At 49.9% G+C, this 56,822-nt stretch carries 59 protein-coding genes and 1 other annotated feature (1 of these 60 running past the window's edge); of the genes, 36 read left to right on the top strand and 23 right to left on the bottom strand.

The annotated features are described in order from the left end of the window. Nucleotides 1-70 carry the 3' end of an ABC transporter permease gene (locus NOG12_RS05365; RefSeq protein WP_313932636.1) on the top strand. The gene continues 2,453 nt to the left of window position 1, outside the view, so the window shows 70 of its 2,523 coding nt (coding positions 2,454-2,523); the start codon falls outside the window, past its left edge; the stop codon is at nt 68-70. Here NOG12_RS05365 and NOG12_RS05360 read toward each other — a convergent pair. From NOG12_RS05360 to NOG12_RS05350, 3 genes are read right to left on the bottom strand one after another with little or no spacing between them, the layout of a single operon-like run. After that, nucleotides 62-940, bottom strand: coding sequence for an alpha/beta hydrolase family protein (locus NOG12_RS05360; protein WP_313932635.1), 879 nt, complete (start codon nt 938-940; stop codon nt 62-64). The two genes, NOG12_RS05365 and NOG12_RS05360, sit on opposite strands and share 9 nt — an antisense overlap. Next, entirely contained in the window at nt 940-1,239 is a 300-nt protein-coding gene (locus tag NOG12_RS05355; protein ID WP_313932634.1) for a YciI family protein, read from the bottom strand. Before NOG12_RS05355 ends, NOG12_RS05360 begins: the two co-directional genes overlap by 1 nt. Then, entirely contained in the window at nt 1,239-1,793 is a 555-nt protein-coding gene (locus NOG12_RS05350; protein WP_153826656.1) for an inner membrane-spanning protein YciB, read from the bottom strand. Before NOG12_RS05350 ends, NOG12_RS05355 begins: the two co-directional genes overlap by 1 nt. 151 nt (nt 1,794-1,944) lie before the next feature. Here NOG12_RS05350 and NOG12_RS05345 point away from each other — a divergent pair, with 151 nt between their 5' ends. Next, entirely contained in the window at nt 1,945-2,862 is a 918-nt protein-coding gene (locus tag NOG12_RS05345) for a TIGR01777 family oxidoreductase (protein ID WP_313932633.1), read from the top strand. Here NOG12_RS05345 and trpA read toward each other — a convergent pair. The 7 genes from trpA to smpB all read right to left on the bottom strand — a co-directional run bounded on the left by trpA (nt 2,825) and on the right by smpB (nt 10,260). Continuing rightward, a complete protein-coding gene (gene trpA, locus NOG12_RS05340) occupies nt 2,825-3,634 on the bottom strand; it encodes a tryptophan synthase subunit alpha (RefSeq protein ID WP_313932632.1) in 810 nt (269 codons plus the stop codon). The genes NOG12_RS05345 and trpA overlap by 38 nt on opposite strands. Nucleotides 3,635-3,636: 2 nt before the next feature. Continuing rightward, a complete protein-coding gene (gene trpB, locus NOG12_RS05335; RefSeq protein ID WP_110076299.1) occupies nt 3,637-4,851 on the bottom strand; it encodes a tryptophan synthase subunit beta in 1,215 nt (404 codons plus the stop codon). Next, nucleotides 4,844-6,247 carry a bifunctional indole-3-glycerol-phosphate synthase TrpC/phosphoribosylanthranilate isomerase TrpF gene (trpCF, locus tag NOG12_RS05330; RefSeq protein WP_313932631.1) on the bottom strand — a complete coding sequence of 468 codons (1,404 nt, stop codon included), beginning with the start codon at nt 6,245-6,247 and terminating at the stop codon, nt 4,844-4,846. The genes trpB and trpCF overlap by 8 nt, the downstream gene beginning before the upstream one ends. Beyond that, nucleotides 6,234-7,244: an anthranilate phosphoribosyltransferase gene (gene trpD / locus NOG12_RS05325; RefSeq protein ID WP_313932630.1), complete on the bottom strand. Its 1,011-nt coding sequence runs from the start codon at nt 7,242-7,244 to the stop codon at nt 6,234-6,236. The genes trpCF and trpD overlap by 14 nt, the downstream gene beginning before the upstream one ends. Next, a complete protein-coding gene (locus tag NOG12_RS05320) occupies nt 7,232-7,885 on the bottom strand; it encodes an aminodeoxychorismate/anthranilate synthase component II (RefSeq protein ID WP_313932629.1) in 654 nt (217 codons plus the stop codon). The genes trpD and NOG12_RS05320 overlap by 13 nt, the downstream gene beginning before the upstream one ends. Further along, entirely contained in the window at nt 7,882-9,501 is a 1,620-nt protein-coding gene (locus tag NOG12_RS05315) for an anthranilate synthase component 1 (protein WP_313932628.1), read from the bottom strand. Before NOG12_RS05315 ends, NOG12_RS05320 begins: the two co-directional genes overlap by 4 nt. A gap of 63 nt (nt 9,502-9,564) precedes the next feature. Further along, nucleotides 9,565-9,667, bottom strand: a sequence feature (Trp leader region). Between the two features lie 113 nt (nt 9,668-9,780). Further along, nucleotides 9,781-10,260, bottom strand: coding sequence for an SsrA-binding protein SmpB (gene smpB / locus NOG12_RS05310; protein ID WP_110076302.1), 480 nt, complete (start codon nt 10,258-10,260; stop codon nt 9,781-9,783). A 165-nt stretch (nt 10,261-10,425) separates the two neighbouring features. On the opposite strand from smpB, the gene NOG12_RS05305 reads away from it, so the two are divergent. From NOG12_RS05305 to sixA, 3 genes are read left to right on the top strand one after another with little or no spacing between them, the layout of a single operon-like run. Then, a complete protein-coding gene (locus NOG12_RS05305) occupies nt 10,426-10,869 on the top strand; it encodes a type II toxin-antitoxin system RatA family toxin (RefSeq protein ID WP_313932627.1) in 444 nt (147 codons plus the stop codon). A 4-nt stretch (nt 10,870-10,873) separates the two neighbouring features. Next, complete coding sequence (locus NOG12_RS05300) at nt 10,874-11,257, top strand: RnfH family protein (RefSeq protein ID WP_110076357.1); 384 nt, start codon at nt 10,874-10,876, stop codon at nt 11,255-11,257. Between the two features lie 3 nt (nt 11,258-11,260). After that, the gene (gene sixA / locus NOG12_RS05295; RefSeq protein ID WP_313932626.1) at nt 11,261-11,767 is read left to right on the top strand and encodes a phosphohistidine phosphatase SixA; all 507 of its coding nucleotides are present in this window, start codon (nt 11,261-11,263) and stop codon (nt 11,765-11,767) included. Here the strand turns inward: sixA and smrB are convergent. After that, nucleotides 11,727-12,290: an endonuclease SmrB gene (smrB, locus tag NOG12_RS05290; RefSeq protein ID WP_313932625.1), complete on the bottom strand. Its 564-nt coding sequence runs from the start codon at nt 12,288-12,290 to the stop codon at nt 11,727-11,729. The two genes, sixA and smrB, sit on opposite strands and share 41 nt — an antisense overlap. A 164-nt stretch (nt 12,291-12,454) precedes the next feature. Here smrB and prmB point away from each other — a divergent pair, with 164 nt between their 5' ends. From prmB to NOG12_RS05270, 4 genes are read left to right on the top strand one after another with little or no spacing between them, the layout of a single operon-like run. Then, a complete protein-coding gene (prmB, locus tag NOG12_RS05285; RefSeq protein ID WP_313932642.1) occupies nt 12,455-13,327 on the top strand; it encodes a 50S ribosomal protein L3 N(5)-glutamine methyltransferase in 873 nt (290 codons plus the stop codon). Between the two features lie 45 nt (nt 13,328-13,372). After that, nucleotides 13,373-14,473 carry a chorismate synthase gene (aroC, locus tag NOG12_RS05280; RefSeq protein ID WP_313932624.1) on the top strand — a complete coding sequence of 367 codons (1,101 nt, stop codon included), beginning with the start codon at nt 13,373-13,375 and terminating at the stop codon, nt 14,471-14,473. Nucleotides 14,474-14,486: 13 nt separating this feature from the next. Next, complete coding sequence (locus tag NOG12_RS05275; RefSeq protein WP_418055298.1) at nt 14,487-15,059, top strand: elongation factor P hydroxylase; 573 nt, start codon at nt 14,487-14,489, stop codon at nt 15,057-15,059. Nucleotides 15,060-15,077: 18 nt separating this feature from the next. Further along, nucleotides 15,078-16,220 carry an ATP-NAD kinase family protein gene (locus NOG12_RS05270; protein ID WP_313932623.1) on the top strand — a complete coding sequence of 381 codons (1,143 nt, stop codon included), beginning with the start codon at nt 15,078-15,080 and terminating at the stop codon, nt 16,218-16,220. 6 nt (nt 16,221-16,226) lie between these two features. Here NOG12_RS05270 and NOG12_RS05265 read toward each other — a convergent pair whose 3' ends face one another. Further along, nucleotides 16,227-16,547, bottom strand: coding sequence for a 2Fe-2S iron-sulfur cluster-binding protein (locus tag NOG12_RS05265; RefSeq protein ID WP_110076309.1), 321 nt, complete (start codon nt 16,545-16,547; stop codon nt 16,227-16,229). Between the two features lie 129 nt (nt 16,548-16,676). On the opposite strand from NOG12_RS05265, the gene gpt reads away from it, so the two are divergent. From gpt to NOG12_RS05240, 5 genes are all read left to right on the top strand, one after another. Then, nucleotides 16,677-17,162, top strand: coding sequence for a xanthine phosphoribosyltransferase (gene gpt, locus NOG12_RS05260; RefSeq protein WP_110076310.1), 486 nt, complete (start codon nt 16,677-16,679; stop codon nt 17,160-17,162). Nucleotides 17,163-17,238: 76 nt separating this feature from the next. Further along, a complete protein-coding gene (locus NOG12_RS05255) occupies nt 17,239-19,338 on the top strand; it encodes a TonB-dependent receptor (protein ID WP_313932622.1) in 2,100 nt (699 codons plus the stop codon). Continuing rightward, a complete protein-coding gene (locus NOG12_RS05250; protein ID WP_153826647.1) occupies nt 19,320-20,366 on the top strand; it encodes a PepSY-associated TM helix domain-containing protein in 1,047 nt (348 codons plus the stop codon). Before NOG12_RS05255 ends, NOG12_RS05250 begins: the two co-directional genes overlap by 19 nt. 44 nt (nt 20,367-20,410) lie before the next feature. After that, nucleotides 20,411-21,325 (top strand): metallophosphoesterase, encoded by a 915-nt coding sequence (locus NOG12_RS05245; protein ID WP_153826646.1) that lies wholly within the window; start codon nt 20,411-20,413, stop codon nt 21,323-21,325. Nucleotides 21,326-21,404: 79 nt separating this feature from the next. Next, on the top strand, nt 21,405-22,091 hold the full coding sequence (locus tag NOG12_RS05240) for a tellurite resistance TerB family protein (RefSeq protein WP_153826645.1): 687 nt from the start codon (nt 21,405-21,407) through the stop codon (nt 22,089-22,091). Here NOG12_RS05240 and NOG12_RS05235 read toward each other — a convergent pair. Next, complete coding sequence (locus tag NOG12_RS05235; RefSeq protein ID WP_228759518.1) at nt 22,077-24,254, bottom strand: hypothetical protein; 2,178 nt, start codon at nt 24,252-24,254, stop codon at nt 22,077-22,079. The two genes, NOG12_RS05240 and NOG12_RS05235, sit on opposite strands and share 15 nt — an antisense overlap. Before the next feature lie 94 nt (nt 24,255-24,348). After that, complete coding sequence (locus NOG12_RS05230; protein ID WP_153826644.1) at nt 24,349-24,564, bottom strand: hypothetical protein; 216 nt, start codon at nt 24,562-24,564, stop codon at nt 24,349-24,351. Between the two features lie 259 nt (nt 24,565-24,823). Here NOG12_RS05230 and NOG12_RS05225 point away from each other — a divergent pair, with 259 nt between their 5' ends. Then, nucleotides 24,824-26,374 carry a COG3904 family protein gene (locus tag NOG12_RS05225; protein WP_153826643.1) on the top strand — a complete coding sequence of 517 codons (1,551 nt, stop codon included), beginning with the start codon at nt 24,824-24,826 and terminating at the stop codon, nt 26,372-26,374. A 3-nt stretch (nt 26,375-26,377) separates the two neighbouring features. Here NOG12_RS05225 and NOG12_RS05220 read toward each other — a convergent pair whose 3' ends face one another. Then, nucleotides 26,378-27,418: an AraC family transcriptional regulator gene (locus NOG12_RS05220; RefSeq protein ID WP_313932621.1), complete on the bottom strand. Its 1,041-nt coding sequence runs from the start codon at nt 27,416-27,418 to the stop codon at nt 26,378-26,380. Continuing rightward, nucleotides 27,399-28,316 (bottom strand): GGDEF domain-containing protein, encoded by a 918-nt coding sequence (locus NOG12_RS05215; protein ID WP_153826641.1) that lies wholly within the window; start codon nt 28,314-28,316, stop codon nt 27,399-27,401. The genes NOG12_RS05220 and NOG12_RS05215 overlap by 20 nt, the downstream gene beginning before the upstream one ends. Before the next feature lie 237 nt (nt 28,317-28,553). On the opposite strand from NOG12_RS05215, the gene NOG12_RS05210 reads away from it, so the two are divergent. Both NOG12_RS05210 and NOG12_RS05205 read left to right on the top strand, forming a co-directional pair. Continuing rightward, nucleotides 28,554-31,109: a TonB-dependent receptor gene (locus NOG12_RS05210; RefSeq protein WP_313932620.1), complete on the top strand. Its 2,556-nt coding sequence runs from the start codon at nt 28,554-28,556 to the stop codon at nt 31,107-31,109. A gap of 17 nt (nt 31,110-31,126) precedes the next feature. After that, complete coding sequence (locus NOG12_RS05205; protein ID WP_313932619.1) at nt 31,127-32,878, top strand: phytase; 1,752 nt, start codon at nt 31,127-31,129, stop codon at nt 32,876-32,878. A gap of 91 nt (nt 32,879-32,969) precedes the next feature. Here the strand turns inward: NOG12_RS05205 and NOG12_RS05200 are convergent, their stop codons facing one another. Both NOG12_RS05200 and NOG12_RS05195 read right to left on the bottom strand, forming a co-directional pair. Beyond that, nucleotides 32,970-34,442, bottom strand: coding sequence for a purple acid phosphatase family protein (locus tag NOG12_RS05200; protein WP_313932618.1), 1,473 nt, complete (start codon nt 34,440-34,442; stop codon nt 32,970-32,972). Nucleotides 34,443-34,568: 126 nt separating this feature from the next. After that, nucleotides 34,569-34,955, bottom strand: coding sequence for a thiol-disulfide oxidoreductase DCC family protein (locus NOG12_RS05195; RefSeq protein ID WP_110076318.1), 387 nt, complete (start codon nt 34,953-34,955; stop codon nt 34,569-34,571). 220 nt (nt 34,956-35,175) lie between these two features. Here NOG12_RS05195 and NOG12_RS05190 point away from each other — a divergent pair, with 220 nt between their 5' ends. Genes NOG12_RS05190 through NOG12_RS05160 form a run of 7 tightly spaced genes read left to right on the top strand, consistent with a single transcriptional unit; the run spans nt 35,176 to nt 41,422 of the window. After that, nucleotides 35,176-35,775: a thermostable hemolysin gene (locus NOG12_RS05190; RefSeq protein WP_313932617.1), complete on the top strand. Its 600-nt coding sequence runs from the start codon at nt 35,176-35,178 to the stop codon at nt 35,773-35,775. After that, a complete protein-coding gene (locus tag NOG12_RS05185) occupies nt 35,769-37,235 on the top strand; it encodes an AMP-binding protein (RefSeq protein ID WP_313932616.1) in 1,467 nt (488 codons plus the stop codon). Before NOG12_RS05190 ends, NOG12_RS05185 begins: the two co-directional genes overlap by 7 nt. Continuing rightward, a complete protein-coding gene (locus tag NOG12_RS05180; protein WP_313932615.1) occupies nt 37,232-37,897 on the top strand; it encodes a TenA family transcriptional regulator in 666 nt (221 codons plus the stop codon). Before NOG12_RS05185 ends, NOG12_RS05180 begins: the two co-directional genes overlap by 4 nt. Beyond that, nucleotides 37,898-38,704: an SDR family oxidoreductase gene (locus tag NOG12_RS05175; RefSeq protein WP_313932614.1), complete on the top strand. Its 807-nt coding sequence runs from the start codon at nt 37,898-37,900 to the stop codon at nt 38,702-38,704. Continuing rightward, entirely contained in the window at nt 38,701-39,384 is a 684-nt protein-coding gene (locus NOG12_RS05170; protein ID WP_110076322.1) for a tetratricopeptide repeat protein, read from the top strand. The genes NOG12_RS05175 and NOG12_RS05170 overlap by 4 nt, the downstream gene beginning before the upstream one ends. Before the next feature lies 1 nt (nt 39,385). Next, nucleotides 39,386-40,063: a response regulator gene (locus tag NOG12_RS05165; protein ID WP_110076323.1), complete on the top strand. Its 678-nt coding sequence runs from the start codon at nt 39,386-39,388 to the stop codon at nt 40,061-40,063. Then, complete coding sequence (locus NOG12_RS05160; protein WP_313932613.1) at nt 40,064-41,422, top strand: histidine kinase dimerization/phospho-acceptor domain-containing protein; 1,359 nt, start codon at nt 40,064-40,066, stop codon at nt 41,420-41,422. On the opposite strand, the gene NOG12_RS05155 is transcribed toward NOG12_RS05160, so the two are convergent. After that, nucleotides 41,419-43,416, bottom strand: coding sequence for an LTA synthase family protein (locus NOG12_RS05155; protein WP_313932612.1), 1,998 nt, complete (start codon nt 43,414-43,416; stop codon nt 41,419-41,421). The two genes, NOG12_RS05160 and NOG12_RS05155, sit on opposite strands and share 4 nt — an antisense overlap. A gap of 135 nt (nt 43,417-43,551) precedes the next feature. Here NOG12_RS05155 and NOG12_RS05150 point away from each other — a divergent pair, with 135 nt between their 5' ends. After that, complete coding sequence (locus NOG12_RS05150; protein ID WP_110076326.1) at nt 43,552-43,923, top strand: diacylglycerol kinase; 372 nt, start codon at nt 43,552-43,554, stop codon at nt 43,921-43,923. On the opposite strand, the gene trxC is transcribed toward NOG12_RS05150, so the two are convergent. Next, nucleotides 43,920-44,348, bottom strand: a complete 429-nt coding sequence (gene trxC, locus NOG12_RS05145; RefSeq protein ID WP_313932611.1) for a thioredoxin TrxC — start codon at nt 44,346-44,348, stop codon at nt 43,920-43,922. The genes NOG12_RS05150 and trxC overlap by 4 nt on opposite strands. 171 nt (nt 44,349-44,519) lie before the next feature. Further along, nucleotides 44,520-44,729, bottom strand: a complete 210-nt coding sequence (locus tag NOG12_RS05140) for a cold-shock protein (protein WP_110076361.1) — start codon at nt 44,727-44,729, stop codon at nt 44,520-44,522. Nucleotides 44,730-45,190: 461 nt separating this feature from the next. Here NOG12_RS05140 and NOG12_RS05135 point away from each other — a divergent pair, with 461 nt between their 5' ends. From NOG12_RS05135 to NOG12_RS05125, 3 genes are all read left to right on the top strand, one after another. Beyond that, nucleotides 45,191-46,681, top strand: coding sequence for a SulP family inorganic anion transporter (locus NOG12_RS05135; RefSeq protein WP_313932610.1), 1,491 nt, complete (start codon nt 45,191-45,193; stop codon nt 46,679-46,681). A 21-nt stretch (nt 46,682-46,702) separates the two neighbouring features. Further along, nucleotides 46,703-47,554: a universal stress protein gene (locus NOG12_RS05130; protein ID WP_313932609.1), complete on the top strand. Its 852-nt coding sequence runs from the start codon at nt 46,703-46,705 to the stop codon at nt 47,552-47,554. Nucleotides 47,555-47,691: 137 nt separating this feature from the next. Then, a complete protein-coding gene (locus tag NOG12_RS05125; RefSeq protein WP_313932608.1) occupies nt 47,692-48,753 on the top strand; it encodes a helix-turn-helix transcriptional regulator in 1,062 nt (353 codons plus the stop codon). Here NOG12_RS05125 and NOG12_RS05120 read toward each other — a convergent pair whose 3' ends face one another. Both NOG12_RS05120 and NOG12_RS05115 read right to left on the bottom strand, forming a co-directional pair. Continuing rightward, complete coding sequence (locus NOG12_RS05120; protein WP_153826630.1) at nt 48,754-49,086, bottom strand: type II toxin-antitoxin system HicB family antitoxin; 333 nt, start codon at nt 49,084-49,086, stop codon at nt 48,754-48,756. Between the two features lie 11 nt (nt 49,087-49,097). Next, nucleotides 49,098-49,367 (bottom strand): hypothetical protein, encoded by a 270-nt coding sequence (locus NOG12_RS05115; RefSeq protein ID WP_313932607.1) that lies wholly within the window; start codon nt 49,365-49,367, stop codon nt 49,098-49,100. Nucleotides 49,368-49,604: 237 nt separating this feature from the next. On the opposite strand from NOG12_RS05115, the gene NOG12_RS05110 reads away from it, so the two are divergent. The 8 genes from NOG12_RS05110 to NOG12_RS05075 all read left to right on the top strand — a co-directional run bounded on the left by NOG12_RS05110 (nt 49,605) and on the right by NOG12_RS05075 (nt 56,473). Further along, entirely contained in the window at nt 49,605-51,230 is a 1,626-nt protein-coding gene (locus tag NOG12_RS05110; protein WP_313932606.1) for a hypothetical protein, read from the top strand. Next, nucleotides 51,223-52,437, top strand: coding sequence for an ATP-binding protein (locus NOG12_RS05105; RefSeq protein WP_313932605.1), 1,215 nt, complete (start codon nt 51,223-51,225; stop codon nt 52,435-52,437). Before NOG12_RS05110 ends, NOG12_RS05105 begins: the two co-directional genes overlap by 8 nt. After that, nucleotides 52,434-53,582: a vWA domain-containing protein gene (locus NOG12_RS05100; RefSeq protein ID WP_313932604.1), complete on the top strand. Its 1,149-nt coding sequence runs from the start codon at nt 52,434-52,436 to the stop codon at nt 53,580-53,582. The genes NOG12_RS05105 and NOG12_RS05100 overlap by 4 nt, the downstream gene beginning before the upstream one ends. A gap of 89 nt (nt 53,583-53,671) precedes the next feature. Continuing rightward, nucleotides 53,672-54,121, top strand: coding sequence for a hypothetical protein (locus NOG12_RS05095; RefSeq protein WP_313932603.1), 450 nt, complete (start codon nt 53,672-53,674; stop codon nt 54,119-54,121). Then, a complete protein-coding gene (locus NOG12_RS05090) occupies nt 54,114-54,665 on the top strand; it encodes an opioid growth factor receptor-related protein (protein WP_313932602.1) in 552 nt (183 codons plus the stop codon). Before NOG12_RS05095 ends, NOG12_RS05090 begins: the two co-directional genes overlap by 8 nt. 461 nt (nt 54,666-55,126) lie before the next feature. Next, the gene (locus NOG12_RS05085; RefSeq protein ID WP_313932601.1) at nt 55,127-55,528 is read left to right on the top strand and encodes a serine hydrolase domain-containing protein; all 402 of its coding nucleotides are present in this window, start codon (nt 55,127-55,129) and stop codon (nt 55,526-55,528) included. A 25-nt stretch (nt 55,529-55,553) separates the two neighbouring features. Then, nucleotides 55,554-55,985, top strand: coding sequence for a serine hydrolase domain-containing protein (locus NOG12_RS05080; protein WP_313932600.1), 432 nt, complete (start codon nt 55,554-55,556; stop codon nt 55,983-55,985). A 170-nt stretch (nt 55,986-56,155) separates the two neighbouring features. Further along, nucleotides 56,156-56,473, top strand: coding sequence for a hypothetical protein (locus NOG12_RS05075; RefSeq protein WP_313932599.1), 318 nt, complete (start codon nt 56,156-56,158; stop codon nt 56,471-56,473). The last annotated feature ends 349 nt before the right edge of the window (nt 56,474-56,822 follow it).

Below are 56,822 nucleotides of genomic sequence, written 5' to 3'. Positions count from 1 at the left end.
GATGGGGCGTTTAGCCTGTGGCCGACTGATCAAACGTAACACGGCTCAGTTAATCCGCCGCTTAGCGTAAGCTATGGGCGGTTAACGCAGCTTGGATGGGCTCGCCAAATAGACGTGGCCACAACGCTTGTTGTGGCTGCTGAAAAATAGCGAAGTGGCCCAAGCGCTCCACCTCAAATTGGTGAGGGTGGTAGAGAATGCGTTGTTGCGGTGCTTGCCGATAAAAATCGTGCAAATGGTTCACTCGGCTGGGGGCGATCATTTCATCATCGCTAACGGCCAGCGATGTGATAGGAGTGCTGACGTTAGCGTAACTCTGATACAGATCTTCAGCCCCCACCAAGTAATCAGGATGCAAGCACCAGCGCCGCCATTGCTGCATAGCAGCGGCTGGAACATCACCAATGATGCCTAATTTTCGGCCCGGGAAATACCCCACCAGTGGCACTGCTAGTGGCGTCACTAGGCCCCACAGCAGCATGGATTTCCATTTAAAACTGCCGCTCATGGCGCGCCAGTAGCCGCTACCGGTATTGACGCTGATCATATGATGAATCACTTGATGGTTAGGGATCATGCCAAATAACTGGCCACTGATGCTATGCCCCAACCAAAGCTTAGGGTAAGTCGAGAATTCACTGTCGAGATAGCGAACTACGGCTGCGGCATCAAGTTCCGCCCATTCTGAAATGCTACTGTGCAACTGCTGCAGTGGCTGCGGGGTAGAAGCACCAATGCCGAAGTAATCAAAACTCAGCACATGGTAGCCTTGCGCAGCTAACCAAGTACAAAACGGCTGGTAGAACCTTTGTGGTACCGCCATCGCCGGGGCCATCACGATAACCGCCTGTGCCATCGTGCTACTTGGATACCAGTGCGCTTGGATAAAGCGATTGGGCGCAGCTTGCAGTTGCAGCGGCTGCGCAGCTATGGATACCATTAGGGCAGTACTTTCAGATAAGGTTTGACGGTTACCTGCTGGTACACGCCGGCGGCAAGATAAGGATCAGCCTGCGCCCAAGCTTCGGCAGCAGCTAAATCATCAAATTCAGCCACCACCATAGAGCCGGTAAAACCAGCGTCACCAGGGTCAGCACTAGCAATCGCAGGACAGGGCCCAGCCACTAACAGACGGCCCTCTTGTTGTAATTGATGCAACCGTTCTATATGCGCTGGGCGTGTGGCTTTGCGCGCTGCCAGCGAGTTTGGCTTATCTTCAGCCCAAATAACAAACCACATTAGTCAATTTCCTTAGTGTCTTTTTCTCGGTCGGTATGATGTTTAAACATGTAAGCGCCAGAGCCAATACTAAACACCAGGGTAGCGCCCAAAATGCCAAATACCTTAAAGTTAACCCATGCATCTAAGCTCATGGTTTCAATAATATAAAGATTAATTACAGCTAAGCTTAAACTAAAGACAACCCAAGCATAGGTTAATCGTATCCAAGCAAAATGCGGCAATTGAATTTCGCTACCGAGCATGGCCTGTAACGGACTGCGTTTGTTCCACCAAGTACCAATCAGTAAAAACAGGGCAATAGCAATATAAATCACGGTGACTTTGATCTTTACAAACCAGTCATCGTTTAAGAATAAAGTAACACCACCAAACAATAACACCGCCCACATCACAATCCAGTGACGGGTGGTTACCGGTTCGCGTAGCAATTTCATGATCACCACTTGGAGTAGGGTGGCTACCATGAGCGCGGCAGTTGCAAGAAAAATGTCGCCCAATAAGTAAGCGATGAAAAAAATAACAATGGGCAGGTATTCAAGTACTAACAACATGGGTGATTTCCAACGAGACAATTAGCTGAAGTGTGCCAGAAAAGTTTGGTAAGCACCAGATTCTGTCGCTACACTTGAGACCAGTTGCAGTTTGGTTACGTGCTGGGATACCAGAGCAATAACAGTAAGATAACCTAGGGTGAGTAACACGATGATGAAAATTCTAATCACTGGCGGTACCGGCTTAATTGGTTCTGCGCTGATTCCGCAGCTTACAGAAAAGTATCATGTCACCCTGTTAACGCGGCAGCCGCAGCGTGCCATCGAGCGGTTTGGTAAGCAAGTACAGGCCTTAAAAAGCTTGGCTGAAGTGAGCGACATCAGCGATTTCTATGCTGTCATTAACTTACAAGGCGAAGGCATTGCCGATAAGCGCTGGACCGCCAAACAGAAACTACGCCTAGAGCAAAGTCGTTGGGCTGTTACGCGGCAATTATCGGAGCGGATGTTAGCCGCAGCTAATCCGCCGCAAGTATTTATCAGCGGCTCGGCCATTGGCTATTATGGTGCGCAGGGGCGTACCCCCGTCACCGAAGCAACTAAGGTGCAAGCAGATGATTTTGCGCATCATCTTTGTGCCGAGTGGGAGCAACTGGCGTTAGCGGCGGACTCAGATAAAACGCGCGTCTGTGTGCTGCGTACGGGCGTCGTGCTGGCCCCCGCCGGTGGTGCCTTACGGAAAATGTTGCCGCCTTATTTGTTAGGCTTGGGCGGTCCTCTTGGCCACGGCCAACAAGGCTTTTCTTGGATTCATCTTGATGACATGGTGGGCATTATTTTGCATCTACTGGAAACTGCCGACTGTCGTGGCATCTATAACGCCACTGCGCCAACTCCAGTAAGCCAACAAGAGTTTAGTGCTGCGATAGCCAAAACCTTGCGTAAATCACATTTTATGCGGGTGCCAAGCTGGGTACTGAAACTCGCCTTAGGTGAGCTGTCGGAGATGTTATTAACCGGCCAGTTCGTGCTGCCTGAGCGCCTGCAACAGGCCGGTTATCAGTTTCGGTATACGACGGTCGAGCCAGCCCTTAAGGCTTGTTTGTTGCCGCCTTCATCTGACGACTAAAGTCGCGTAACTGGGTGAGCATCAGCTCAGAATCAGCCAGGTTTTGTTCGATGATTTGCACCACGGCGGAGCCGCTAATGGCACCGGCAGCACCTGCAGCTAACGCCGCTTGCACATGCTCGGGTTTAGCAATCCCAAAGCCCAGTAACGGTGGTGCACTGTGGGCTTGCTGCAGGGCCTCGATGACTGCCGTGGTAGGGGTTTGCATGGAGGTTTCAGCCCCAGTAACACCGGCTCTGCTGAGTAAATACACGTAGCCTTCGCTAAGCGCAGCAATGCGTTGTAGCTGGGTGGCGGTGCCATCTGACGGAGCAATAAAAATAGGCGCGATGCCATAGTGTTTAGCTACCGCAGCAAACCGCTCGCCTTCACGGCTTGGCACATCAGCAATCAACACCGAATCTACGCCTGCGTCAGCACAGCGCTGATAAAAGCTAGCTGCACCGTTGCTTTCTACGAGGTTGGCGTACACCAACAATCCTATTGGTAAGTTAGGGTACAGCGCCCGTATTTTTGCCAATAGCGCAAAACACTGTTGCACGCTAACGTTGCTTTGCAGGGCGCGGATATTAGCACGCTGAATGGTGGGGCCATCAGCGACTGGGTCGGAGAAAGGGAGCCCTAACTCAAGGGCATCGGCACCCCCTTCTACGAGGGCCTGGATCAGTGCAAAAGATTGCTCAAGGTTAGGATCGCCGAGGGTCACAAAGGGCACAAAAGCACCTTGCTGGCGCTCAGCTAAATCAGCAAACATGGCTTGATAGCGACTCATGATTATTCTCCTTGAGCGGTAGCTGCAAAAATGCGACGAACGTGATCGATGTCTTTATCACCGCGGCCTGAAAGGTTAATCAGCAACAGTTCTGGAGCATCGGGTTCAGCTGCACGTTTCAGCGCATAAGCGAGCGCATGGGCTGACTCTAGTGCAGGAATAATTCCTTCTTTTTCTGCCAGCAACTTAAAGGCTTCCAGCGCTTCATCGTCGGTTACCGATTCATACCGCGCCCGGCCAATACTTTTTAGATAAGCATGTTGTGGGCCTACGCCAGGATAATCAAGCCCAGCGGAGACCGAATAACTTTCTTCGATTTGGCCTTCGTCGGTTTGCATAATAAAGCTGCGACAACCGTGCAAGATGCCGGGCGCTCCGGCAGCTAAAGTGGCACCATGATGATGAGTATCAATTCCTTTGCCGGCTGGTTCGACTCCTACTAGGGCCACGCCCGGTTCATCAATAAACTCAGCGAACATACCGATAGCGTTAGAGCCACCGCCCACACAGGCAATGACTTCATCAGGTAGGCGACCGGCTTGGGCAATCATTTGTGCCTTGGCTTCGGCGCCAATCATGCGATGAAATTCACGCACAATGGTTGGGAACGGGTGTGGGCCAGCGGCGGTGCCTAAAAGGTAGTGGGTAGTTTGGTAACTGGCCGTCCAGTCGCGCATAGCTTCGTTTACGGCGTCTTTGAGGGTGCCACTACCGCTATCTACAGCCACTACTTTGGCGCCCATCAGTTCCATTCTGAACACATTAGGCTGCTGCCGAGCTACGTCTTTAGCACCCATGTAAATAATACATTCTAGCCCTAACAGAGCGCAGGCGAGGGCGGTGGCGGTACCATGTTGGCCGGCGCCGGTTTCGGCAATAATACGAGTTTTGCCCATGCGCTTGGCGAGCAGAGCTTGGCCAAGTACTTGGTTGGTTTTATGGGCGCCGCCATGCAATAGGTCTTCTCGTTTTAAATAGATTTTGCAGCCATTAGGCGATGTTAGCGGCAGATTGCGGCACAAAGATAAAGGCGTAGGACGACCCAAGTAGTTCTTGAGGAGGTCACTAAATTCCGCTTGAAAAGCCGGATCTTGTTGTGCTTCTAAAAAGGCTTGCTCTAGCTGATCTAACGCCGGCAATAAAATCTCGGGGACAAATTGCCCCCCAAAATCACCAAAATAAGGCGACAAAGTTTCCGCTGAGGTACGACTAGTCATGAGTGACTCCTTGCTGAATACGACCATAACCCCGTAATTGGGTCATGACTTGATTAATAAGGGCAGGGTCTTTGTGTGCTTTATAGAGTTCAACCCCAGAGTTAATATCACAGCGCGCTAGCCCAGTGGCTAAGGCAGCGCTTACATTGCTTGCGTTCAGCCCCCCAGCTATCATGCACTGCTGGCGCTGAGCCGGTGTTAAGTGAGCTAATAACGACCAATCAAAAGGTTCGCCGCTACCACCGTATCTGTTATCTAGTAAAAACGTATCTACTTCTAAATCAGGCAGTAACAAGGGTTCGTCTACCGCAACCGCCTTCCAGATCTGCACGTTGCGCGGAATCGCCTTGCGTAATTGGCTAATGTAATCAAAGTCTTCTTGGCCATGCAGCTGAACTGCATGTAAGTTCAGCTGCTGGGTAAGCTCAGCCACCTCGTGCAGCGGTTGGTCGGCAAATACGCCCACGTAGGCAAGCAATGGAGCTGCTGCAATCACGGCTTGCGCCTGAGCTAAATCAACACAACGAGGCGAGTGCTTCACGAAGATCAAGCCACCAAATGCGGCTCCAGCGGCATGGGCACAGAGGCTATCTTCGGGGCGCTGCAAACCACAGATTTTGTGTTCGCCGTAAACTAATTCACGGCAGGCTTGGTCGACATTCGCTTGTGCCGCCAATGCACTGCCCACTAAGAAGCCATCCACCACACCAGCTGCTGCTCGCACTTGTTGATTCGTATGATAACCAGACTCGGCGACCACCAATACGCCTGGAGGAATCTGCTGGCTCAGTTCCAAACTGGTGTCAGTATCAATCTTTAAGGTGTGCAAATCACGGTTATTGATCCCAATAATCTTCGCTTTTAAGTTAATTGCCCGCGTTAATTCAGCTTGGTTGGCGACCTCGGTGAGCACATCCAACTGATATTTGGCGGCCAGCTCAGCCAAAACTTGGTACTGCTGATCGTCTAAAATCGACAGCATCAACAAAATCGCATCAGCACCAAAATATCGGGCTAGCAACACTTGCAAAGGATCAATAATGAAATCTTTGCATAGTACGGGTTTATCAACGGCTTGGCTGACCGCGGCCAAATAAGCATAACTACCTTGAAAATAGTTCGGCTCAGTTAACACCGAGATAGCGTCCGCATAACGAGCGTAAGTTTGGGCCAAGCTGACGGGATTAAAATCAGGTCGAATCAACCCCTTGCTGGGCGATGCGCGCTTACATTCTAAAATAAAACTGGATCGCGGTTGCGCTAAAGCGGCAGCCAAACTGCGGCTACTGGGCTGCAATTGCGCTTGCAGTTGCTCGGCCTGATAGTGCTGGCTTAATTGCTCGAGTTCAGCTCGGCGGCTAGCCACGATTTCTTGCAGCACACTAGGAATACTCACGATTAAACTCCTGTAGCTTGTGTAAATGGGCAAGGGCTTTGCCGCTAGCTAAATGCTCGAGTGCCGCTGCACAGCCGGCGGCGATGGTTTCAGTTACGCCGCTGAGGTAGAGCATCCCGGCTACGGCTACGGCTACTGCGTCAAGCTGAGCTTGGCTAGCTTGGCCTTGCAACACACGTTGCAGCAATTGGGCGTTGAAGTCGGCATCGCCACCGCGTAAGGCACTGATTGGGGCCGTTTGTACGCCTAATTGTTGGGGCGTAAGTTGATACTCAGTGAGTTCGCCATCGCGCAACTCCACCACATGGGTGTTGGCATGAATTGCTATCTCATCTAAGCCTGAACCATGCACCACCATAGCTCGTTTACAGCCTAACATACGCAAGGTTTCTGCCATCGGTTTACACCAACTAGGATCATAAACGCCGAGCAACTGGGCATCGGGTTGGGCTGGATTCACCAGCGGCCCAAGAAGGTTAAACAAGGTACGAGTTTTTAAAGTTTGTCGGCTCGGCATGGCATAGCGAATACCAGGGTGATAGTGGGGCGCAAACAAGAAACAAAAATTAAAGCGATCCAGCTGTGCCGCTGCCACTTCAGGATCTTGGGTAACGGATAAACCCAAACTTTCTAGCACATCAGCAGAACCAGAGCGTGACGACACGCTGCGGTTTCCATGTTTGGCTACGGTCAGGCCCATGCTTGCGGCTACTAGGGCGGCAGTGGTAGAAATGTTCATGGTGTTACTGCCATCACCGCCGGTACCACAGCTATCTATCACCACTCGCTGGGGGCGTTGAAAAGGCTTGGCAGCGCGCCGCAGCGCTTGCGCAGCACCTGCCATTTCGCTGGGTTGCTCACCGCGCATTTTCATCGCCACTAAGGCTGCGGTGATTTGAATATCGTTCAGCTCACCTTTTACTAAGTGGTCGAACAGCCGCTCGGCAGCATCGACGGATAAAGCTTTACCGGCCATTAAATCGGTTATTGCTTGCATGGTAGACTCCCGTATTGAGCAAATAAATACGCCACACTCTGCGCCAGTAAACGAGTTCCGTGACTAGTTAAAATAGATTCTGGGTGAAATTGAAAACCCAAGGCATAGTAATCCTTAAAGTAGGCTGCCATCGGAATAGCACCGGTGGTGGCAAGCACCGCAATACTTTGCGGTAACTTAAAGCCACACAAGGAGTGATATCTAGCCACTCCTAAAGGACTTTCTAAGCCATCAAAAATAGGATGAGATTGGCAATCAATCAGCGCCTTTTTGCCATGTACCGTTTCACCGCAGCGGTCAATCTCACCGCCAGCTGCGTGAATTAGGGCTTGAAAGCCAAGGCAAATACCCAGCATCGGATACTGCCCACGACAGGCTTCAATCACCTCTAGCAGATGGCCTGCTTGGGCTGGATGGCCCGGGCCCGGCGACAAACACAGCAATTGTCGCCCGGGGTAATCAGCTAGGGCTGCAATGAATTGCTCTAGGGGCACATTATTACGATAAATCATCAGGGGATAACCTAATTGCCGCAGTTCATCCACCAAGTTGTAGGTAAAAGAATCAAAGTTATCTAATAACACGATTCTATCTGGGGCCGAGTTAGCGGCATCAGTGTTGATGTTCATGTTCGCACTCATAAAGAACCTCCGCTGCCAAAACCTTGTTGGTTGGCCTGTTGAATCGCTTCTAATACAGCTCGGGCTTTACCTTCGGTTTCATTCACTTCGGCGAGGGGCTGTGAGTCATGAACCACACCGGCCCCAGCTTGTACCACGGCATAACCTTGGCTAACAAAAGCAGAGCGAATAACAATACAAGTATCCATGTCGCCATTGCCGGATAGGTAGCCCACGGCACCGCCATAGCTGCCGCGGCGCTGCTGTTCTACTTGACGGATAATGGTGGCGGCATTGATTTTTGGCGCACCCACTAAGGTTCCCATATTCATACAGGCACGGTAGGCATGCAGCGCATCAAGATCATCAGCCAACTGCGCCACCACCCGTGAGACCAAGTGCATCACGTGGGAATAACGATCCACCTGCAATAGGTTAGCCACGTAACGGGTGCCAGGCTTAGCAATACGAGCTAAGTCGTTGCGGGCTAAATCAACCAGCATCATGTGCTCGGCGAGTTCTTTTTGATCCAGCCGCAACTCTAGCTCGAGGCGACTATCTAAATCTGCCGCGATGCTGCCATCAGCATGCTTGCCTCGGGGGCGGGTACCAGCGATTGGATACAGCTCAACTTGGTTGGTAGCTGCGGTATATTTAAGTGCTGATTCTGGCGAAGCGCCGAATAATTCAAATTCTGGGGTGCGTAAAAAGAACATGTAAGGCGAGGGGTTAGCCGCTTTTAGCTGCTGATAGGCAGCTAAACTATCGCGACACTCAATGCGAAACTGTCTTGAAGGCACCACCTGAAAAATATCCCCCGCCAAGATCCGTTCTTGCATCTGTTGCACTATCTGCATAAAAACGTCACGGCTAGGCTCTGCTTGCACTTCAGCAGTGCTGGCAGCAGGGGCTGGGGCGGTTGGTTTGACTGGGCTAGGAAGCTGACACAGGGCCGCTACCCGACCGGCTTGATGAGCCAACTGCTGATAATATTCAGCACTGTTCGGGCCGCTTAGCAAACCTGCAATGAGTTCCGTGGTTTGACTCTGATGATCAATCACCAACAGGGTTTCTGCGAGATAAAACTGATAGTCCGGACAGCTGTTGGCCGCCATCGGCACCTCGGGTAATTGCTCAAAACTCGCCACGTAGTCGTAACCAAACACGCCACCGATGAAAATGGCGAGTGGATGGGCATCACCGGCTTGCTGCAATTGTTGCTGGACGATTCGCAGTGGCTCAATATTAGAAACGGCACGTAAGCGCGAGTCTTCATCGCTGGTGCTATCCAGCTCAGCGAATAAGCATACCAACTGGGTGAGTTGGCCTTGCGCATTGCGCTCGGTGGTTAAGCTGCACAAAGGTGTCAGTTGTTCTTCTAACCAAGGTAAGAGCGACTCGCCGTTAGCCGTGAGTGCGGTGATGGTGACTTGATTGCCAGCGCAGGTAAATTGCACCGAAGCGCTTACCATCAGCAAACTTTTGAGGTGCTGGCGCGATTGAATTTCAGCAGAATCAAGCAACAACGAATGCGGCTGATCGGCGCACACGCGCTGATACACAGCAAGCGTATCCGCTTGATAGGGTAGCTTGATGCGCAAACTACTGAGGGTTCCAAAAGATTCGATAATGTTCACAAAGACCTACTTGTTAGCTAAGTTGTATAACTTTTTGTATGGTTTTTAGTTTGATTTTCAGCCACAAAAAAACCCGCTCCAGGAGCGGGTTTTTTGAATCTAACTACGTGAGAGACACGCACAGACACACCACCCGCTATATCGGGAGATGCCACCACCAGTTGAATGCTTGAACTGCGATTGGGTTTGTCATGTGTTTGCCTTACGCTTTTTTTTACTGTGTAACTATTTGACAGTGTTAACTTGTATACAGGAACTTACCTTGAATTAGATCACATGTCAACGCACATTATGTTTCATGATACGTGCTTTTTGACGCTGCCAATCACGTTCTTTAATGGTGTCGCGTTTGTCGTGTGATTTTTTACCCTTAGCTAGGTAAATCTCTAACTTCACTAAATGCCGCTTCCAATACATGGCGGTTGCCACAATGGAGTAGCCATCACGCTCGCTAGCGCCAATCAATTTATCTAACTCGCGTTTTTTCAACAGTAGTTTGCGGGTGCGCTCTGGGTCGCATACCACGTGGGTTGAAGCTGAAATCAGCGGTTGGATCTGGGCGCCTAATAAATAGGCCTCACCATTTTTGATGATCACGTAAGTATCGGCAATGTTCACCTTACCTTCGCGGATGCTTTTGATTTCCCAGCCTTGCAAGGCGATACCTGCCTCAAACTTATCTTCGAGGAAGTATTCGTGACGGGCCTTTTTGTTCAGGGCTATAGTGCCTGAATTGACTTGTTTTTTAGCTTTGCTCATGTCAGTTATTATACCCATGCCTTGGTAAAATCATACGTTTTTATTGTCTTGTCGAAGGAATCAACAATTGTCATTGGGGAGATGATTCATGGCTTAAATTGCGCTATCATGCGCAGCATTTTACAGCTGTAACGCTTAGGCGTAAATCAGAGGATAAGAAAACCTATGCCAACAATCGAACGCAGCGCATTAGTGCCGTATAGTGACGAACAAATGTATGCGTTAGTCGACGACATTGATAGTTATCCGCAATTTGTGCCGGGTTGTCGAGCTGCGGCTATTTTAGAGCAATCTGCCGAGATGAAAGTGGCACGTCTAGAAATCAGCAAAGCGGGTATCAGTAAGTCTTTTACCACGCGCAACAGCCTGCATCCGTTTAGCCAAATCGGGATGGAACTGGTTGATGGTCCGTTTGAGTATTTGCGCGGTGGTTGGAGCTTTCATCGGTTAGATGAAAACGCCTGTAAAATAGTATTACGGTTAGAATTTGAATTTGCTAATCGCTTGTTAGGTATGGCCTTTGGCAAAATTTTCAATGAGCTACAAAGCCGCATGGTGGACGCCTTTGTACAGCGTGCGCAACAAGTGTATGGAGTGAATCGTGGCTGAAGCAATGCAATCGGCAGCAGCAGCGGCTGAACCTGTGCAGCCTGAACTTATACAAATAGAAGTGGCTTACGCGACTCCGGCTCAGCAACAAATTGTCAAGCTTAGAGTGGCGGCGGAAACCCCAGTTCAGCAAGCCATTGAACAGTCGGGTATCCTGCAATACTTTCCTGAGATAGATCTTAGTCAGCAAAAAGTGGGTATTTGGAGTAAGGCGGTTAAATTAGACCAGCAGGTGCGCGATGGCGACCGCATCGAAATTTATCGACCCCTCATCGCAGATCCGAAAGCCGTGCGCCGTCGCCGCGCTGATCAAGCGAAAGATGAAGGGCGTGCCGATCCTGTTACTGGCGGGCGTAAGCGCGAACGTGCGGCAACTGAGAGCGAATAAAGCGTGACAATAACCTTATATTTGATGCGTCATGGTGATGCGGTACCAGCTCAAGCCTTGCAAGCGGATGCCATTCGTCCGCTCAGCCCGTTGGGCGAAGAAGAAGTGCTAGCGGCAGCTACTTGGCTGCAGCAGTACCTTGCTGAACAAGGCCAGTCAGGCCTAGATTGGCTGCTGGTGAGTCCTTATATTCGGGCCCAACAAACCGCCACCATAGTAGCGCAGACAACCACCGCCAAAGTACGTGACATCAGTCATGACATTACTCCAGCTGGTGATGCCGATATGTTCGCGGAGTGGTTGTGGGTTAAGTTAGCGGCCATGGCAAGCACTTCGGCTCAGGTGATGGTGGTGTCTCACATGCCCTTTATCAGTTATTTGGTGGCGGCCCTGGATCAAGCCACACCGCCACTCATTTTCCCAACTGCTGGCATAGCAGAGCTGCAGGTGGATATTGCCAAACGCAAGATCAGCTTTGTGCGGATGATTGCGGCAACTCCAGCAGAATAAGCAGTGCAGCATCGCCACCCCATTGCTTTGGTGCTTGGTGAAAGGCCTTGACGGCAGGGTGCTGAACCAACCAATGGGGCAGGTTTTCTTTTAAAATACCTTGGCCATGGCCACTCATAATGGCACAGCAGTCTATCTGCTGTTTTTGGCATGCGTATAACAAGGCAGCAATTTCCTGTTTGGCTACAGCTTGGGTTAAGCCATGCAAATCAAGAAACAGTTCCGGCGCAAAATCTCCCCGCCGTAATTGCTTTAACACATGGCTAGCTGTGCCCGGTGCCAGATAGCGTATGGCTCCTTCAGCAAAGTGCGCGCGATAGGTATCAGAGAAAAAGAATTCCGCCTGTTGTTGCTTCGTTTGCTGTGCCGCAGAAAGTTCCGGGCGCCGCCTACGTAACCGTTTAGGCGTAACGCTAGCAGGCTGATGCGAATCATCCACAATACGTTTATCCACCTTCACTAAATCAGCAAAAGATGAAGTCTCGGCAAGGTCAGGTGCTGGCTTGTTTGGGTCTTTAGTCATGCGGTTTAGGTTCAGCTTATGTTCGGCTTCTGTTCGGCATAGGTTCGGTCATAGGTTCCGCATAGGTTAGTGCGAAATGAGCAAGTTTAGGGTATCTTATAGCCTATTGGGGAACAACCAACAATTATCTGGAGAATGGATTGAGCGCATTTACTACAACGACCATGTTAGACGCTTTGCGTTGGGCTGTGTCTGCGATGCAGCAGGCCGATGTTTATTTTGGTCATGGCACCGATAACGCCCACAGTGAAGCTCAACTCATGTTGGCTCATGTCACGCATTTACAATTTCAACAGCTCAATGGCTTTTTATCCGCTCATCTGACAGCTGCAGAATGGCAGCAGTTCAGTGACCTGGTCAACGAGCGAATCAGCACCCGTAAGCCAGCGGCCTACTTGGTAGGGCAGGCATGGTTTGCGGGGCTTCCCTTTGTGGTTGACGAGCGGGTGCTGGTGCCACGTTCACCGATTGCTGAGCTGATTGAACAGCAATTTGCAACTTGGTTGACGCAACCACCTCAACGCATCTTAGATTTATGTACCGGCAGTGGCTGTATTGCCATCGCTTGTGCCTATGCCTTTGCAGACGCTGAAGTAGACGCGCTGGATATTTCATTAGAGGCATTGGCGGTAGCGGAAGAAAATATTGCCATGCATGAGCTAGAGCAACGGGTGTTTCCGATCCAATCCAATTTATACGATGCTATTCCTAAGCAGCGCTATGATCTTATCGTGACCAATCCGCCTTATGTGGATGCGGACGATATGGAAGACCTCCCCGAGGAGTTTCATCATGAGCCAGAGCTTGGTTTAGCGGCAGGTGAAGATGGCCTCGATTTAGTTCGCACGATTTTACGTGAAGCGCCAGACCACCTAACCGAGCAAGGTCTGCTGGTATGTGAGGTGGGCAACTCTTGGGTGGCATTAGCCCAAGAATTTCCTGAAGTGCCATTTGAGTGGATTGAATTTGAACGCGGTGGCGATGGGGTCTTTGTGCTGCGCTACGCCGATTTAGTGGCTTGTCGCGATCTTTTTTAGTACTACCTAGCATAAATAACAGAAGCATTCGGTAATAGAGGATTTATGGCTGCTAATACTTGGGGCGAATTATTTCGAGTCACCACCTTTGGTGAAAGCCATGGGCCCGCAATTGGTGCGATTATTGATGGCTGTCCGCCAGGATTAGCCCTTAGCGAAGCCGATATTCAGCCTTTTTTGGATAAACGTCGGCCTGGCCAAAGTCGTTATACCACCGCGCGTCGAGAAGCTGATCAGGTGCAAATTCTATCAGGGGTGTTTGAGGGGCGAACCACAGGTACGCCCATCGGATTACTGATTCATAATACCGATCAGCGTAGCCAAGATTATGGCTCTATTAAAGACCAATTTCGGCCCGGCCACGCAGATTATACCTATGCGCACAAATACGGTGAGCGTGATTATCGCGGTGGCGGTCGTTCGTCCGCGCGTGAAACTGCTATGCGCGTTGCAGCTGGTGCCGTGGCGCAACTTTATTTGGCCCAGCGGTTAGGGATCACGTTCCGAGCAGCGGTAACCCAAATAGGCCCTCACCATGCCGACCCAACGGCGGCCAGTTTCGATTGGCAGCGGGTGCCCAACAGCCCCTTGTTCTGTGGTGATAGCGATTGTGAAGCCGCTGCCGCTGAGTACCTCAAACAATTACTGAAAGAGGGCGATTCGGTTGGGGCGCGGGTTAGATTAGAAGTACTAGGCGTTCCGGTAGGCTTAGGTGAGCCCGTGTTTGATCGCTTGGATGCTGATTTAGCCAAGGCATTGATGAGTATTAATGCCGTAAAAGCGGTCAGTATTGGTGATGGCTTTGCTGTGGCAGCACAACGCGGCAGTGAACACCGCGATGCGTTAACCCCCGCGGGCTTTAGCAGCAATCATGCGGGCGGTGTGCTAGGTGGCATTGCAACCGGTCAACCCTTGATTGCCGACGTAGCTTTTAAGCCAACCTCGAGTATTACCCAACCGGGTAGCACCATAGATAAAAACGGCAACGCTTGTGAGATAGTCACTCGTGGTCGCCACGACCCTTGCGTTGGTATTCGCGGGGTGCCAGTGGTTGAAGCAATGGCCGCCTTGGTGATCATGGACCATTGGTTACGCCATCGTGCTCAAAATGCTGATGTAAAACATAGTTTACCAACGATCGGTTGAGCATGAGTGGTAGATGATGACACTAGCACAAAGGGCCAACGAGCCCGATTATCTGGCACTTATTGACGTCTTTGAAGCGTGTTTTTTTGACAGCTATCGAACCCGTTTGGTAGCAGGTACCGACGAACCATATTATCAGCCAGGCGCGGACGGTGAGCCGCATCAAATCGTGTTCGCTCATGGTTTCTTTAGTTCGGCACTGCACGAGATAGCGCATTGGTGCATTGCCGGTGAAGCCCGTCGCCAGCAATTTGATTACGGCTATTGGTACGAACCCGATGGTCGCACCCCAGAGCAGCAGCGCTTGTTTGAGCAAGTCGAAGTAAAACCGCAAGCCATTGAATGGCTGTTCTGTGTCTGCTCGGGGCGTAAATTTCAGGTGAGTGTGGATAATTTAAACGCACTCGAAAGCGGCGCTGAGATAGACCGCAATGCTTTTACCGAGAACGTTCGGGCTCAGTTTAATGCCTACGTGGCAAACGGCTGGCCGCAGCGAGCTGCACAGTTTGCGGCCGCCCTTGCTAACCATTATGGCCAACCTTGGCCGGTTCAAGCTCAGCCTGCAGTGGTTGCTAAGCATAACTAAGGAGACCTGTTGTAACTCATGACCTCAAGTAATGTGATTCGTATTGGCTTGATTATCAATCCACTGGCAGGTTTAGGCGGCAGTGTCGCACTCAAAGGCAGTGATGGTGCTGCAACCGCCGCGCAAGCATTGGCCTTAGGGGCTCAGCCACAAGCCCAGCACCGTACCATGCAGGCATTGAAGCAATTAGGAGCTTGGTCTGAGCAAGTGCAATTCTATTGTGGTAGTGACGAACTCGGCGAACAGGTTTTGCAGCAACTGGGCTTGCCTCATCAAGTGGTTTACCACCCGAGTACGCAGCCTTCTACTGCCGCTGATACGCAAGCTATGGCACGTATGTTTGCGACTGAACAGCCGGTAGATTTGTTGTTGTTTGCCGGAGGCGATGGCACGGCTCGCGATATTTGTGCAGTGTATCCAGATGATCGCCCGGTGTTAGGAATTCCTGCAGGAGTAAAAATTCACTCCGGTGTGTATGCTATTAGCCCAGCTGCCGCAGGTAAAGTTCTACAGAAACTGGTGAGTGGTGAGTTAACGTCGGTAACCCGCGCCGATGTCATGGATATTGATGAAGAAGCCTTTCGCGCTGGTACGGTGCGAGCCAAGCGTTACGGCGAAATGATGGTGCCAGCTGAGTTACAATACATCCAAGCGGTAAAAATGGGCGGTAAAGAAAGCGACGAATTGGTGCTTGCTGATATTGCTGCTGATGTCATTGAGAGCATGGAAGATGACACCCTCTACATTATGGGCTCAGGCTCCACTGTAGCCGCAGTGATGGAAGAGTTAGGATTAGCAAATACCTTGCTCGGCGTGGATGTGATTGCTGCTGGTCAATTGTTAGCACAAGATGTGACCGCCAAACAGTTAGAAGCGCTCGTCACCGCGCATGCTGGGCCGGTGAAGCTAGTCATTACCGTTATTGGTGGACAAGGGCATATTTTGGGTCGTGGTAATCAGCAACTTAGCCCAGCTGTGATTCGTCACGTGGGGGTTGAGAATATGATTGTGGTGGCAACTAAGCGCAAATTGCAGCAACTAAACGGCCGCCCGCTGTTGGTAGATACGGGCGACCCGGAGTTAGATCAAGAGTTAACGGGCTTGCAAACCGTCACCTGCGGCTATCATGACCAAGTGTTGGTACGTATCGCCGGGGTTTAATCGTAATTAATACTGAGATTTAGGTAATCTTACAACCAAGCCATCGAGTTCTTCGGTGATTTTAATCTGACAGCTTAAGCGGCTATGTTCGTTAGGCTCGATGGCCATATCTAGCATATCTTCTTCTCGCTCTGATGGCGGTGGAATAAGTGCTTGCCACTGTGGATCTATGTAACAATGGCAAGTTGCGCAGCTCATCACGCCGCCACACTCACCAAGAATTCCATCAATCATATTATCCACAGCACCTTGCATGAGGTTTTCGCCCACCGCAATATCTGCATCAAATTGGTTCTCTTGTGCATCAATAAAAATAACACGAGGCATAAAACAAGTGACTCCATAAACTTAAAAAATAGCTGCTAATGAGCGCAAGGTTACCATAGTTTTAGGTAGCTTGCGGACAGAAATCCGCTAAAATGGGCGCTATATTTTGCAAATAAAGGGATAAAAACGATGGTCGGCCACACTAATAGAGAATTTTTTGTATCGTGGGAAGAACTCCACCGTGCCACTAAAGAACTAGCCAGACGCCAGTTACCGGCAGAGCAGTGGCAAGGCATCATTGCAGTGTCTAGAGGTGGCTTAGTGCCAGCGGCTATTCTGGCGCGCGAGCTGAATATCCGTGTGGTAGATTCAGTTTGTGTTAGCTCGTACGATCATACCAGTCAACGCAGCGACATTAGTTTGCTCAAAGATGTGAACGCCACCACGGATGGCGAGGGCTTTCTTGTCATCGATGACTTAGTAGATACCGGCAATACCCTGAAGTTCTTACGAACGCGCTTTCCGAAAGCGAAATTTATCACCGTTTATGCAAAGCCGGCGGGTATGGATTTAGTCGATGACTTTGTGGCAAAACTTGAACAAGAAACCTGGATTCATTTTCCGTGGGATATGCATTTACATTACGTTGAACCGCTGGCCGGCAAAGAAAGTTAGACGCACAATAGCATTGACGTGATAAATGCGAATCATTATCATTACCTCAAATTTTTTACTTGAGGTAGGATAATTCATGCGACTAGCACTTGTAACTCTAGCAATCACATCTGTTTTAGCTGGGACAACCACGTCCACACAAGCACAAGATCTTGCAGCTCAAGAAGTGATACAGGTTTCTGCAACTCGTACCGCACAACCCGCCAGTAGTATTGCTGCAACGGTTACTGTGATTGATGGCGAGGATATTCGCGAACAACTAGCAGTTGCTGATTCATTATCAGATGTACTAGGTAACTTAGTTCCTGCTTTTTCGCCATCACGCCAAAAGTTAACAAGTGCTGGAGAAACACTGCGTGGGCGTGAGCCACTATACCTCATTGACGGTGTGCCGCAATCAAATCCATTGCGAAATGGCTCAAGAGCAAGCTACACCATCGATCCGCTGATGATTGAACGGGTTGAGATTATCCATGGTGCTAGTGCTATCCAAGGGATGGGGGCTAGCGGTGGTATCATCAATATTGTGACTAAATCAGCAACAAATGGTTCGGACCAAGAGTTTGTTGCTGGTTTAACCACATCACCCGACGAATTTAGCGATGGTCTAAGCTATCGCGCCGGGTACCTAACCCGCCATGTCGCAGATGATTGGCAGGTGGTTGCAGGCGTACAGTTGCGTAGCACCGGCATGTACCTGGACGGCAATGGACAATTCATTGGTACTGATGTAACCCAAGGCGATACGCAAGACTCAGAAAGCTTTGATGTGTTCACTAAAGTAGGTTACCGCATCGATGACCAGCAGCATTTAGAATTGATGGTTAATCATTTTAATTTACAAGGCAATGGTGACTTTTCGCCGGTGAACGGTGATCGTACCGAAGGGCTAGCTGCTGTCTCAGTGAAGCAACCAAGTGAAGGTGATCCAGCTGAGAACAAGGTCACTACAGCCACGTTAACCTACAAAAATAAATCTGTGTTAGGTGCCGATTTAAACTGGCAAGTATTCCTACAAGACTTCTCTGCGTTATACGGTGGTGGTCGCTACGGTACCTTCCAAGATCCTGCCTATGGTGATGATATTTTCGATCAGTCACGTAATGATTCGAATAAGTTTGGTTCACGTTTAACTATGAACTGGAGTGCCGGTGCCATTGTACCCATAGATGTAAGTGCAGGTCTTGATTATTTAAACGATAAAACCTTTCAGGAACTCGCGCAGACGGGGCGTAAATGGGTACCAGAAACTGCATTTGTGAACTGGGCACCTTTTGCACAGCTGCGCTATCAACAAAACGGGCTAACGATAAGTGGTGGCTTGAGATACGAGTATGGCAAGCTAAAAGTAGATGATTTCACCACCTTATATGCCTACAACAGCAGTTTTGTTAAAGGGGGGCAGCCATCTTTTAACGAGTTACTTCCTAACCTCGGTGTGGTGTATGAGTTCAATGACTCTCTACGAGTGTTTGCGAGCTATTCTGAAGGCTTTAGCATGCCAGACGTGGGTCGCGTGTTGCGCGGTATTGATACGCCCAACTTAAGTGTTGATAGCTTTTTGGATTTGCAGCCGGTTATTGCAGATAACCGTGAAGTAGGGATTGAGTTTCGCGGTCAAGATCTTCGTGCAAGTTTGAGTTATTTTACCTCTGAGTCAGATTTAGGAGCACGTTTGCAACCGAATGCGGATGGTATTTTTTCTGTGGCCCGCGAGCGTACTGAAATTGATGGTATCGAGTTCTCAGCAAGCTATGCCTTATCAAACGCCGCTAGCTTTGATTTGAACTACGCTGATACCGATGGCAAATACGACAGTGATGCAGACAATGTCGTTGATACCAAGTTAGGCGGACGTAATATCGCACCTCGGCGTTTAAATCTAAGCTGGAAGCACCAGTGGAGCGATCTAATCAATACCCGTTTGCAGTTAAATACGTTGTTTGATCGTGATATTTATTCAGGAGCTCAGGCAATCAATAACTTTGATGGCTACCAAACGATTGATCTACAAATGAATTATGATACTCCAGAATATGGCCTCTTTACGTTGGGTATTGAGAATTTACTGGATGAATTCTATCTAACTTATTACGCACAAACAGCAGGTGCAGATGCAACCAACTTTGCTGGTCGTGGCCGTACAGTGAGTGTCAATTGGTTCTATCAATTCTAATTAAGCTGCATCGCTGGCTTGGGTTATTCTTTGGTTTATGGTTGGTACTCGTCGCGCTGACGGGTACCTTACTGTTGTACAAAGTAGAGCTGCTGCAGTGGACTTACCCACAACTCAAGCTACAGCAAATACCAACACAAGCGACTGCAGCCGAGGTCTTTGATCGTTATCAAGAGGGGTATGCTTACCTGCCGCGTGATGCCAATCCGTGGCTTGAAATTGTCATGCCAAACGGGGTTCGGCATTATTACAATGACCAAGGTGAGCACATCTTAGCACGCCCCTATTTAGGTGATTGGATTAGCGTGATGGTAGAGTTCCATCACCATTTGCTCTTGCATGATCTGGGCAAAGATTTGCTCGGCTACCTGGGAATAGCAGGGCTCATATTACTCATAACCGGACTTATTCGTTGGTGGCCACGTCATTGGTCCCGACGATTATTAAGTGTGCGCTGGGTATGGCCGTGGCAACGAGGCTTTGCCGCAACCTTGTTTCAGCTTCATAAGGTGGTTGGTAGCCTACTTTTTTTGCCTTTGTTGGTAGGCATACTGACCGGTACGGCCATCATGTATGCTGCTGCCGTCAGTTCTGGTTTAACAGCCTTGTGGCCTAACCAGCAGCAACAACCGATAACAGCAGACCAATGGCGCACAGTTGCAGCTGCGCACAGCTGGCAACAGCGCTTTGAGCGTGCACAACAATTACTGCCAGAGCATCAACCGCAATTGGTGTCTTTATCGAATCTTAGTATGAGGCTTACATTTCCTGGTGAATGGCATCCAAACGGCCGTAGTCACGTGCAATTTGATGCGAAGACAGGGGCAGTGACGAGTGTTTACGATCTGCGCTATGATAGCCGAGGCTATCAGGTAAGCCAGATGATCTTTCCTGTGCATATTGCCGCAGTGGGTGGCTTAGGCTGGTTTATAGTCGTGCTCATGGGCGGCTTAGCGTTAGTACTTTTACCGCTAACTGGTATCTATTTTTGGGGCTGGCGGCAGTTTAAGCAGCGTGCTAGAAGATAATTCATTGGCTCGCTTAACCTAATAAACCTAGGGATATAGTATTGATGTTTGATGTTATCGGTGACATTCATGGTCATGGTGACCGGCTTGAAGCCTTGCTAAAAAAGTTAGGCTACCAGCTGCGTCAGGGTGCCTGGCGGCATCCCGAGCGAACCCTGATCTCGGTTGGTGATCTGATTGATCGTGGCCCACAACAGCGCAAAACCGTTGATATTATTCGTGCCATGCAAGATGCTGGGCAGGCGCAGGTGATTTTAGGCAACCATGAATTAAATGCAGTAGCCTGGACTCTCAGTGACGGCAACGGCGGCTTTTTACGTGCGCACAATGCTAATCATACCCGCCAACATGCGGCTTTTTTAGCTGAAGCAGAGCAAGATAAAGCTTGGTATGCCAGTACCTTAGCTTGGTTTAGAAGCCTACCTGTTTACCTCGACCTACCGGCATTAAGAGTGGTGCATGCCTGTTGGCATGCGCCATCGAAAGCTATCATTGATGCCCATAGCGATGCCCAAGCGGTATTGACGGAAGCGGCTTGGATTGCAGCTAACAGCAAGGGACACGCCTTGTATGATGCCATCGAAGTGATGAACAAAGGCTGGGAAGTAAGCTTACCACCCGGCTATTCGTTTGTTGATAAAGGTGATCATCGGCGTTTTGCTATTCGTACTCAATGGTGGCGGACGGACACTCAGCATTACCGTGATTTAGCACTTGGGGTTGAACCACTCGATACTTTGCCCGATGGCCCCATAGAAGCGGGTAAGTTACCCGGTTATGACCAGCACAAACCACTATTTATTGGGCATTATTGGATGCGTGGTCGGCCACAATTACAATCTCCACAGATTGCCTGCGTGGATTGGTCCGTTGCCGATCCTAGTGGTGACGGGGTATTAGCGGCTTATCGCTTTGACGGCGAGCAGCAATTAAGTAACGACAAGTTTGTTTGGGTTTGATCCTAGCCGGCTGAATTTTTTACGCTAACTAAGGTCGACTAACTAAGGTCGAAAGGTATAGATCATCAGGAGATAGCGTATGAATACAAAAGGTTTGCTCGAGCAGTTATTAGGGTCTGGTAGTTCGAATAACTCGGCCACTAAAGGTCAGGGCCGTGGCTTTTTTGATAGTTTTGGTGGCGGTGCCGTTACTGGCGGAGCACTGGGTTTACTCTTAGGTAGCAAAAAAGGCCGTAAACTTGGCGGTAAAGTGCTCACTTATGGTGGCCTCGCGGCGCTTGGGGTGTTTGCCTACAAAGCTTATAACAATTACCAGCAAAAACAGAGCAATACCAACAGTAATACCAGCAGCAACCCGCAAGGTTTCTCTGCACAGACCATCGATCGTGTGCCAGCGGCACAAGTAGAAACTCACAGTGTGGCAATTTTAACTGCGATTATTGGTGCCGCTAAAGCCGATGGCCATATTGACGAGCGCGAACGGCAGCTGATTGACCAAGAAATAGGCCAATTACAAACCGATGCTGATACCCAACAATGGTTGCAGGCTGAACTGGCTAAGCCGCTTGATCCTAGCGATGTTGCGAGGCAAGCGAGTTCACCAGAAATTGCGGCAGAAATGTATTTAGCTAGCGTGTTTGCGGTAGATACCCAAAACTTTATGGAGCGTAGCTACTTACAAGAACTAGCGCGCCAGTTACGGTTAGAGCCGGGCTTACAGGCCGAACTAGACCAGCAAGCCCAACAAGCATTACAGCAATCCTAGCGGCCAACCAAAGTGCCACACGTAGGCGCAAAAAACGATAGTCACTACCAGTAATAGCCAAAAACCCCAACGCGTGCGTGGTTGCGCGTAGGGGTCGGCTAACGCCCGCTCAGAGTGCTCTGGTAACTTAGCTACCCCGGTGAGTGCCGCCCCGAACGGGATATTAATGATAGCGCGAGTATTCACTGCCCAACCATTAGCATCCAACAGCGGGCCCAAATTACGGCGGCGCAAGGTCATGGCAGCCATCAACATCGATGGGCCGGAGATCAATAACATCACCCCTAGCAATACCAGTGGCATTTGCCATGCCGGCAGCGCCAAAAAGCCAGCAGCGAGGGCGGCTAAAGCGGTACCAATGGCACCTAACGCCAAACCAATGGCGGCAAAAATACCGGCAAACTTGGCAATATCAAAACTGCTTTTAGCAGCTGGCGCTGGGGCTTTGGCAGTAGCTTGAGTACTTGCCTGAGCACTCGCTTGAGTGATGCCGGCGCTGGTTTTGCTATCAATGTCTTTATCGCGCGCAGCCGCAAATTTATTGATTTGTGTTTCAATAAAAGCAGCTAATCGTTTGTAGGGTGACCAGAACGCCTGGCGCACGCTGATTGGTTGTGACACCACTTTAGTAACCGTTGCTTTCCAATCGCGCCCTTGGCGATCATAAAAGACCCCATTGCGGCCGGCGGCCATCGAATAATCGACATCTCCTGCGGTGAGTGCGGCAACGATCTGCAGCGGGGCTTGGTCTTTACGGGTGCAGGTGCAGTAAAGCAGATAGCAACCACTGAACGAGGCCATGCAGGCATGTTTAGCTGCATCGGCTACTCGCAATACAAGTTCGCAGCTGCGCTGATCAATAAACAAGGTACCGGCCTGAAAGATAGCTTTTTGGCGGCGCTGATAAAAGTCGCTTAAACTAACAAAGTTACGCAGGAGTTGTACCAAATCGCGCTGATAACGGCATAATTTTTCGAGTGCCTGCACGTTTTCAGCAAAACTGGTAATGGCTGCATCTTCAGCAATAAGAGCTGCTAAGTCGGCTTGGCCATGACCTTGAGCCAGCTCAGCCAGGCGTTCAGCGGGCAGTTGATGTAACGCACTTGCTGGGCGCTGTGCTTGCCACGCCTGCCATGGTGCCAATAAACCTTGCACTGCAGTCCAGTCAGCCCGGCTAAGATGGGTGCGAGTGGGCTCGGTACCTAATAGCGGCTCGACCACTTGGGTCAGTAGTTGTTGCATGGCATCAGCCCAAGCTGGGTTTACTCCTGTTTGCAATGGCAATGCTGCGGCAGCATCAATGGTGGCCAAGGGCAGGGCCGCCAATTCTGTATCTAAAGTAGCAATAGCGCGGTTACTTAAACTACCGTACACGCCGGTATCAGGATTTAACGAAGCAGCAGCGCGCTGATCAAAAGCGGCCAACTGACAGCGCACAAAATAGTCATCCACTTTGGCTTGCACCCGTTCCAGTGCTGCTACCGCCGCTGGGGTTTCAGCTCCTAACGGCCATAGTTGCGAATCATCGGCGTCACCTGCTCGTTGCCAATCCACAATAGCTGCTGCTTGCTGAAAAAACTGCTCGAGCAAACTTTGGTTCACGCCCTGGCTGCCACTGCGATCGGCAACGCCACCTAAACAATCGATGATGTCTTGGATCAATTGCTGTAGTTGCGGATCTTGCGCCAATTGAGGCGCCACCACACCATCACCATTAAAATGGTCGGCAGCATAAAGTTTGGTGGTATCAAGAAAATCTTGCACCGTCAGAGCAGCATCGTTGGGTTTATCTAAGTAGGTCAGCACGCGCTGAGCTGCCGCGTACAAGGCAGCACCCTCGGCATCGTCGGTCTTTAATGCAGTTAACGGCACACCTGGTTCAGCAAACATCAAGTTGCTATCCACCAGCCGAGCACAGCACCAGCGTACCGCCGCAATTAACTCAGGTACCCGAATCTGACCATCGTTATCGGTATCTAATAACGAAGTTGTGGCAGCATCAAATTCTAAACCTAAGGTAGGACAGTTCAACACTGTCCATAATTTTTGGTCTAACTCGCTGAGGTGTTCTAAATCAGCGCCACGGCTAATCACTACTTGATCAAATCCGCCGGAACGAAAAAAGCGCCAAGTATGGGAAGATGAAGTTGAAGAGATGCTCACGATAACTGCTCCATGGAGTTACATATCAATTGATATGCTTAATCATTGAGCAGAAGCTGAAATAGCGCAAGTGCTATTTCAGCTTAGCGGGTTTTTAGCTTAGCGCATGGCTTAGCGCATGGCTTAGAGCATGGCTTACAGCATGGTACGCATCGGTGCTCCATACCAAACTCATGAGGACACTCACTAGTGCCAGTAGCAGCGGCATCAGAATAGGTAAACAGAGTAATAAAACAAGACTCCACAGGGCTAACCGAGCGGTCGGTTGAGGCGGCTGTTTTAGCTCAGATTGATAATTAGTGCCAGGCATAGTCTACTCCAAACCAAAAGGCGCGGCCGGTGAGGGTTCGCGATGAACGCTCGAGTTACGTGATTATTAGACTGGCTGGATCTTAATGCGAATTATTATCATTTACAAATAATCGATGGGGATTTTTTATAGGCTCAAAAACACAATCGCAAGCCCAAGTTTTTTAACACTTTTGTTTAAAAAAGATTGCATAGTTTGCAAACTGCTAACAGAATATCGGTGCATTCGACCCTCTAATAACGGCTCACGGAGCAGCTTGATGACCTACATAGCAAAGCATTGGCGCGGTGAATTATCCTTGGCAGTCGCGTTCTGGATTAACCTGGTGGTGGTTAATATTGTGCTGAATATTCTGTCCTCGGTGGGCTTGGTGGTGCTGGTTGCACTGGCAGAAGTTGCGGGTTATACCCCAAGCGATAGCGCCATCATGGTTGGGATGTTGGTGTTGATGCTGGCCTACATACTACTTAGCGTGTGGCAACTTGTGGGTACTTGGCGCTCAGCTCGCCGGCATATCCAACAAACGGGTCGTTATGGCTGGGCCATAGTCACCAAAATTTTAGTTTTTCTGGGTTGGTGTTCGCTGTTGTTTGTATTGCTCGCGGTGCTGATGGCGTTTACGGCCGAAGACGGCGATTGGTTTGAGTCGTTTGATACTGAACAAGTACGTTTAGATGACGCTGGGCATGTGCTCTTTGTTAACGGATATTTGGACCGCGGGCTTGCCAACTACGTGGATCAGCAATTAGCACAAGCTCCGTTAGTGCAAGTGGTAGCCTTAAATAGCGAGGGTGGTTTAGTTGCAGAAGGGCGCAAGTTAGGCGAAGTTATCAGCAATTACGGCCTAAATACCTATGTTAGCGAGCATTGTGCTTCGGCTTGTACCTTGGCTTTTATTGGCGGCTACACTCGGTACCTTGCCCCCGGCGCTAACTTAGCTTTCCATCAATACTCGATGGAAAACTCTACGGCGGCGCAAGAAGCTGATTTAAAGCTCCAACAATACGATGACATGCAGTTATTTCGGCTAGCCGGCGCCAGTGAAAACTTTGTCCAGTCGATGTTTCTGGTAGCTGCTGACGATCTTTGGTACCCCACCATCGATGAACTGATTGAGCATGGCGTCGTCACCGCGGTCGCGCCACTGCGCCAACTGGTGCTAGAACTTAGCAACCAACACGGCGGTAAAGTCGAGGATGCCTACCAGCTCGCCGATGAAGCTTTTAGTCAATTGCCGCCCTTTATCACCATCGCCGAGCAAGCTCCTGAGGTGTATCAAGAGATCTTAAACGAGTTTGTGAGCTTGTACCAAGTTGGCGCGGATTTTTCTGAGATTCAGCTGCAGGTTGCCAACTACGTGAATGAACTGAAGTTTAATGCTCTGCTGGCGGTCCCTGATAAGGTAGTGATTGAATATATGCAAGCCGAATTGGATATTTACCGCGCCTTGGTTGAGCAAGAGCCGATTTTGTGTATGAGGGTGCTTTATCCCGATAGCTTTGGCAGCATCGTCTTTACCAATCATTTTGATCAGCAATTTCTGAATAATCAATATCAAGCCGTCAGCTCATTGCTTAGCCACGGCTTAAACCAAGAGCCCGTGGCCATCAACCACGATGGTGCCGAAAACGATTTGCCGGTAGTGCTCGAAGGCTTAGACGACTGGCTGCCGTACCTACAAAACTTAGGAAGTGATAGAAATGGTTATGCCAATCACTGTTACGCCACCATCCAATTATACGAATCGATCTTAACCCGGTTACCAAGCGACCAAAGCGCTAACATGCTGCGCTGGATGATGGTGCCTTAGTCGTCAGCTAAAAAGCGGCTGTAAATTGGCCCGGATATGATCGGGACAGACGCCCAGCCAGCGCTTGCAAGCACGCCTAAAATTATTTGGGTTAGCGTAGCCAAGCAACTGGGCTAGCTCGGTATTGTTATAGGGGTGTTGCTGCAGCAACTGCAACAAGCGTAATTGGCGAACGCTATCAACACAGCTTTGGTAATGACTACCATGGTGCGCTAAAGCTCGTTTTAACGAGGATACACTGAGATTGCAGTGCTGCGCTAACAGCTCAATAGAAACCGTCTGTTGCTGGCTAATCCGAACTAAGAGCCAGCGCAGCACCTGTTCTAACAGCGACTGGTAACGAGCGTGCTGATGTTGCAGTTGGCAGAACGACAGTGCTTGCGCTAACGCAGGTTGCTCATCAGCACCACCGGGCTTAGCTTGGGATAGCTGCTGCCAGGGGAGGTGCAGGGTTAGCAGCGGCCCAGTATGAATCGATCCCAACCATTTATGCCAAGCGCTGGGGAGTGCCACCTCGGCTGCCAAGGGCCAACTCAAATGCCATTCGGACACCGCAACTTGATGGGCCCTAGCCAAATTAATCAACACCCCAACAGCTAATAGTTGCGGCGCCGCCAGCGCTCCTAGTCGCTCTCCTAGTCGCGGCAACAGTGTTAGCTTGAGGAAGTCGCCATGACGCTCGGTTAAGGCAAACTCAAGCGGTAGCAGCAAACTCTGATAACGTTTTAGCCAGTGTAACGCCTGTCCCCATGTAGGAGCACTGGTCACCGCTGTTAACAGCGGACTATAACTTTGTTGAATGAGATCTTCGCTTAACAACTGCCATAGTTCTGAATTAGGGAGTGCCTGTTGGGCGTTCTGTAACAATTGCCACCAATCCTGAGGGCTTACGCGTAAATTACTAGCGGGCAAGGTTTGTTTAGCGAGCGACGTTTTGCGTACCAACTGGGGTGGTAAAACGCCACGTCGTTGCGCTAATGGCAGCAAGCTGTGCAGCAGCGGATTAACTAATAATCTAGGTTGATTAACTGCGTGCCATACCATGACAATACTCGTTGGTGACGCTCAGCTTGGCGGCTGCGGCTTGCGGTATAACTTTGGCCGCTAACTGTACTTTAAGTAGGGGCAGGCTTTTGTTTAATTCACGGTGTAAATGGGGCAGGGTGGTGTCCAACCAACGTTGTGCCGCAGTTGTGTTGAAGTGAGGTAAGATCAACATAAACCTGTCATTATTGTCCCGGCACACGGTGTCTTGCGGACGACTAAACAATAATAAGAGGTCAGCAAGCTCACGTAAAATGAGATCGCCGCGTGCCGCTCCGTATTGGTGATTTAAGCGCGCAAATCCGACAATATTTAACTCAACTAAACACAAAGGATGGCGCTGTAGCTCAGCTAATGCCAGTTCACGCTGTAAAGCTACCTGAAAATAAGGCCGGGTATAGAGCAGGGTGAGCGGGTCGAGCCAGTTATGTTCGCGTAAATGATGTTCACGCAATTGCAGTTGGCGTTGGATGATCTGGCTTTCGCGAAACCAATTAATAGCGGCTAGGCCAATCACTACAAAGCCGAGCGGCATGGGTAAAGACTCGAGCCAGCTCATTAATCGTAGCTCTTCGGGATAAGCAAAGAACTCGTCTAGCACATCTAAACTCATGGAAGCCGTGAGTAATAACCCGCCGATGAAAATCAACTGAGTTACTCGCCCGGACGGTCGTGCGCTAAGCACTAAGGTAAGCACCATCAGGATAATCAGCAGGCTTGAGCCCTCACCGAGTAAATCAATCAGGTCTACTTTAGCGAGCCCTTTCAAGTCACCTAAAGAGCTCGCCAACAACAAACAGAGGAGATTGGTCAGGGTTAACCAAGCAAACAGTCGATAGCGTTGTAGGCCGGATTGAATGGATGTTGGTGCCAAGGATTGCGACATAAATTGCAGCATGGTTGATAACCTAAAGGTTCGCTTGCCGGTGAGCTAATGTGGCCAAGCTTAACCAGCCTTGTTTACATAGATGTGACAAGCGCTGCGGCTACTGACCCAAAAAGACCCCATCCAAACAGCTCATGCCACCCTTGCTGAGCGCATCAGTTTGTCATAGCAGTCCCTTATAGTAACCGGCAGTTACGACTGTTCACCAGTCACTCACCCTAGGAATTAACCATAAGGAAAGTTACTGCTATGAAACCATCTTATCTAGCTTGGCTGATCGCTGCAGCCTGCGGTCTCCCAGTCGCAGCACCTGTGTTGGCACAGCAAACTCCGGTCACGACCACCAGCACCGAACAAACCGCATCTGAAGCTACCGACGACATCGAAGAGGTGTTAACGATAGGTAGTCGCGAGGCGTTGCAAAAAGCTGTACAGCAGCAGCGCGATGCAGGCGGTATCATCAACGTCGTGAAAAAAGACGATATGGGTAAGCTGCAAGATGATAGCGTTAGTGATGCCTTGCAACGTATTCCTGGTTTGTCGGTAGAGCGCGACCAAGGTGAGGGACGTTTTATTCGGATCCGTGGTTTAGCTCCAGATTTAAACTCAGTTTCTTACAACGGCACCCAGCTAGCAGCGCCTGAAGCAGGACGTCGTGCTGTTGCCCTCGATGTTATTCCGAGTGATTTATTAGAATCGATTGAGGTGAATAAAACCCTCACCCCCGACATGGCTGCTGGCAGTTTGGGCGGTAACATCGAGCTAAAAAGCATGACAGCTTTTGATCGTGACGGTGCTTTCTACTCTGTCACCACAGATCTTGGCTACAACCAGCAAGCCAGTGAGACTAATCCGAAGGCTTCCGGTGTTTGGAGTAATACCTTTGGTTTAGGCCAGCAAGACAAGGTGTTTGGGGTTGCGTTAGCGGCCAGTTACCATGACCGTTCATTTACCACCGATAACGTTGAAACCGGCGGAAACTGGGACCTCGATGAAGCTGGTTTAGAAGAGTTTGAGCAACGTGCCTATGCGGTCAATAGAGAGCGCACCGGCTTAGCGTTGAATTTAGATTTTCGGCCTACAGCAGATGGTGACTATTACTTGCGCAGTTTATACAGCGAGTTTGCCGACACCGAGATTCGTCAAGGACGTATCGTTGAATTTGCAGACCCGATGCAAGCGGGTGTTGCTGGCGCAGGTGAAATAGCACGAGAGCTGAAAGATCGTAAAGAAACCCAAGAGATCACTGCTGTGGTGGTGGGTACGGAACAACGTTTTGGCGATTGGACCCTGCAACTTGAAGGCGGCACCAGCAAAGCCAGCGAAGTACAGCCATTTGCCATCGGTGGCGCTAAGTTCACGCAGGAATTTGCCGATGGCCTCAGCTACCAAGGCACTGAACGGCTTGCTCTGCAAGGCCCGGCAGCTATTAATGCAACGGCCGGCTATGAATTAGATGAAGTTGAAGTAAGCGATGCCGACACCGAAGAAACCGAAAACAATGTCAAACTTGATGTGGCTTACAACTGGTTGCAACCCAGCTATCAAGTGACCTTCAAGGGCGGGGTTAAGCTGAGTCAGCGCGAAAAAACTGCGCGTGAAGATATTTTTATCTTTGAAGACTTTGCTGATTTAGGGGTAAGCGGCCTAAGCCTAGCTGACTATGCTGGTGCTGACGTTGATTACGGGCTGGATAGCTTTGGCCCAGGCATTAGCGCAGCTGCACTGTGGCAGATGCTAGAGCCACTCGCCATGCAAGATTTTAGAGATGACGTAGAATCTGCGATTTCTAGCTACGCCATTGATGAAGATATTTCCGCCGGCTACCTGATGGCAGATATTCAGGGCGATGCATGGCAAGTGATTGTCGGTTCGCGCTATGAATACGATGAACGGGTTGCTCGCGGCAACAGTTACAACGATGAGTCAGGTGAATTTAACGCTTTAACCGCAAGCTACAGCAATGCCCGCTGGCTACCTAGCTTAGTCACTCGCTATGATCTAAGTGATGCCACCGTTGCTCGGTTTGCCTACAGCAGTGGTATGGTGCGCCCAAGCTTTGAGCAAATACGCCCAAGCTACTACCTAGAAAATGATGACGGCGACTTAAAAGCTGAATTTGGTAACCCAGATCTAGAGCCTTTAACCTCGGCTAACCTTGATCTAGGCATTGAGCATTACGATGAAAATCTCGGTGTGATGTCAGCCATCTTGTTCTACAAAGATATCAAAAACTTCGTCTACGAGGCTGATGTTGCGGGGCGCCCAGGATACGAAAGCTTTGACGAAGCGATTACTTACATCAATGGTGATGACGCCTGGGTTTACGGGTTGGAACTCAACTTAGTGCATCAGTTCTCGGGCTATCAAAACTGGCTCGATAACTTTTTAATCAATACCAACTTAACCTTCACCGACTCAGAAGCAACCGTCGATTGGTTAGACGATGGTAGCTTGATGACGCGCGATATCCCGCTACCTAGCCAATCGGATACCACCGCCAACATTGCGCTGGGTTATGAAACCATGGATCTCAGTTTACGCTTAGCAGCCAACTACAAATCTAAGTACTTATTAGAGCTAGGTGACATCGAAGACAGCCGCTACGATATTTATGAAGACGACAACGTTACCGTCGACTTCTCCGCTAAGTATCTCGTTAATGAGCATGTGAGTTTGTCGTTCGCAGCAAATAATATCACCAACGAAAGCTATTACGTGTACACCGGGCAACGCCGTTACAACGCCCAATACGAAACCTACGGACGTAGCTTTACCCTTGGTCTGCAGATTACAAACTGGTGATAACGATGTCTTATGCGATGAACAAATTAACCTTAGCTTTGACCCTATGGCTGGCCGGTAGCAGCGGACTACAGGCACAAGCCTTGCCAGAGCAGGTGTCACAATTACCCTTAAAACGTAGCCATGCACTTGGCCCGGAGCAACAGTTGTGGGGCGCCATGGATGGCGATACCCAACAATTGCACTTGTGGCGACAAACCCCAGCGGCACGCTCACCAGCAGACGCGCAACTGGTGTGGCAAGGCGAGGTGACCACCCGTGTGGTTGAAGATATCTGCTTCTATCAAAGCGAACAAAATGGGCAACTGTCAGTTTTCTTGATAGGGGGTCGTGGTGGCGCTGAACAATGGCTGTTGCGGCAAGATCAACAGTGGTTATCAACGCCCATGGTGCTGCGTGAATTTAGTGTGCCCTATGATGCCACTGCGTGCGCTTTGCATGAGAATCAGCTCTTAATAGCAGAAGGCGATCAAGCTATCTGGGCCTATCATGCAGAGCCAGAGGCGGATCAAGGCCGCGATTTAATGGCCGTCAAACATCCCTTTGGCGCTATTAAGGGAGAGCTAAAAGCCCTCGAAGTACTGGCCGACGGTCGCTTGCTGGCGCTAGAAGAAGCTCCGCCGCGATTGCTTGAATACCGGGTTACAGAAACCGGGTATCAGCTCACGCAAACTTATCCCATAGATAAGTTTGAGGAGTTACAGGATATTCGGGTTCTAGCTAACGGTAAACTGTTGGTAAGCAATGAAGACACCGGTGCTAGTACCCAACTGAGCTTGACCAAACCTGCCCAAGTGCAACCACCGCGAGCAACTAAAGCGCAGACTGCCCAGGTCGCGGCAGGGTTACAAACCACACCAGCGAGTCGTCGCGGTGATGCAATTGATGACCCAGCCGTGTGGGTGCATCCGCAGCAGCCACAACTGAGTCGAATTGTGGCCACAGATAAGCGGATCGGCTTGATGGTGTACGATATGCAGGGGCAACTGGTGCAAGAGTTACTGGTGGGGCGTTTGAACAATGTCGACCTTCGTGGGCAGCTCGCGGCCGCCTCGTTACGCAACGACAACAGCATTCAACTGTTTGATATCTCAGATGACGGTGAGTTTAGTGTCGCAGCTAACATCGCCACCGATCTGAATGAGATTTATGGTTTATGCATGGGCTATAACTCGGCTGATAACACTACTTCGGTGTACGTTAATAGCAAGTCTGGCCGTATTCAGCACTACCAAGTGCAGCCACATCAGCAAGGTTGGCGTGCCAGCTTGGTGCGAACCATGCAGGTGCCTACCCAACCCGAAGGCTGTGTGGTGGATGACCAAACCCAGCGTCTTTTTGTCGGCGAAGAAGACCAAGCCGTATGGCTGTTTGACGCTGCTGCAACAGCAGGCACAACGGGGCAAAGGATTATCCAAGTAGACCAACATCCCGAGCTGGTCGATGATATTGAGGGGCTCGCCTTCACCTATCATGATGGGCAGCCGCTGTTGTTTGTGTCTAGCCAAGGCAATGATAGCTATCTGGTGTTTGAAGGGCAGGCTCCATGGCGTATGTTAAGCCAATTTCGGATCCGCGCCAACGTAGAACTTGGTATCGATGGTGCCTCTGAAACGGATGGTATTGAAGTGACCTCGTTATCCCTTGGCGAGGGCTTTGCAGAGGGCGCCTTTTTAGTTCAAGACGGGCGTAATTGGCAGCCAGAAGCAGGACAAAACCTCAAGTTAGTGCCGCTTCAAGAGATCTTGAAATTAGTGACGCAACCTTAAGTTGCTGTCCTTGATTAACCATCCTTAATTTACCATTGTCGACCCCCCCAGCTCTGCGCTTCATGCAGGGCTGGGGGTTTTTATTTTACCGTTACTGAGCTGCCGCTGGGGCATGAATTAAATCTGTGCCATTCCAACAGCGATGAGGTTTTGGCTTGTTCGGGTTGCTACAACGACGCTCAGCCGTGGTAGGCTGAAGGTCTTCAACCTGTTTACCCGCGGCGGTTTTATGTAAGACAAACGCATCATAGAGCTCACCAGTAGCAGTAAAGGCTTGATATTTTACCCGGTCTTGATGAAATTCTAAGGTTTGAAATAGCTGGGTATCTTCGCCTAGACGGTCCATTGTGGCCTGCGCCTGCTCACTCACCAAATACATTTTCGGCCCAGCTACAGACACAGCATAAACCGGCCCTTGGCTATCCGTAGCGGTAGCTGATGCCGCTTGATGGTCACGGCCGTAGGTATGATCATGGCCTTGCAGGACTAGATCAACTTGGTATTTATCATAAAGAGGCTGCCAATACTTACGCAGGGGTGGATTGTCACGGCCCATCGAGACTGAATGCATCGGATGATGATGAAAAACCACCGTCCAGCGGTTTGGGTTATTGGCTAACACCTGCTCTAGCCATTGTGCTTGCACTTGTGCCAATTGCTCTGATTGCAACGCCTCGGTAGAGTCTAGCGCGATGTAGCGAACACCCTGCACATCACTGTAGTAAACGGTGTCGGACAAAGCTTCTGGACCATTTCCGGCAACCTCATAATGCGCCACCCAATGCGGCAGCAAATAACGGATAGGTTGATCATCGTCACTACTGAACTCATGATTACCGGCCGCTGGTAATTGATAAATCGAACCCGCCATCCAACTGGTGGCAGCAAACCATTCGGCCCATTCGTCATCATGAACACCATCGCGCGAATTGACCAAGTCACCTGCGTACAACATCACTTTAGCCCGTGGTGCGGTTAACAGTGCTTCGCGTACGGTTCTTGCGTAATGCGAAAGCACCGCATTTTGAGCATCACCAAAATAGAGTGCGGTATAAGGCTTAAAGTCTGCCGCTGGGGTTTTAAATTGATGCCAGCTACTCCAAGTGTTCAGTCCCTTAACTCGATAGGCATAGAGGGTATCAGGCTGCAACTGGCTGAGTTGCACCCGATGATGATGGGCCTCGCCATTGGGGCTATTGAGCTTTATTGAGCGGCCTATCAGTTGCTTGGCCTGCATATGCAATCCTGGCGACGGCGTTGCCACGGCGAGTTGCAACAAAGATTCGGTAACTGAACTGTTGGTACGCCAAGTTACTTGAGCTGAACTGCTAGCAGCAGCGCCCGGCAATAAGGTAATACGCTCAGGATAAGGGCTCACTTGGTAACGCGGCTGGTCGCTTAACACCAGCGTGTTCGCTGCGGTCACCGCTTGCGCTGCTTGCGCTGGCGATGCTTCGGCAGCAACTAAAGTAGGCCCAGCACTGCAGCCAAGTAGCGCACTCCCAGCAAGCACTAAGCCGCTAGCCCAAGCCACACGCGACAACAGAAATTGAGATGGCAACATAAGAGGTCCTTGTAATGATGTTAGTGACAGGTGTATCACGACAAGATAACAACGATGGGTTACTAGCGGCTGACAGAAAGCCTCATGAATGAGCTAAAAAGAGTGGGTTAACTAGCAGCTCGTGGTTTATTCATCTAAAGAACATTGCAAGCAGCGCTCACGTCCCGTAATTAAACGCGAAATACCATTGCGATTACGAGCAAAAAATAAGTAGCCACGATCTGCCAGCCAGCGGATCAACGGCCAGCGTAATGCGGCTGTCAGCCAACCACGACCCACCGCCGACCACGCGGCATGAGTCACATCGAGGCCGTACAGCATGGTGCCATCAGATTGCTGACCGTGCAAAATGCGGTTAGCTTCAGCTACGTCGATATGAGGAAAGCGCTCGGCGAAATCTGTGGCCCAAATATTTTCAAACTGCAATCGTTGTTGTTTGTCTTTGCGTTTAAGGTGGCGCATTTCGTTCACACACAGTGGGCAACCGCCATCATAAAATAAGATCAAAGCCATACTGACTACTCCGCTTTATCATTGCGCTATAGGTTACGTAGCTTACATAAGTTACATAAGTTACATAAGTTACGTAAACAAGCGTTAAAAGATCGTTTTTTGGGGCCTTGCACTGAACTTTATTGCGCACCTTTATGACACATTGCTGCTGAGCATCTTAAGCCTTTCTTAAGCTTCACCAACTAATCTAGCCATCAGCTGCTACAAGCAATGGAGCTCGATGATGTTGTCTCAATTTATTTTACCTAATCACCCTAAACGCAACCAGGTCGAGCGGTTTATTTGTGACCGCTATTGGCTTCATTTTCAGGCCTGTTTAGAACGGCTACCACCCCTGTTACTAGCTTTGTTTGAAGACGAAGAGGTGGTTGCGGGCTGTGCTATTCAGTTAGCAGAACAGGGCCCGATGTTTTCTGAATATTATTTACCAACAGCCGCACAAAATTTCGTAACAACAAGGGTCGCAGCCACAGTCTCGCGGCAACAACTCGCAGAGATAGGCTCATTAGCAGTGGCTGATGGCCGTTATCTGACGCCACTTTTTTCAGCGGTTTATCAAGCAGCTACAGCGCTTAATAAGAACTACCTACTGTTTACCGTAACGCGGTTTTTGCAACTTAAGTTACAGCGCTTGGGTATCCAAACCCAGCCGCTAGGTTTAGCTCATGAGCAGCAACTGCCGAGCACATTACAGGGCCTCTGGGGTAACTATTACCAACAGCAACCGCAGGTGATTTTGGTGGCTGTAAACCAAGGCTGGCCGTTAACAACTCAAGTGCCGGCCACCGCGCCGCACAGTAGCGAGGCATTATCATGCTAATGCAACCGCAATTGCTGAACCTGATACCTTTGATGGCACGCTTGCAACAGCATGCGCAACAACAGCCACATCAGCTTGCCCTGCAAGACCACCAGCGCAGTCTTACCTACGCTGAGTTGTATCATGAGGTAAGCCAGCTTAGTCTGCAATTCTGTCAAATGACATCACCGCGGATTGCTATACAGCTTGATAACTCGGTGCAATGGGTGGTGACGGATCTGGCCATCTTGGCCGCCAATGCGGTGCAGCCGACCGTGGCTATTCCCATCCCAAGCTTTTTCAGCGCCCAACAGCAACAACAAGTTTTGCTTGATAGTGGCGCTAATCTGTTGATTGATGCTGCTGGTATGCAGCCGTTACTGGTAGCGCAGCCCGCACCACCGTTACCGCTTGGCACCGTCAAGGTCACATATACCTCTGGTAGCACAGGCACCTCCAAAGGGGTCTGTTTGAGCGCCCAAAATATTCAGACCACGTTGGTGGCGTTAGATCAGCGCTTAGGAGAGCTAGCCGTGCGTAAGCATCTAAGTTTAATGCCACTGGCGGTGCTGTTGGAAAACCTTGCGGGTGTGTATCTAAGTTTATGGCGCGGCTATCAAGTGCAGTTACAACCCGGCGCAAAGCTTGGTTTGCATGGTGCGCACGAACTTCAGCTTAGCTCATTCTTTCAAGCGTTGAATCAGTTACAGCCCCATAGCCTGATAGTCACCCCGGGGTTAGTCAAAGCGCTGGTTTATGGGGTGCAGCAGCAGTACCTCAAATTGCCTGACTTGCAACTGGTTGCGGTGGGCGGAGCGCGCTTGCTACCCGAGTTAGAACGGCAAGCGTTAGCTCTGAAAATCCCCTTGCTGCAAGGCTATGGGCTATCAGAATTTGGTTCGGTGGTGTGTTTTAACCAACCCACAACAAGCACGGCTACGGACCAAGTCGGCACCGTGGGTAAGCCCTTAGATCATGCCACAGTCTGGTTAGAGCAAGGCGAAGTAGTGGTTTCTGGCAACGCCATGTTGGGGTATCTCCATGATCCCAGTAGTTGGTATCCAACCTGTATTCGTACCGGCGATTGGGGCGAGTTTGATGAGCACGGCCGACTGCTGATAAAAGGTCGCAAAAAGCACATCATCGTCACCGAATTTGGTCGAAATCTCGACCCCGAATGGGTAGAAGCAGAGCTAACCGAGCAGCCGGAAATTTATCAGGCCGCCGTGTTTGGCAGTGAAACCTTACCCTTAACCGGCATTATCGTGGCGGCAGCCGAGGTCAGTGATAGCGCCATCAATGCGGCCATCGCCAAAGTAAATCAAAGTTTACCTGACTATGCTCGGCTGCATGCATGGCACCGAGCAGACTCAGTATTTTCAATCAACAACGCGCAGTTAACCGGCACCGGACGTCTACGCCGGGCTGAAATTGCCAAGGTCTACGCCCACTATTTGTCCTCAGAGAGGTTATTTGTATGAGTTTTTTCAATACTTTAGTAACGGCCACAGCAGACGAGCAAAACTATTTACTCAGCGCCCCGGTAATCACACAAGCACTGCAGGGTGAGATCAGCTTACCGCTGTATCAAGCCTTTTTGCAGCAAGCCTACCATCACGTGAAATACACCACGCCGTTGCTGATGCGGGCGGGGAGCGCTATCAGCCATCAACAAGAATGGCTGCGACAAGCGCTGATCGACTACATCAACGAAGAGTACGGTCACGAGCAATGGATCCTCAACGACTTAGCAGCGACCGGTATCGCCCCAGAGTCGGTGCAGAACAGTCAGCCTCATGCCAGTACTGCGGCTATGGTGGCGGTGGTGCATGGCAATATTGATTTGCTCCATCCGACTGCCTTTTTCGGCATGGCCCATGTGCTTGAAGGCACCAGTGTAAAATTAGCCAGCCAAGCAGCAGGTACCATTCAACAGCAATTGGCCTTACCTGACCGTGCTTTTAGTTACTTAAATTCACATGGTTCGTTAGATCTCGAACATGTGCAGTTCTTTGCCCAATTGATGGATAAAGTGACTGATCCAGTGGCGCAAGCGGCCATTATCACCACCGCCAAGCAAGTGTATCGATTGTACGGCGATATGTTCCGTGCGTTACCTGAGCTGGCGCAGAGGAGTGTTTAGATGGCGACGTTCTCGTGGACTAACCAGCATGTGGTGTTGACTGGTGCCGCCGGTGGGTTAGGGCGTTGTATCGCGCAACAACTAAGCGGGGCCGGAGCCAAGGTGTTGTTGGTGGGGCGCAATAGCAGCAGCCTCGAAGCCTTGGCGCAGCAGCTACAGCAATCTTATTTGCAAGCCGACATCACCACCACGGCAGGACAACAAGCATTACTTGATTACGTGTTGCATTGGCGCACCACGCAGACGCCTGTTACTGGCCTGATCAACAATGCCGGGATCAATCACGCGGGCTTGTTTAGCCAGCAATCGACAACAGCTATCGCTGAGGTGATACAAACCAACCTACTGGCACCCATGCAATTAAGCGCGCTGATATTGCCGTATCTGCCCCATCAGCGGGGCTGGTTAATGAACCTAGGTTCGGTGTTTGGCAGCATCGGCTTTCCTGGGCAAACCCTCTATTGTGCGAGCAAGTATGGCTTGCGTGGCTTCACCGAAGCACTGCAACGCGAACTACCCGCGCAGCAAATAACGGTGATGTACTGCGCTCCGCGGGCTATCGATACCAACTTCAACAGCCCGCTTACGGTGGCGATGAACCAAGCCTGCGGTAGCACCGCGGATGCGCCGGAATGGGTGGCTCGCAAAGTCCTGCAACAAATTGCCCGCGGTAAATCGAAGCAGGTGCTGGGCTGGCCCGAGCGATTTTTTGCCTGGCTTAATGGCTTTATCCCAAGTTTGGTGGCGAACTCCATGCGCTCACCAAGACAACATCTTTATCGGTTAACGAAGGAGTTATCGAAATGAAACTATCTACTTACTCAGTTGTTGCCCTGACCCTGTTAGCACTACCAGCAGCAGCCATCGCCACGAATACGGAGACACCGGCGTCGACCATGGTGGCGCCTGGTCAGCAAAGTCGTTTAAGTGACATTCAACAACGCTGGGCCGAAGTTAATTACCGCCTTACAGACGAAGCCCAGCAGCAGGGCTTTGAGCAACTACTAGCTGATGTACAAGCCTGGGTAGCGGCTCAGCCACAAAGCGCTGAAGCCCATATTTGGCAAGGTATTGTGCAAAGCACTTATGCTGGAGCCAAAGGTGGGTTAGGTGCTCTGAGCCTGGCCAAAGCCGCTCGCAACAGCCTAGAGCAAGCGTTAGCGCTACAACCCGATGCCCTGCAAGGTTCGGCTTATGCTAGTTTAGGCACGCTCTACTTTAAAGTACCGGGCTGGCCACTAGGCTTTGGCGATGACGATAAGGCCAAGCAATTACTTGAAAAAGCGTTAGAATTAAACCCAGATGGGATTGACCCTAACTATTTTTACGCTGATTATTTATTTGACCAAGGGGACTATCAACAGGCGCTTAGGTACACCGAGCTGGCTTTAGCGGCAGCACCGCGCCCAGAACGTCCTTTAGCCGATGCCGAACGCCGTAAAGAGGTGCAGGCATTACGCCAGCGGATTCAAGAAAAAGTGAGATAGGATGCACATTCTACTGGTAGAAGATGATGCGATGTTAGGCCAAGCGGTAGCGCTTGGCCTTAACGATCGTGGCTTTAATGTGGCTTGGGTGCAAACGGGAGCAGCCGCCATTAGTGCGCTACAACACCATGCCTATCAGGCGATGATTCTCGATTTAGGTTTACCTGATCTGGAAGGCTCGCGCGTGCTGATCAATTGTCGCAAACGTGGACTACGGTTACCGATTCTGATCTTAACCGCACGCGATAACAGTCATGAAATTGTCCAGCAACTGGACAACGGCGCTGATGATTATCTCACCAAGCCCTTTGATCTCAACGAATTAGGAGCGCGTTTACGTGCTTTGATCCGACGCCAACAAGGGCATACGTCGGCCACACTCAGCCTAGGCGAGTTGCAACTCAACACCGAAACCCGAGTGGTGCAGCTACAGCAACAACCGATTAATTTGTCGCGGCGCGAGTTTGAGCTGTTAAAAGCGCTGATTTTACAGCCCGGTCGGGTTCACAGCCGTGACCAACTAGAAGCCTCGGTGTTTGACCAAGACACAGACATCGAAAGTAATGCGCTTGAGGTTCATGTGTCAAATCTACGCAAAAAGCTCGGTAATAAAGAGTGGATAGAGACAATTCGCGGCATTGGATACCGGCTAAAACAGCCGGGCCAGGGGGCTCAATAAATGCGTTCATTTACCGATGCTTTGACCAGCCTGTTAGGTAAATCAACATCCATTCGGCGGCGTATCCTCATTGCCGTATCCGCCGTGTACTTGCTCTGCTCGGGCATCACCGTCAGCTGGATTTATCTTGAAGTACGGCACGAAGTAGACGAATTGTTTGACGCCGAAATGATTCAACAAGCTAAAACCCTTGCGGTGATTGTGGCCGAACCAGCCCGCTTGCAACTAACCACGAGCAAAGGGCAGAGCCTGGTAGTTCCTTCGTTACAGCAGCACAGTTATGAAGACCGAATCGCTTATCGTATTGAGGCGCTTGATGGCAGTTGGCAGGTGCTAACCGAAGGCGTGCCAGATGCCGCCACAGTGCCGTTTCAGACGGGCTTTACCACCTATCAAGGCGAGCAGTTGTGGCATGTGTTTGGGATGTTAACCGCGGATGGCCAAAGTCGAATTCTGCTACTGCAAGAAGATGAGTTCAGAGCCGAATTACGCAGTGATTTAGCCATCGACACGATTTTCCCGGTGCTGTTGCTGTTACCACTCATGCTGTGGCTGGGTTGGCTTGCTATTCATCGGGGCTTTAAAAGCTTTGCCCGCTTAGCGCAGCAACTCAGGCTCCGTAGTAATAATAATTATGCGCCATTTCCGTTAGTCGATGAAGGCGAAGAAGTGGATTTGGTGAAGCGCTCTTTAAACCATTACTTAGCGCGCATTGAGCAAAGCTTTGCTCGCGAAAAGCGGTTTTCTGCTGATGCAGCGCATGAACTAAGAACCCCGCTAGCGGCCCTCAAAGTGCGCTTACAACGCCTACAAGAGCGCCCGCCAAGCAATTTCCAACAAGAGATCACCGAGCTGCTAGAAAGCACTAATCGCATCATTAATTTAGTAGAAAGCTTGCTGACGTTAGCCAAAGTCGAAGGGCAGTTAGAGCTCACCGACACCTGTGATCTGGCCAAAGTTTGGCGCCAAGTCTTGGCTGATAATTATGCCCGTATTGAGGCAAAACAGCTGCACACGGAGATCCATTTAGAGGCATCTTGCAAGCGTGCCGGAGCGGCAAGTTATTGGTACCTGTTGTGCAACAACCTGCTAGATAACGCGATAAAGTATGCACCTGCCCAAAGCTGCATCCAGTTAACCCTAGAGCAGCACCAGATGCTTCTTTGTAACCCAGTAGATAGCCAGCACCAGCTTGATATAACGCGATTAACCGAACGTTTTTATCGTGGCAAACAACTGCATGTACAAGGGGCCGGCTTAGGCTTAAGTATCGTGGCTCATTTAGCCACGCAGTTGCAGGTAGATCCCGAATTTAGCTACCACGATCAACGCTTTTGCGTGCAGCTCTACCTGCGTTAGTGGGTTAGTTCCTGGCTGATGTTAGGCTCTGGCAGCCGGTATAATCGTTGCTGATAAAGCACCGAAGGTAAGGCAGCGAAAGCCCTAATACGCTGCTCTTGCGTTTCAATAAGTGGCATTGCAAGTGGTGTAAGCTGCTTGCTAATTGGGTCGTACTGATATCTAAACTCCTGTTGATCCGCTCCCAAAACGGTCAACTGTTGGTGCTCTAGCCAACCGAAATAATCACCAAACTGCATCATCGCCCGATTTGCTGGAGGTTGTGCCGCACTTAAATCTTGGCCAACCGCAGGGATAAATCCCGATAAACCAGCAAGCGAAATCAGGGTCGGTAAAAGATCGATTTGGCTAGCGATATGAGGGATAGTCTTGGGGCTTAAATCAGCTCCAAGAATGAGCCCAGGAATATGAAATTTACTCACAGGAATAAGGTCATCTCCGTAGACTCGGGTATCGTGATCTGCCACCACTAAGAACAGTGTATTGTGCCAATAATCGCTGGCCATAGCTTGTGCAAAAAATTTACCTAAGGCGTGATCAGCGTAACGAACAGCATTGTTGAGGCTATGAACAGGTTGCTCTACGGGAGTAATAGCATCAGCGGGATACTCAAATGGCTCGTGATTAGAACTACTAAAGGCCAGCACAAAATAGGGCTGCTTAGTATCATCACGCTGCATGAGTTGTTGGTGTAAACGATCCAATAAGTCTTCGTCAGATACCCCCCAGCTCCCTTCAAATTTAGGCTCAGTAAAAGCTCGCTGGTCGACAATAGAAGCGAAGCCATTACCACTAAAAAAGCTAGCCATGTTGTCGAAGTGAGCTTCACCGCCATACAAGAATTCCGTGTGATAGTGCTGCTGCCGCAACAAACTGGCTAAGGTGAAAAAATCTCGTTGTGAGTGAGTTAATTTTACCGTCGAGCGAGCACGGGTAGGTAAGAAGCCAGCAACAACAGCTTCAATACCACGAACCGAACGAATACCAGTCGCATAAAGTTGCTCAAACCACCATCCATGTTGCTTCAATTGTTCAAGATTTGGCGTTAAAGACTGGCCGTTCACGGTTTTACCGCCGAGTGACGGGACAAAAGTGGCTCCTAAGCTTTCTTCTAAAATAATGACTATATTCAGAGGTTTATCACGCTGAATGCTAGCAGGCTGATAATGTAAGGTGGGTAATTCAGGATGGCTAAACTGATAATTTTTAAGATAGGGTTCGGTTTTTATTACTGCAAAAATATCTGCATCTGAAAGTTGACTATAACCTCGGTTCGCTTGGCTCTCATGTTTCAAATTATAGAGAGCATACAGTAACGTATAGCCTGAACTTAAATGTAAGCTATTGATAAGCGGATCTGCCGTGGTGGCGAAAAAAGCCGGATTAGCGGGACGATGAGACCAAGTGGAGCGCACTCCTATCAGCGCCACTGCGAGTGCTAACGGAAGTATCAGAGCGATTTGCCAACGGGATACCGTATGACTGGGTTGACGTAGTTGATATTGGCTGACACGAAATAAACCCCAGCCTAAGGCCATTGATGCCACGATGGAGAGGATTAACCAGCCCCGAAACCCATGCCAAAGGGTAGCAAATACTTCTGCTGGATAAGCCAAATATTCAAAGAAAAGGCGGTTAGGGCGGGTATCGTATTGGGCGATGAAGGCAGGTGTTGCTAGTTCCATAAACAGCATAAAAAAGCTAAAAAGCGTGAGCAGCCATACACTAAAGCGCTGCCACGCTTGCTGTGCATGGGCTAGTAGGAAGATAGGTAACACCAACAGCACCAGTAAAGCGCCATAGCCAAGCATAATGAAATCAGCACGTACGCCACTCAGTAAATAATGACTCAGTTGGGTAGCTGCCGATGCCCGCTCGTGATACAGATACCAGTACGCCAGTCTAAAAGCACCCAGTAAAACTAAATTTATCCCATAAAAATAGGCGAGTGGACGCAACACCATCAATGCGTGGGGGTGTTTTAACGTCTGCATGGTAAGCCTTACTATCTAGCTAAAAACATGCTTTCTAGATTATTTTTGTTGGCTTAAGGCAAGCTTAAGAAAAACCAGATAAGCTTGCTTACACAATTGAGCAACCATTCATTCACGTGCGGGTACCCGTGGCTTATGAAATCAAATAAAACAGGCATCGCAAGAATTATTCACGCCACTTTTAATTCACTTCGTGGCATTAAAATGGCGTGGCGCTATGAAGCTGCGTTTCGGCAAGACTTGCTATTAGCTACGGTATTAGTGGTCATTGCAGTTAGCTTAGAAATAACCTTGAGCGAACGCTTATTGCTGATTCTCACGGTCTTTATTTTACTGATTACTGAGCTCTTAAATTCAGCGGTAGAAGCCGTCGTTGACAGAGTGGGGGCGGAGTTTCATGAACTCAGCGGCCGTGCGAAAGATATCGCCTCGGCTGCTGTGTTTTTTGCGTTAGTACTCATGGCCGTAGTATGGGGCAGTGTCTTATTCGCTGTCGCTGGTTTTTAAAGATGCTGATTTAACCATTGAGTTAATTGGGCTGGCCCCATGGCACCTGCTTGGCGCGCAATCTCTTGCCCATTCTTAATCAACATCAAGGTAGGAATACTACGAATCATAAAATGCTGAGCTAGATGAGGCTCGGTCTCGGTACTGATTTTCACAAATCTGGCTTGATTGGCAAATGGCTTAGCTACTTGCGCAAATACCGGCGCAAATTGCTGGCAGGGGCCGCACCAACTGGCCCAAAAATCTACCACCAAGGGTAAGTCACTGTCGCGGTGGGCCCGAAACTGATCGGCGTTTACGGCAAAGGCTTCGCCGCTAAACAGGGGAGCTTTACAGGCGCCGCATTTCGCCTCGGCTCGCGGCTTATCGTTAGCGACGCGATTCTTTTTATGGCAACTAGGGCAGGCAGCAATGATGGTGCTCATAGGTCATGGCTCCTTATTGTTTAGAATTTACTAAAGTATCATGATGAACAATATGGAGTGAAGGAGTGGATAAATCAAGTTGCTTGTTGAAAAAGCTTAAAGGTGCGCGACAGGCATAAAAAAAGAGCGACCAAGTCGCTCTTTTTCATTCAAACCAACGCTAACGTATAATTATACGGCAACGATGTTTTCAGCTTGTGGGCCTTTAGGACCTTGAGTGATCGTGAACGATACACGTTGGCCTTCGGCTAAAGTTTTGAAACCGGTGCTAGCAATGGCGCTAAAGTGAGCAAATACGTCTGCGCCACCTTGTTGCTCAATAAAACCAAAACCTTTTGCTTCGTTAAACCACTTTACGGTACCAGTTACTGTATTAGACATAATATTAATCCTGAAATTTAAAAAGTTTGCTGCCATAGCAAGCTGCTATGAACAGAGTCATGCGGGTAAAAAAATGGAAATTTAAAACTACAGGACGAAGATTTACTGCTAATAATGCTACGTAGAGGAGATTTAACTTGCTGTTTCTTAACCAACGCCGCCTACTCTACGCTTATTCTCACATAAGTCAAAGGTTATTTTCTGGGCAAGCCTGAATGCCTCGCTTGACCTCGCGGTTTTGCGTTCATAAGTTGATAGGGTTATAATCCGCGCCCAAGCACACAACCAATAACGACTTACGGAGATTCAAGGGTTTGTCTAACCTTACGCCGCCATAGCGCCCAACCAATCGCAAGTATCCTAGGTTGCATTTAAACTTAAATGCAGCTCATTTCTGTACGCTTGAACTAGCCTTGATTTTTTAATTAAAAATAAATTAACTCAAAAGCGAAACTCTATTTATGCTTAAAACCATTCAGAACCAGTGGTTTTCAAATATCCGTGGCGATTTGTTAGCGGGTATTGTGGTTGCCCTAGCTCTTATTCCCGAGGCTATTGCCTTTTCTATCATCGCCGGTGTGGACCCTAAAATTGGTCTTTATGCCTCTTTTTGTATCGCGGTAATCATCGCCTTTACGGGAGGGCGTCCAGGCATGATCTCAGCCGCAACGGGCGCGATGGCGTTATTGATGGTGACCCTAGTACGCGACCACGGACTGGAATATTTATTAGCCGCAACCTTATTAACCGGGGTGTTGCAGATTGCGGCTGGCTACTTAAAGCTCGGCTCGTTGATGCGGTTTGTGTCGCGTTCGGTGGTAACCGGCTTTGTTAACGCGCTAGCAATTTTGATTTTTATGGCGCAACTACCTGAATTAACCAACGTAACTTGGCATGTGTATGCCATGACTGCGGCAGGCTTAGGTATCATCTATCTATTCCCGTACGTACCTGTGATCGGCAAAATGCTGCCATCGCCGCTGGTTTGTATCATCTCGTTAACGCTGGTCGCCATCTTCTGGAACATCGATATTCGCACCGTAGGCGATATGGGCGACTTACCTGATACCTTACCTATTTTCTTGTGGCCGGATGTACCTCTTAACCTAGAAACGCTGGCGATTATCTTCCCTTATTCAGCCGGATTAGCCGTGGTAGGTTTATTAGAATCGTTAATGACAGCGACTATCGTTGATGACCTAACCGATACTCCCAGCGACAAAAACCGTGAATGCAAAGGCCAAGGCATTGCCAACATCGGGGCTGGCTTGATGGGCGGTATGGCCGGTTGTGCGATGATTGGGCAGTCGGTGATAAACGTTAAATCGGGCGGGCGGACGCGCTTATCTACCCTCACCGCAGGGGTGTTCTTAATGGTTCTGATTTTGGTGTTGGACGAGTGGCTCACGCAAATCCCGATGGCGGCCCTAGTTGCAGTGATGATCATGGTATCTATTGGTACTTTCAGTTGGGATTCTATTCGCAACCTCAAAAAACACCCGTTATCTACCAACATTGTTATGGTCACCACGGTGATCGTGGTGGTGGCGACTCATAACCTCGCCATTGGTGTGGGCGTGGGTGTGTTACTAGCCGCCATGTTCTTTGCCAATAAGATCGGTCACTTTATGAATGTATCTTCGAGCATAGATGCAGCGGGCACCGAGCGTATTTATACCGTGGTGGGTCAAGTATTTTTCTCCTCGGCCGACAAGTTCATAGACTCGTTTGATTTTAAAGAAGCCATTGATAAGGTTGTGATTGATCTCACCAAAGCTCATTTTTGGGACATCACTGCCGTAGGTGCGCTTGATAAAGTAGTGATTAAATTCCGTCGTGAAGGCGCAGATGTTGAAGTGCGAGGCTTAAACCAAGCCAGTGCCACCATCGTTGACCGCTTTGGCGTACACGATAAACCCGACGCCGCTGATAGCATTATGGGCGGCCATTAAAATAATAATAAGGGGAAACTGATGTCATACGTGATTAGCTGTATTGATGGTGCCTCGCGCAACACCGCGGTAAGTGACTATTCGGCTTGGGCCGCCAAACAATTAGCGGCGCCGGTGATGTTGTTGCATGTACTAGATGAGCTGAAATCGAAAGCTACAACGGAATTATCGGGCAACATTGGCCTAGGCACGCGCGAGCATTTGCTCGAACAATTAGCGGGTTTAGATGCCCAGCGCGCAAAAGTAGCACTTGAGCACGGTCATGTGATGTTGCAACTGGCAGAAGACAAACTGCGCAAACTAGGCGTAGCCGAGGTGGTGCAACGTCAGCGCCATGGCGAGTTAGCCGAGAACCTACGAGCACTTGAAGGTGACGTCCGGTTAGCTGTGTTAGGTTTACATGGCGAGGCCTCAGCGAACACATTGCAACAGGTTGGCAGCCAGCTAGAAACCGTGATTCGCACGGTGCACCGACCGCTATTGCTAACCCCCGATACCTACAGCGAGCCACGTTCAGCGATGCTGGCATTTGATGGCAGCAAAACCACGCAAAAGGGCGTCGAGATGTTGGCGCAAAGCCCGTTGTTTAAAGGCATGCCGATTCACGTGGTGATGGTGGATGCCGATACCGCCAACAACTGGGACAAACTTAAGTGGGCCGAACAAGTTCTGCAGGCCGCTGGCCATGAAGTGATAGTGGCACTGCGCGCCGGCGACGTGGAAGCCACCTTGCACCAGTATCAAACCGAACACAACATCGACTTGATGGTAATGGGCGCTTTCGGCCACTCGCGCATTCGCCAATTCCTGGTGGGCAGCACCACCATGGCGATGCTAAAAGAAAGCCGCACCCCCACGCTCGTACTGCGCTGAAGGACTTGCAGACCCACCTCCGGACCCGGCTCCGGCCCTAGCTCCGTAGGTGGGGCCGCACCGCTTTCCAAGCTTGCAAAGCGTAAGCGATCGTCGCATTATCTTGTAGCAGAAACAACAAGGAATGGGGCGAAGGCATGCCAACTAATAATCAAAAGGGTTCAAGCAAAGAAGGCGCCATCCGGCTGCTACTGCATTTGCAGGCATTGTATCAAGGGCCCAAAACCATCAGCCAACTGATGGAATCCCTCGACGGTCAAGGCGCCGTAAGCAGCAAGGTGCGCCGCAGCGTGCAGCGCGACATGGCAGCGCTAGAAGGCTACTTCGGGGTGTATCGCGACGACGACAACGTCTGGCACATCGACCGTAGCGACTTCGACAAACTGTTTGATATTGAAGACTCGGTGGCACTGGCGCTACTGGTGGCTGAAAAGCAACTGGCGCATATCACCCCCAGCCATATCCTAGAGCCACTTAACGGCTTGTTTAAACGCGCCCAAGCCAAACTCAATAACAGCGACACCGCCGCGGCGAACTGGAGCAAGCGGGTGCGTGTGGCACCAGCGTCACACCACCTAAAGCCGCCTAAAATCAATAAGACGATATACCAGCGGCTGATTAACGCAGCTCTCAGCCAAGAAGTGCTCAAAGTGGATTATCACAGCCATCAAGGTGACGCCGCCAAGCAATTAACCGTCACCGCCTTGAGTATTTTTTATCGCGGCAGCGTGCCATACCTCATTTGTCGCATGCACAGCAGCGACCCAGCACACCAAGATAAAATTCGACAGCTTCCTTTTTCGCGCATCAGTGCGGTAAAACAAACACTGTTTGATGAACCTCGCGTGCAAGGCTTTAACCTGGCCGAATATGAAAAGAATGGTGAGTTGGCCTTTCGTTACGGCGAGCCGTTTGAGTTGCACCTGGAGATATTTAATTCAGTGCGTCGCGAAGTAGAAGATTCGCATTTGGGCGACAACCAGAAAATCACACCAATAAAAGGCCACGACACGGTGTTCAACATGACAGTGACAGTGCCATACACACTGAACCTGATTCAGTGGCTACTGGCCCGCGCGCCCTACTTAAAAGTAAAGGCACCGGCTGATTTTCGGCAGAAATTCTACAAAGAACTGGCGCGAGCCCTGCAGCACGACACCGCCGAGCACGTGGAATTACCGCAAGAGCGAACGTTTTAGTTAAGAGTGTTCGCCCGCAAGCACCGAAACCACGTACTTGTTAAACGAAATACCGGCGCTAAGCGCCTGAGCGGTCAGCTCTTTATGCAATGAAGGCGAGCAACGTATTTGGAAGGTGCCGCTAAACGGTTTTTCTGGTTCAACACCAAGTTCTGCGCAGTCACTAATGTAGTCGTCGACTTCTTGAGCAAAACTAAGTTGTAGCTCAGCGGGCGTAGCGCCGGCATACGTAATCAAGCTATTGATAAACAGAACTTTGCCGTAGAGCACACCTTTGTCAAAGTCGACCTCAACAGTGCCTTGGTAACCTTTGTGTTTAAGTAATTTCTGCATGGTCTCGAAACTCACTTTAATAGCCCTAGTTTTTTAATTTTGGCAATGACGTCGCGTAAAGCATTTCGATCAACTGGTGTATTGCCATGCGACTTATGCAAACGAATTTGGATACTTGGTCGATTAGGATCGTAAAATTTGATTCGGGATCCTGAAGTTTTGCCAAGTCCAATTTCTATCAAACCAAGATTCAGTAAAAATTGCCTTAACTCGTCATGTCGAATGTCGCTGCGCGTTGGGTATTCAAGTATGCGTGCGCGTAATTTCTCTGCCTTGGTCATGAAATCGTCCTTGATTCTAGTCAATTTTATAATTTTTGCAATTAAAAAATAAGTGCAAAATTGTGAAGAGGGGATATCCGCAATGCAAAAGATTTAAAGACCTTGTTTTACTCATGATTTAACTATAATCGATGCTTTGCAGCGCGTGTGAAAAATACGAAATAACCGACATTAAAGCAGGCGACACAAGTTGTCACCCGCGGCAGGCATACTTGAGCTCAAGCTAAGGAGCCCTGTATGCAAGATCGTACCTCTGGAAATTTTCTTCATCAGCAAGTCACGCCCGTTATTGATTTAACAGACCCGCAAGCGGTGTGGACTGATTTGATCAAATGCGAACAAACGCACACCATAAATTTACGTCAGTCTGCGTCACAGAAACATCATATTAGCCTGCGTGGTATGCCGTTGTTACAGCGTATTACTAACCCTGCGCAGGTGCCACTGGTGCTGCACCTTGATCTCCATGCAAAAAAACAAACAGCCGCTGGTAGCATCCATATCGAAGGGCCAATAAACCACGTTGACTTAAGCTGGCAGGGCGGGGACTATTTGCATCAACGAAGCCTAAAAACTGATTATAAGCAGCTGTTGGTAGTGCCGTTTACGGTGTTAGATAACCCCAACGTCGCCGCACAACTGCAACAGTTGTGCGAGCGAAGCCTGGTGATCATTTATCAGGCTAACAGTCGGGCCAGCAGCCACGCCAGCACTTATGAACACCCACCACGAACCGAGCTTACTCTCGATTTTCGGGGCGATATTGTGCTGCATGGCTTAAGCGATATCACCGCACTACACCTCAAGCACAACAATTTCGTGCAAGCCATCCATTGCCAAAAGGTCATGTACGTGAACGGCATTGCTGAGCAGGTGCGGTTAAACAACTGCGGCGAAAACCAGCTGGTATTCACCGGCATCCAGTACCTCATCGATCTCACCGATTGCTGCATCCACCGCTTAACCATTGAAAACGCCGAACTGTTGGGCGTGCGGGGGAAAAGTTATCTCGACCGAGCAGATATCCCTACTCATACCAAAATGACCACCATGAGTATGATCAATGGAGACGTGTTTCCGCGCATTAATGAAGGCACGCTGCAACAATTGCTCACGCAGTTTGAGAAGGCTCCAGCGCAGCAACGCGATCAGGCCATACGGCAGCTACTGGGCACCGTGGGCAACGCCGCGCACAGCAAAGCGCAGTTGTACGGCATCCGCCTGTTAGCAGATTTGGCCAAACGTGAGCCGCAGTATCACTCACAAATATTGCAAGCACGCGACGACATGTTGAAAACCGCAAGCAACAACATGCCGTCGCAACATACCCACCGTGAATGGCGCTTTCCCGCCGACCTTGAACTAGAGGGCTGGCAAGCCGACGTGCAACTGTGGTGCGAACTAACCAAAACACATCCGAAAGAAGTCGATAAATATTACCGACATCATTTACTGCGGCTCGCCCACAAGCCGCGGGTGTACTACGCGTTGGTTATTGTGTTGCTGCAAAACCAGCAGTATCAGCGCTTGGTGTTGGTGCTGCGCAACATCGACGCCGAGCAACGGTTTAACCGAGTTCGGCGCATGGCGCTGAACTCTGAGGTGGTGATGAAAGCCATGCGGCGCTTGGTGTTGAGTATTGATAGATGGCCTAGCAGCCTTGCCCGTACGGTGATATCGCACCTGTTTAAACGCTGCGATGCGAGCGATTTACCGCTCCTTGGCAACAAGCTGTTAAGCCAATCGCCGCAGCTAACACGGAAGATAGCGCTGCAAATGGCAAGCCAGCGCCCGGAATGCCGCACCACCTTTATGGCACTGGCTTTGGGCACCACACCGACACAGGAGCTCTCAAATGTCTAACATGTACAGCTGTAATCCCGATGACGTGAAAGCTATTATCCATGCACAGTTGCAACTTATCCAAAGCGACCCAGCACAAGCACAAGCCCTCGCGCCGCTGATGCTGTGGGGCGCCCCTGGGGTAGGAAAAAGCACTATAGTGCGTGAGATCTGCCAGCAGCACGGCATCCAGTTCATCGATATTCGTTTAGCCCAGCGCGAACCTGTTGATTTACGCGGTTTACCCGTACCCAATGGCGACCACGTTGACTGGCTGCTGGCGGGCGAGTGGCCACGCGACCCCAACAGTCGTGGCATTATTCTGTTTGACGAGCTAAGTGCTGCCGACCGCACACTACAAGCCGCCGCGTACGAAATCATCCTTGACCGTAGGTTAGGTGACTTATACAGCCTGCCGCCCGGTTGGCTCGTTATGGGCGCCGGTAACGGCATGGACGACCGAGCGGTGTCTTACAGCTTCTCAAGCGCTTTGGCGAATCGCTTTTGCCACCTTGAGTTACAACCCAACGCCGACCAATGGTGTTTATGGGCGCGCGAGCAGGGCTTACATAGCGCCGTGATCGCCTTCTTAAAATACGCCCCGCAGCACTTTTTCATGCTCGATGAAAATAGCGAGCGCGGCTGGCCCAGCCCGCGCTCATGGGAGCGTGTGGCGCGCTTGCTGAGCAGCAGCACAGGCCTCAACCGTCATCAACTGCGCATTATGGTCAACGGCCTCATCGGGCCCGCTGCCGCCGTGCCTTTTTTTGGCTTTTGGGAGCTGGGAGACGAGCTGCCGAATGTCAACGACATGCTCCTGGGTAAGATTCCGGTCAGCGTGCCAAAACGCAGCGATGCCACCTATTTATTCTGTGCCGCCATAACAGAACAGCTATGGCGTGGCGATAAATCACAACGTGCGCAGCGGCTGAATGTATTTTTTGAGATTAGCTTACGGCTGAACTCCGACTTTGCCACAATGCTCATGCTGGACGCCATGCGCGATACCAGTCGCAACGCGGCTATTGCTAACCGCAACGCCAGCCTATTCGGCGAAACCATAGGCAATACCGACACCATTCACCCGCAGCGCTCGGCCTGGCTTATTGAGCACCCAGCGTATGAGCAATGGACCGCCAAACACGGGCAAAGCTTCGCCAATGCGCTTGCGCAGGGCGATCTCATGCCGACAGCTAACGCCAGCAACAACGCTGAGGCCGCTCTATGAGCGCCCCCACGTTTGACAACGATAGCCAAGGCCGGCAGCGCCAACGCGAGCTGGTACAAACGCTGGAAAACGACCGTAGCTTGTTGCTGCTCACCCAGCCCTTTACCGCAGCACTCGCCATGCGCCTGAAAATTGTCGCCGTGGGCGGAACACTCAGCGAAAGCCAGCGCATTCCAACCGCTGCCACCGATGGTAAGGCCATTTACTTCAACGTCGATTTTGCTGACCGCATTGACGCCAAAACGCGCCGCTTTGTGCTCTGCCACGAAGTATGGCACTGCGTGATGGGGCACTTAAATCGGCGGCTATACCGCCAGCCCATGCGGTGGAATATCGCTATTGATTACGAAGTTAACGCCATTTGTCACGAGCTACTGGGCTATCATCCAGAGGGATGCTTGATCGCCAAAACCAAACACGGCTTCGAGCGCAATGAAAGTGCCGAAGAAATTTACGAGCGCATACAAGTTACCGAACAAGCCGCTAGTCAAGTGCTCGATACGCACCTAGAAATGAGCGATATCACCGCCACCGAATGGCAAGAATTTACCCAGCAACTGCTGGCTAGCGGCAGGGGCATTGGCAAGTTACCCGGGCATTTAACCCAGCGCATCAAAGGCATTGTCACACCACCCATGCCCTGGCAACAGCTGTTGCGGCGTTATATTCAGCGTCAATTACGCGGCGAACGGCAATGGTTTCCGCCCTCACGCCGGCACATTCACCGCGGGCTGTATTTACCACGGCAGCGCAGCGAACACATTGATCTGACCTTAGCGTTGGACACATCGGGTAGCTGCATTCCTTATCTTGGCCAATTCTTGGAGCAATTGCGGCACTTGCTAGGGAGCTTCGCCTCATATCAAGTGACTATATTGCAATGTGACAGCAAAATTAAGGATATTCGCCAAGTAAGCCCCGATCGGCCACTAACCATCAGTGATTATCAGGTGAGGGGTTTCGGCGGCACGGCTTTTCATGAAGTGTTTGACTATGTTCGCAGCAATCCAACCCAAGCCCTCGTATTCTTTACCGACGGCCACGTGGATTTACCACCACAGCCGCCATCACAACCGGTACTTTGGGTGATTGCTCCGCAAGGCCGTAAGCGCATGCCTTGGGGAGAAGTGGCGCTGATGAAATAATAATCATGCAAGGGCGACACAAACCGTCATCCCTAGGCTTCACAATGGCATTCGTGGAGAAAAATTATAAGTGGAAAAGGGGATGACAAATGAGTAAGCCATTATCGACGTGCCAACTGGTGCACTTGTTAACACGCATACAGAGTACGCCCTACATCAACTGGATGTCGATGTGGGGTCGGCAAAAACAGTTTGATGAATTGCATGCCGAGCTGGATCGGCGTGGTTACACCGGCCCACGGCCAAGCCGACAACTAAAACGCTTACGGGTGGAAGATATCAACCTGGCGTTGTTCAACACCGACCCCATGCATACCTGCTGCGTTGAGAACGATTGCAAGGATGAATACATGCACATTGCCGCACATGCGTTCAAACTTGCGCAGCAAGGCTTTGCCATGGAGGCCGCGCTCTATCAGGCATTGAGCAGCAGTTTTGACGAAGACATGGTGCGTGGCGAACACATCGAAAATGTCATCGCCTTATTGGTCGGTATGCCGGTGGCTGCGGTTGAACTAGCCGGTGATACACATGCCTGATACAGCTAGCACCAACCAGCAACGCCTCGAACAGTTGAAGGCCTTTTATACTGCAGGCGCAGCGAATGATCGTGGTTATACGCTGTTCGATTTATGGAGTAAGCCCGACAGTTGGCTGGAGCGCAGCCATATGTTTATTCAGTGGATGTTTCCGTTAATCACCACCAGTGCAGGCAATATGTACGCGCCGGTTCTAGATGAACCGACCATCAATTTTTTACGCAACAACGCCCGTGCCCAAGACAACCTCGTACGCAGTTTTGTCCGTTTTTGTGCGCTGTTAGGCCTTAAGGTGATCAATACCGAGCAGGGTCCGCAATTAGCCATCGGCGATAATTTTGCGGAGCGCAAAACGGATTGGTTTACCTTTGACTCGCACAACAATGCACGCATTACGCGCGTGCTAACGAGTTTAAAGCTACTCGGTCGAGAAGATTTAGCCAAGCTCATGTATGAGGGCCTGCTCAAACTGATGGCGGATGAACCTGGCTGTGGGATAGGGGAGTATGCAGTGGGGCGCTGGAGGGCTACTCTTAATCAATGATTAACTATCGTATATCGGTATTTCGCCAGTGATTACAGTGAAAGGAAAGGCCCTCAATCATTCAGTCTCTTGCCTGAGTTACATCCAGATTTCAGCGAAAAAGCGGCTTTGTATTTCGGAGATTCCGAACAGTGCATCCGGAATTATTCACTTGCCTGTCACGGGAATTGCTGTTTAATCAACACTAACTTTAGAAGTTTTAAATAGAGAGCCGGTATGTCAAAAATCACCTACTATCGGAATTTGTTGCTAGCAGCAGTATCGATGGTGCTAGGACTTTGCATTGGATTATTCCAGTTAACTCAGGTTAATAGCGGCTTTCCTTTCAAAGAAGAACTACGAGAAAAAAGTGGGCTAGTCAGTTGGGTCCAGAAACACAAATACGGAATACGTTTTGGTTTCGTTAATGAGTCAGTACATCATGGCAAAAGTTTAACAGCAATGGTGAGGCAGGTGAGGGCATGATGCGCCAAATAGGGCTTATTCTAATAACGTTCGCATTCATTGGTTGTAGCAGCTCGCCGAATGTTAGCAGTGTTACGGTAATAACTCAGAGTAATTCAATAGTTGTTACTGATTTAATGCACGAGCTTGAGCGTGAGCATATCGCCGGTACGTTTGATGGCATGGTATTAGTAGTTCATGAACGTGAAACACTACTCGAAGCGGCATTTGGTTTCGCTGATAGACAGCAAATGCGTAAAAACGATGCTGACGTTGTATATGATATGGGCTCTATTGCAAAAACCTTTACCGCGGCTGCGGTGCTTCAATTAGCAGCCAATAATAAAATAGAACTGACTCAAATCCTCGTCGAATTTTATCCATCAAACTCAAATCCTTTCTCCGTTGCATCTATATAAAACTGGGTTTTATCAAGATGGCCGCTTGATAGATAGCAAGATTGCTCGAGGATACGGTGGTGATGATCCCGGCCAAACGACGTTTGAAAAAGAATTAACGTGGGCATTAATGGGTGCCGGTGGCATGGTCACTTCAATAGATGATTTAGCAACTTGGTTCTCTGCACTAAGGAGTGGATGCTTTTTACCTGAAAATTCGCTGAATGATGCGTTCACGAAAGCGATCGATCGATGGTGTCTGGGTAGCCTCGCGCAGACAGAAATAAACGGTAATTCGGTAATTCAAATGGGAGGGAGTACCGATTATGGCTATACCGCATTAATGCAGTTTGTCCCTCATCATGACCTCATGATTATTTTGCTACTTAACGCCCACAATAATAAATACCGAAATGCTACCCACCATCAATTAAGCAGAAAGCATATCCTGCCAATACTATTGCGAGAGTTTGAATAGGCTCGTCTATTTTCTACAACAACTATTTTGATTTGGTTGCATGTGTATGGGGCAATCAGGCAACCAAGGGGGAAATTCATGCATGGCGACTTTATTATAGCTTTTGTGTAATTGCGCTCACGTTATTAAGAAGTTAAGTTAAAGTTTCATGTCTCACAGGAGCTTCTGTTATGAAGTGGCTGTTAATGATCTTTGCCAGCATGGTGATTTCATACTCACCAACAGCAAAAGCCTGTTCGTTTCGGATTAGCGGCGGAGAACTTATCCGCTGCGGCATGACCAAAATCGAAGTGATGAATAAAATAGGTAATCCCGATATGCGCGATCGCCAGACTATTGGCGTCAACACTGGATTTGGTCGCGGTGGCAGATCAGCCGAAGCATGGTCTTATGTTGTGAAAGGTGATATCGGAGGTGAATACTACTTAACGGTACTATTTTCCGGCAATAAAGTTGTGGAAATCGAGACGCAGCAAGTAAGGCGTTAGTGTCCGGTTTGAGCGATGAGCAGACCTTCTGATTTTCGGCCTAATCCAACTAGTGACTAGCCGCCCGTTATTAGTAAGTGTCGGTGTCGCTAGCGATGTACGGCACATTCACTTCGGCAATATTGCGCGTTTTGTTGTTGTGTTGGGTATTTAAATCGTTTACTGTCAATGACATAACAAAAAACAAAGATTGGATATCGTGCGCTCGCTAGAGTGTAAGTGAGCATGCTCAAATTGCCGGTGCTAACTCGGATTCTTTCAAGTTAGGAATGCCTGCTTGCTCAGTAAGTTAAGAGCTGAAAACTATCAATTGGACGAGTTGCTAAACGCGCACGCACAATATACAAAT

The sequence above is a fragment of the Pseudidiomarina fusca genome, from assembly GCF_032227045.1.
Taxonomy (GTDB): domain Bacteria; phylum Pseudomonadota; class Gammaproteobacteria; order Enterobacterales; family Alteromonadaceae; genus Pseudidiomarina; species Pseudidiomarina fusca.
This window is presented reverse-complemented; position numbering and strand designations above follow the sequence as displayed.

Coding starts and splice junctions, on each gene's coding strand:
- NOG12_RS05360 (WP_313932635.1), bottom strand. CDS start 940: ATGGTATCCATAGCTGCGCAGCCGCTGCAACTGCAAGCTGCGCCCAAT.
- NOG12_RS05355 (WP_313932634.1), bottom strand. CDS start 1,239: ATGTGGTTTGTTATTTGGGCTGAAGATAAGCCAAACTCGCTGGCAGCG.
- NOG12_RS05350 (WP_153826656.1), bottom strand. CDS start 1,793: ATGTTGTTAGTACTTGAATACCTGCCCATTGTTATTTTTTTCATCGCT.
- NOG12_RS05345 (WP_313932633.1), top strand. CDS start 1,945: ATGATGAAAATTCTAATCACTGGCGGTACCGGCTTAATTGGTTCTGCG.
- trpA (WP_313932632.1), bottom strand. CDS start 3,634: ATGAGTCGCTATCAAGCCATGTTTGCTGATTTAGCTGAGCGCCAGCAA.
- trpB (WP_110076299.1), bottom strand. CDS start 4,851: ATGACTAGTCGTACCTCAGCGGAAACTTTGTCGCCTTATTTTGGTGAT.
- trpD (WP_313932630.1), bottom strand. CDS start 7,244: ATGCAAGCAATAACCGATTTAATGGCCGGTAAAGCTTTATCCGTCGAT.
- NOG12_RS05320 (WP_313932629.1), bottom strand. CDS start 7,885: ATGAGTGCGAACATGAACATCAACACTGATGCCGCTAACTCGGCCCCA.
- smpB (WP_110076302.1), bottom strand. CDS start 10,260: ATGAGCAAAGCTAAAAAACAAGTCAATTCAGGCACTATAGCCCTGAAC.
- NOG12_RS05305 (WP_313932627.1), top strand. CDS start 10,426: ATGCCAACAATCGAACGCAGCGCATTAGTGCCGTATAGTGACGAACAA.
- NOG12_RS05300 (WP_110076357.1), top strand. CDS start 10,874: ATGCAATCGGCAGCAGCAGCGGCTGAACCTGTGCAGCCTGAACTTATA.
- smrB (WP_313932625.1), bottom strand. CDS start 12,290: ATGACTAAAGACCCAAACAAGCCAGCACCTGACCTTGCCGAGACTTCA.
- prmB (WP_313932642.1), top strand. CDS start 12,455: ATGTTAGACGCTTTGCGTTGGGCTGTGTCTGCGATGCAGCAGGCCGAT.
- aroC (WP_313932624.1), top strand. CDS start 13,373: ATGGCTGCTAATACTTGGGGCGAATTATTTCGAGTCACCACCTTTGGT.
- NOG12_RS05275 (WP_418055298.1), top strand. CDS start 14,487: ATGATGACACTAGCACAAAGGGCCAACGAGCCCGATTATCTGGCACTT.
- NOG12_RS05270 (WP_313932623.1), top strand. CDS start 15,078: ATGACCTCAAGTAATGTGATTCGTATTGGCTTGATTATCAATCCACTG.
- NOG12_RS05265 (WP_110076309.1), bottom strand. CDS start 16,547: ATGCCTCGTGTTATTTTTATTGATGCACAAGAGAACCAATTTGATGCA.
- gpt (WP_110076310.1), top strand. CDS start 16,677: ATGGTCGGCCACACTAATAGAGAATTTTTTGTATCGTGGGAAGAACTC.
- NOG12_RS05255 (WP_313932622.1), top strand. CDS start 17,239: ATGCGACTAGCACTTGTAACTCTAGCAATCACATCTGTTTTAGCTGGG.
- NOG12_RS05245 (WP_153826646.1), top strand. CDS start 20,411: ATGTTTGATGTTATCGGTGACATTCATGGTCATGGTGACCGGCTTGAA.
- NOG12_RS05240 (WP_153826645.1), top strand. CDS start 21,405: ATGAATACAAAAGGTTTGCTCGAGCAGTTATTAGGGTCTGGTAGTTCG.
- NOG12_RS05230 (WP_153826644.1), bottom strand. CDS start 24,564: ATGCCTGGCACTAATTATCAATCTGAGCTAAAACAGCCGCCTCAACCG.
- NOG12_RS05225 (WP_153826643.1), top strand. CDS start 24,824: ATGACCTACATAGCAAAGCATTGGCGCGGTGAATTATCCTTGGCAGTC.
- NOG12_RS05220 (WP_313932621.1), bottom strand. CDS start 27,418: ATGGTATGGCACGCAGTTAATCAACCTAGATTATTAGTTAATCCGCTG.
- NOG12_RS05215 (WP_153826641.1), bottom strand. CDS start 28,316: ATGCTGCAATTTATGTCGCAATCCTTGGCACCAACATCCATTCAATCC.
- NOG12_RS05210 (WP_313932620.1), top strand. CDS start 28,554: ATGAAACCATCTTATCTAGCTTGGCTGATCGCTGCAGCCTGCGGTCTC.
- NOG12_RS05205 (WP_313932619.1), top strand. CDS start 31,127: ATGAACAAATTAACCTTAGCTTTGACCCTATGGCTGGCCGGTAGCAGC.
- NOG12_RS05200 (WP_313932618.1), bottom strand. CDS start 34,442: ATGTTGCCATCTCAATTTCTGTTGTCGCGTGTGGCTTGGGCTAGCGGC.
- NOG12_RS05195 (WP_110076318.1), bottom strand. CDS start 34,955: ATGGCTTTGATCTTATTTTATGATGGCGGTTGCCCACTGTGTGTGAAC.
- NOG12_RS05190 (WP_313932617.1), top strand. CDS start 35,176: ATGATGTTGTCTCAATTTATTTTACCTAATCACCCTAAACGCAACCAG.
- NOG12_RS05185 (WP_313932616.1), top strand. CDS start 35,769: ATGCTAATGCAACCGCAATTGCTGAACCTGATACCTTTGATGGCACGC.
- NOG12_RS05180 (WP_313932615.1), top strand. CDS start 37,232: ATGAGTTTTTTCAATACTTTAGTAACGGCCACAGCAGACGAGCAAAAC.
- NOG12_RS05175 (WP_313932614.1), top strand. CDS start 37,898: ATGGCGACGTTCTCGTGGACTAACCAGCATGTGGTGTTGACTGGTGCC.
- NOG12_RS05170 (WP_110076322.1), top strand. CDS start 38,701: ATGAAACTATCTACTTACTCAGTTGTTGCCCTGACCCTGTTAGCACTA.
- NOG12_RS05165 (WP_110076323.1), top strand. CDS start 39,386: ATGCACATTCTACTGGTAGAAGATGATGCGATGTTAGGCCAAGCGGTA.
- NOG12_RS05160 (WP_313932613.1), top strand. CDS start 40,064: ATGCGTTCATTTACCGATGCTTTGACCAGCCTGTTAGGTAAATCAACA.
- NOG12_RS05155 (WP_313932612.1), bottom strand. CDS start 43,416: ATGCAGACGTTAAAACACCCCCACGCATTGATGGTGTTGCGTCCACTC.
- NOG12_RS05150 (WP_110076326.1), top strand. CDS start 43,552: ATGAAATCAAATAAAACAGGCATCGCAAGAATTATTCACGCCACTTTT.
- trxC (WP_313932611.1), bottom strand. CDS start 44,348: ATGAGCACCATCATTGCTGCCTGCCCTAGTTGCCATAAAAAGAATCGC.
- NOG12_RS05140 (WP_110076361.1), bottom strand. CDS start 44,729: ATGTCTAATACAGTAACTGGTACCGTAAAGTGGTTTAACGAAGCAAAA.
- NOG12_RS05135 (WP_313932610.1), top strand. CDS start 45,191: ATGCTTAAAACCATTCAGAACCAGTGGTTTTCAAATATCCGTGGCGAT.
- NOG12_RS05130 (WP_313932609.1), top strand. CDS start 46,703: ATGTCATACGTGATTAGCTGTATTGATGGTGCCTCGCGCAACACCGCG.
- NOG12_RS05125 (WP_313932608.1), top strand. CDS start 47,692: ATGCCAACTAATAATCAAAAGGGTTCAAGCAAAGAAGGCGCCATCCGG.
- NOG12_RS05120 (WP_153826630.1), bottom strand. CDS start 49,086: ATGCAGAAATTACTTAAACACAAAGGTTACCAAGGCACTGTTGAGGTC.
- NOG12_RS05115 (WP_313932607.1), bottom strand. CDS start 49,367: ATGACCAAGGCAGAGAAATTACGCGCACGCATACTTGAATACCCAACG.
- NOG12_RS05110 (WP_313932606.1), top strand. CDS start 49,605: ATGCAAGATCGTACCTCTGGAAATTTTCTTCATCAGCAAGTCACGCCC.
- NOG12_RS05105 (WP_313932605.1), top strand. CDS start 51,223: ATGTCTAACATGTACAGCTGTAATCCCGATGACGTGAAAGCTATTATC.
- NOG12_RS05100 (WP_313932604.1), top strand. CDS start 52,434: ATGAGCGCCCCCACGTTTGACAACGATAGCCAAGGCCGGCAGCGCCAA.
- NOG12_RS05095 (WP_313932603.1), top strand. CDS start 53,672: ATGAGTAAGCCATTATCGACGTGCCAACTGGTGCACTTGTTAACACGC.
- NOG12_RS05090 (WP_313932602.1), top strand. CDS start 54,114: ATGCCTGATACAGCTAGCACCAACCAGCAACGCCTCGAACAGTTGAAG.
- NOG12_RS05085 (WP_313932601.1), top strand. CDS start 55,127: ATGATGCGCCAAATAGGGCTTATTCTAATAACGTTCGCATTCATTGGT.
- NOG12_RS05075 (WP_313932599.1), top strand. CDS start 56,156: ATGAAGTGGCTGTTAATGATCTTTGCCAGCATGGTGATTTCATACTCA.